This window comes from Corynebacterium alimapuense, assembly GCF_003716585.1.
Lineage (GTDB): Bacteria > Actinomycetota > Actinomycetes > Mycobacteriales > Mycobacteriaceae > Corynebacterium > Corynebacterium alimapuense.
In genome coordinates, this window is the sequence record NZ_PTJO01000001.1 from 1 (window position 1) to 57,671 (window position 57,671).

Here is a 57,671-nt window from a genome sequence, read left to right on the forward strand (position 1 = left end):
AAACACAAATCCGCAGGCAGTAAGCACTTTCTACGAAGAAAACGCGCATCACTAAACGCGCTGAATCTCCGCACCCAAACTCCGCAGATGCTCCACAAAATTCGGATACCCACGATCGATGTGATGGACATCGTGAACGGTGGTTACCCCATCTGCCACTAGCCCGGCCAAGACTAGGCCTGCGCCGGCACGGATATCCGAGCTCCAGACCTCCGTCGAAGACAACTGCTTCATGCCATGCAAGACGACATGATGTCCATCGACGCTCGCATTGGCCCCCAACCGCAGCATTTCATCGACAAACCGGAATCGAGACTCGAATACGTTTTCAGTAATCACGCTCATCCCGTTGGCAACGGAAGCAATGCCGATAGCCATCGGCTGCAGATCAGTAGGAAAGCCAGGGAACGGGAGGGTCTGATAATCCACCGCATCCGGACGTCGATCGATCCGCACACGGAAGCCGTTGGCATAGGTTTCCACATCAGCGCCGGCAACCTTGAGCTTCTCCAGCGCCAAATGAAGGTGGCGCGGAGCGATTCCACCGACGGTGACGTCTCCTCCGGTCATGGCAGCTGCATAAGCCCACGTGCCGGCAACGATTCGGTCGCCGATAACCTGATGTTCCGTCGGATGAAGCTTCTCTACTCCCTCGATGGTGATAGTGGAGGTTCCCGCCCCTTCCACTTTCGCACCCATCGAATTAAGCATCTCGCAGAGATCAGCGATCTCCGGCTCACGAGCAGCGTTGTCCAATACTGTCGTGCCTTTGGCCATGACGGCTGCGGTAAGAATGTTCTCGGTGGCTCCGACGGAGGGGAAATCGAGTGAAATATGCGCCCCTCGAAGCTCATCAGCTTCAGCTACGACGGCACCATGAGAAATACTGGTGGTGGCACCAAGCTTCTCAAGACCTGATTGGTGCATATCCAACGGCCGGGAACCAATGGCATCCCCGCCAGGCAATGCCACGACCGCCCGGCCGCAGCGTGCGGTTAACGGCCCCAATACGCACACTGAGGCACGGAACTGCCGGACGGCGTCAAAGTCAGCGTTAGGTTTCAGCTCGGCTGGAGTCGTGATGCGCACGATCTCCCCATCAAGCTCCACTGAACAGCCGAGTCCTTCGAGGACATGCTGCATCAGCGGGACATCGAGAATTTCGGGGCAATTGCTAAGCGTCGTGGTGCCCTCGGCAAGCAGTGCCGCAGCCATCAGTTTGAGGACACTGTTTTTAGCGCCGCTAACTTTGACTGCGCCCTGCAAACGGGCACCTCCGGTTACGAGAAATCTGTCATTCACACCTCCCGAGAGTAGTCGACCATTCCCGGGGAGGTGATCTGCATGACTAACTCAGGGAAGAGCACCAATCCGACGGGCAGCGTTAACCGCCTCGTAGCGAGTATGCGCTCCCAATTTGCGCATGACAGAACGCAGGTAGGACTTGACCGTCTCGGCCCCGATTCCCATCTCTTCGGCGGCCTCGACATTGGTGTGCCCGAGAGCAACACAAGACAAGACGTCTAATTCACGGGCAGAGAGCTTCGTCGACTGCTTGACCCTGACCGGGCTGACCATCTGGTCACACAACTGCTCGAGCTCTTTGCGCAAAATGTCATCATCGACGCGATTAGCCAGCATCCTCAGCTTCGAATGCGTCGAACGGACTTGCTCCCATTCGGCACCATTCATCACCCGACCGGACTTTGCGGTACCGACCTTGCCGCCTTCAACTCTTCGCAGCGCCGAATTAACCGCTAGGTCCTGTTCCAGGGTTCGAGCCGTCATCGTGACTTCCTCGATCACCTTATCTCCAAGCCGAACTGGCGAGTGGACTCCTGCATAGAGGACTCCGCGAATTTCGCGGGAAACAATAACCGGCACCGCAACAATGGAATGCAATCCCTCGTCTTGGACCGGCCGATCATTCTCATGGGAGATGATATTGGCCCTGGCATAATCCGAAACTCCCACCGGACGTCGGGTACTGACTACCCGACCGCCAACTCCAGAGCCAGCTTCAATGATGAGGTTTTGTAATGCGGGAGTTCTCAGTCCGACCCACTGCGTAACTTGCAGCCGATTATCGGGCAGTAGCAGGGCATACATGGTCACGGGTATGCCGGTCGCGGTTTTCAAAGATGTCAAGGCCGCCCGGACAGCTTCATCATCGTCTTTCATTCGCTGCGAATCCATGTTTCGTAACCCTCCTGCGGGGACACCCGTCCAGGTGCATCCAAGGTGCACAGTGACGGCGTCACTTTCTGGTCTACTTCGTCAGCCTATCGCGTCAACGGGGGTAACTGCTAACTGACATTCCCAAATGACAGACACCCAAACTGAGGGTCAGATACAGACCTTAGGGGCAATACCCCCTACATTGACCCACCCCCGACCGGATTATCTACCATTCGGTCTATCTGGAACATACCACCCTGTCTATTCTAATGGTGTAGGCTTCTTGGCAGACAAAAAGTGACCCCACAGCAAGGAGATTCAACATGGGCATCTACGACAACATCCTCGAAACCATCGGCAATACTCCCCTGGTGCGCCTCAACGGCATCTCCGAGGGACTCAAGGCTGATGTGCTGGTAAAGGTCGAATCCTTTAACCCGGCCAACTCCGTAAAGGACCGCATCGGCAAAGCCATCATCGACGCCGCAGAGGCTGACGGAACGCTTAAGCCCGGCGGAACCATCGTCGAAGCAACTTCCGGCAACACCGGCATCGCCCTCGCTCTAGTCGGCGCGGCTCGCGGCTACAAGGTCATCCTGACCATGCCGGAGACCATGTCCGTCGAGCGTCGCGTAGTGCTGCGCGCCTATGGTGCTGAAATCATCCTCACTCCTGGCGCTGCAGGCATGCAGGGCGCCGTCGATAAGGCCAACGAGATCGTCACCGAGCGAGACAATGCGATCTTGGCCTCACAGTTCGCCAACGCTGCCAACTTGCAGGTCCACCGCGAGACCACCGCCGAGGAAATCTGGCGTGACACCGAGGGCGCTGTCGACATCTTCGTTGCCGGCGTAGGCACCGGCGGCACCGTTTCCGGCGTCGGTCAGGTCCTCAAGGATCGCAAAGAGGGCGTCAAGATTTACGCAGTTGAGCCTGAGGCATCCCCGCTATTGTCCACCGGCAAGGCCGGCCCGCATAAGATCCAGGGCTTGGGCGCAAACTTCATTCCGGAGATCCTCGACCGCAAGGTCATCGATGACGTCCTGACGATTTCCAATGAAGAGGCCATCGCGACCTCCCGTGAACTCGCAGTCAAGGATGGCATCCTGGGCGGCATCTCCACCGGAGCCAACATTAGGGCCGCACTTGAGCTCGCAGCTCGACCGGAAAACGAAGGCAAGACCATCGTCACCATCGTCTGCGACTTCGGCGAGCGCTACATCTCGACCGTTCTTTACGAAGACATCCGCGACTAATATCCACATGGTCTAAAGCCCGCCCTCATAAGTTGAGGGCGGGCTTTAGTCATCTCCAGCCATCTCCAGTCGGTCGCCCCACCTGGCTAAGAGGCCTCCACTGTTAGAATCGGGAGCCATGTATAACCTCGTCAAGAGCATCCGAGAAGATCTCGCTAACGCCCGCGAACATGATCCAGCCGCTCGTGGCGATTTCGAGAATGCGATCGTCTATTCAGGCCTCCATGCGATCTGGTCGCACCGGGTCTCTCACTGGCTGTGGGTCCGAGGCCTGCGTGGCCCAGCTCGCATACTCGCCCAGGTCAACCGGTTTTTTACCGGCATCGAGATTCATCCGGGCGCAACGATCGGCCGTCGATTCTTTATTGATCACGGAATGGGCATCGTCATTGGCGAGACCACTGAAATTGGTGATGGCGTCATGCTCTATCACGGCGTCACCCTAGGTGGTCAGGTACTTACCCAGACTAAACGTCACCCCACCATCGAAGACAACGTCACGATCGGTGCCGGCGCCAAGGTACTAGGCCCTATCACCATCGGCGCAGGTTCTGCCATCGGTGCCAACGCAGTGGTTACCCGAGAAGTCCCGCCAGAGCACATTGCCACGGGCATCCCCGCAGTCAATCGCCCTCGCACTAAAGAGCAGCACATCAAACTGGTCGACCCAGACTATTTCCTCTAGCCCTAGCCAGACCCTGATGGCCCGCTAGCGCCCTTCTGTGCCCACTCAGGCGATCAGGGTGCGGTAGTCCTGGTTCTTGTCTATGAACTGCTCTACGGCAGAGCAGCTGGGACGAATGCGGGCGCCACTGGCACGGGCATCATCCAAGGCCGCTTTAATCAATGGGATCGATAGTCCGTGCCCTCGGAAAGCCTGGTCGACCACAGTGTGATTGAAGTCGAGGACGCCCTCAGAGCTCACGACATATGCGCAGTAACCAGCTTCCCTGCCGTCCACGCTGATTTCATAGCGCTGCTTGTCTTCATGGTGCTCAATAGAGTACTTCTCTCCAGACATCAGCGACTCCTTATGTGAGGGGATCGTGCTTGAGTCCTTGAGTATTCCCGAACTCAACACTCTGCGCAGGCAACCCCCCACAAGTCCCCCCCCCAGAAAGACGCATCTCCGCTTTCTGAAAATGCACAAAACCCCCTGCCCGAGAATTCTCGGACAAGGGGTTTTCGTGTGGCCAGAGCCAGGATCGAACTGGCGACCTTCCACTTTTCAGGCGGACGCTCTACCGACTGAGCTATCTGGCCAGAAACTACCAATTAAGGCAATTTCAGCGACCCTGACGGGACTTGAACCCGCGACCTCCGCCGTGACAGGGCGGCGCGCTAACCAACTGCGCCACAGGGCCTTATTTATTTCTCGTACTTCCGGACCACCTTGCGGCCTGTCCGTTGCACGAGAAATGACTTTACACAGGCCTTGATTGTTCCCGCAAATCAGCAGTACAAAGGGCATTTCCATGGAGAAAAATCAGAGGTTACAACAACCAGATTTAACTTGGCACCATTCCCAGCATCTTAAAAACAAAAAGAGCGTTAGCCCGGCAAAACCGGAACTAACGCTCTTTCCTAGAAAGCGACCCTGACGGGACTTGAACCCGCGACCTCCGCCGTGACAGGGCGGCGCGCTAACCAACTGCGCCACAGGGCCTTTCCTGAGGAATTAACCTCGTACCCCCAACGGGATTCGAACCCGTGTCGCCGCCGTGAAAGGGCGGTGTCCTAGGCCTCTAGACGATGGGGGCCAATCAATTGCACCGGAATGCTCCGGACCAATTTCGACTGCTCTAGAAATATACTTCATACTCCAGTCAGAACAAAAACCGCCCTGTCAGAGAGGCTTTATTGCCGACGGCGCTAGGCTGATAGAAGCGCACGATACGAGGAACAAGGTAGCTAATATGTCTAACTTTCCAGACCCCAGCCAGACTGATTTACCAAGCTGTTCTGACCATGCGCCCACCAGCCATGGTTACGAAGAAAACAAGGCGAAATACCTCGCACGCCTCAAGCGAATCGAAGGGCAGACCCGAGGCATTCACCGAATGGTCGACGAAGACCAGTACTGCATCGACATTCTCACTCAAGTATCGGCAGTGACTTCCGCTCTCGAGAACGTCGCATTAGCACTGCTGCAAGACCATATTTCCCACTGCGTCACCGGGGCAGCAGCCGAAAGTGGCGAGGCTGCGGATGCGAAAATTGCTGAGGCGATGAAGGCGATTCAGAAACTAGTAAAATCTTAAGTTCGCCTATTCCGTAGAACCAGATTCTCGTGCTAGCAGATCTCGACATCTGTCAAGAGTGGGCACGTAGGCGTCAATACTGACTTCCCTGAGGTCCTCAACCATACTGTGCAGCACTTCCGGGACCTGCGCAGAACCTTCCGCGTAGTTATGGATTTCTCGAATCGGTTCCGCAATCAGTTGAGCGATTTTCTGCGGCCGATGCACTACGCGGACAGCCCCCTCGCCATCAGCGATATATGGGCTTGGCTCAGAGCAGGTCACCAGGTAGCGCAACACTCGATGAATCTCATGGACGGCCTGTACCGCAGTGGTCGGGTCATTGGTCCCCGGAGAGAGCGCTCGATCGGCGATGTCGACTAGCTGACGCAGCCCAAAGGCGACGTCCTGGGTCATGGTGCGCTCCATGCGAATGCCGACGGCGTCGGCAAGCATATCGAGATCGCCTAACTCAGCTTCATCGTCACACCAGACCCGCAGGACAGACTGCCCTGCCACCAAAAAATCTCCCACCGAGCGGTCGATCGTTATGACAACGCCATGCTCTTGCGCCCAATCGAGAAGTCGCCGGTAGTTAAACCATACGATCGCTCCAGTGACAGAAGTGAGGACATGTTCACGGCGATCACCTGGCGACGGCGACCATGTCGGCCCGGTAGCAAGCGCCGGAACATCCGATTTAGTGTCGTACATCCGCTGACCTAGCCGTAGAGTCTCCTGTCCAATCTCGGTGACAGCGTTGGCAACTTTCATCGATGACATGATGTGCCGGATGAATACCAGGAAAAAGGCCAGACACCCCAACGCCATCATAAAGGCCACCGTGACGGATAGTCGGGGCACGAAACCCTGACCATCATCACCGTCATCCCATACATAACGGGTAACCGTCAATGAAAATGTGAACGTAGCCAAGAAAATCGCCAACGTGCCCTGAACAATACGACTCTGCAGGAAGCCGTTGAGCATTCGTGGACTAAATGAACTATTGACCAGCTGCAAAACCACCAGCGTGTTTGAAAACACTAGGCCAGTTACGGAAATAGTGGCCGAGGCGATCACCCCGAGAACCTCACGAGATGCAGAAGTGCCCCCACGGAAGGCAAAGAGCAGCGGGTCACCCCCAAGTCTGGACTCCAGCTCCGGCAGGGCCGTTCCGAACAGCAGTGCGGCCACCACGCTCACCGCAGGAATCATCCAAAAGGGAGTCCAGATCCGATCCCAGAAGCTCTCCTGTGGAACATCCGGAATTCCACCCTTCAACCGATAACTACTCTCGTGCTCGCTCATCGCGCCACCATGTCACCCTTCCGGCACAGCGCAGACAGGAGCACCAATGAGCTTAGAGAGGCCTCGACGCCGCTTAGCTACTTGGCGGTAGAGAAAGGCTGCTGCAGGATCGAAAATCCTCAGCCCCAGGATCCGCCCCGCCCCTCGCAGCGGCAGATTCCGACCGTCAACGAACAATGCCTGCGCGATGGCATGGTGGCCGAGATAATCCACACCTCCAGAGCGAAAGACCGCATGATGCCGAAGGTTGGCTGGGCGGAGAATTAGTCCCGGCGCCAAGCGCTGCAGCAGGATCCCGCTGCGATGACAAAAGCCACAGTCGCCATCATAAAGGAAGGTCACAAGCACCACCCTAATACGGATCCACCCCCTACCGCTGCACCCTCTGTTGACATCGATATCCGTTAGAGGAAGATGGAGTTATACCCCGACGGGTATCCATCCAACCTTCCGAGGAGACCCCATGAGCGAGCTCAACGCCGAAGAGTCCACTGCCCCTGCCTACCCAATGCCCCGCATCGGAGACACTGCCCCCGCCTTCACCGCTGAGAGCACTCAGGGCACCGTCAACTTTCCCGCCGACTACGTCGGAAGCTGGGTCATTCTATTCAGCCACCCCGCCGATTTCACCCCAGTATGCACCAGCGAGTTCATGACTTTCGCCACCATGCAGGAGGATTTTGCCCGCTACAACACCAAGCTGATCGGATTGTCTGTCGATGGTCTCTACAGCCACATTGCCTGGCTGCGCACCATCCAAGAGAAGATGACCTACCGCGACATGAAAAACGTCGAGGTCACCTTCCCGCTTATCGACGACGTGTCAATGAACGTCGCCAGCAAGTACGGCATGATCATGCCCGGAGAGGCCACAACCTCTGCTGTACGCGCGGTATTCGTCATCGATCCGGCCGGACTCGTCCGGACGATCCTCTACTACCCGCTGGCACTGGGCCGGAACTTCGATGAGCTGCTGCGGATCATCAAGGGACTGCAGACCGCCGACGAGTTCGACGTTGCCCTGCCTGCGGACTGGCGACCAGGCGAGCGAGCAATCGTTCCGCCAGCTGGTTCCTGTGGCGTAGCCAAAGACCGCATGTCCGGCGAAGACACCGACGTCGAATGCGTCGATTGGTTCTTCTGTACTCGCGATCTACCCGAAGAGACCATCGAGAAGGCACTCACCGAACGATGATCTACCTAGCCGGCCGATAAAAAATGCCACGTCCACCGAAATAACGGTGAACGTGGCATTGGTGGGCCCCGTGGGGCTCGAACCCACGACCTGCGGATTAAAAGTCCGTAGCTCTACCAACTGAGCTAGGGGCCCGCGACACTGATACTAAACCCTCGGGTGTCTCCAAGAAAAATCGGCCCAAATATGGGAGATGCCTCACAGAGTCGGAACTATCAACTACGAGATCCGACAAATCATACATAGCTTGCATAATTAGCCCCCCGACGCCGCGGTCACCTGCTTGTCCTTGAACACCGCGACGTTTTCAGGAAAGGCACAGCAGTGAATCTTGACCTCATTGATGTCTCACGGTGGCAATTCGGTATCACCACCGTCTACCACTTCATTTTTGTTCCTTTAACCATCGGCTTAGCCCCAATGGTGGCGGTCATGCAGACCGCCTGGCTAGTCACTGGCAAAGAACGCTGGTACCGGGCAACTCGGTTTTTCGGCACTCTTTTCCTTGTCAACTTCGCCATGGGCGTGGTCACCGGCATTGTCCAGGAATTCCAATTCGGAATGAACTGGTCTGAATATTCCAGATTTGTTGGAGATGTCTTCGGAGCTCCACTTGCTTTGGAAGGACTAGCCGCATTCTTCATCGAATCAATCTTCCTCGGCGTATGGATTTTTGGCTGGGATCGAGTTCCCCGTTGGATCCACCTAGCCTCCATCTGGATGGTGGCTATCGCGGTGAATCTCTCCGCCTACTTCATCATCGTGGCTAACTCCTTTATGCAGCACCCTGTTGGCGCCGTCTATAACGAGGCCACCGGCCGCGCAGAGTTGAGTGACATCGTAGAACTGTTAACCAACTCAACCGCGCTAGCGGCTTTCCCCCATGCAGTGTTCGGCTCGCTACTGACCGCTGGCACGTTCGTAGCAGGCATTGCTGGCTGGCAGATGATCCGTACCACCCGCCGGGCGGAGAACGACCCGACTCATGCCGACGCGGCCGAACTCTGGCGTCCAGCTTTCCGATTGGCCCTATGGTTCATCGTCATTGGTGTCATCGGCGCTTCCATCAGTGGTCACACCCAAGCACAACTGATGTTCGAACAGCAGCCGATGAAGATGGCTTCTGCAGAGGCGCTCTGCCATACCGAGACGGACCCGTTGTTCTCCATCCTCTCGATCAGCACCATGAATAACTGCGATACCGCAGTCCAGGTTCTCGGTGTCCCCTTCGTCTTGTCTTTCCTGGCGGGAAATCAGTTCACCGGAGTCGAGCTCCAGGGAGTCACCGAACTTCAGGCCCAATACGAGCAGATGTTCGGACCAGGCAACTACACCCCGAACCTGTTTGTCACATACTGGTCCTTCCGCATGATGATTGGCCTGATGGCCGCCTCCATGCTGCTGGCAGTATTGGGCTTCTGGTACACCCGAAAAGGTCGCGTGCCCACAATGAAGTGGCTGGGCTGGGCCTCCCTTATTTCCATCCCCTTCCCCTTCCTGGCAAACGCAGCTGGCTGGGTGTTCACCGAAATGGGACGCCAGCCTTGGGTGGTTCACCCCAACCCCGATTACTGGCCAGAAAATAGCCCCGGCGGGGAAAACGAAATCCACATGATCGTTGATTTCGGTGTCTCCAACCACTCCGTGGCTACCGTATGGGTCTCGTTGATTTCCTTCACACTCCTCTATGGAGTGCTGGCCGTGATTTGGTTCTGGCTCATGCGCCGAAAAGTCCTCGAGGGCCCACTGCCTCCCGGAAGCTCTGAGAATATCGCGGCTGATTCTTATGGCCCTGATGATGACGATGGAGTCCAGCCCCTGACCTTCGGCCATTCAGAGGCCGAGCCCACGTCCCCCGCTACCAGCAGAGGTGATGAGTGATGGATCTACAAGTTCTATGGTTTGTGATCATTGCAGTACTTTTTCTCGGCTACTTCATCCTGGAAGGATTCGACTTCGGAGTCGGCATGTTGCTGCCGTTCCTCGGCGGCAAGACTCCTGAAGAAAAATCAGCTCGACGCTCGGCCGCTATCAAGACCATCGGCCCGGTGTGGGACGGCAACGAAGTCTGGCTGATTACCGCTGGCGGCGCTCTCTTTGCTGCGTTCCCGGAGTGGTACGCCACCATGTTCTCCGGTTTCTACCTACCCCTGCTGCTCATTCTCCTATCCCTCATCCTCCGCGGAGTGGGCCTGGAGTGGCGATCCAAGGTTGATACCGAACGTTGGCGCAAGTGGTGCGACACCGGCACCGCCATCGGATCGTGGGCGCCCTCGCTGCTGTGGGGCGTAGCTTTCGCCAATCTCCTTCGAGGAGTACCCGTCGATGCCAACAGACAGATCAACTCAGGTATCGAAGGGCTCATCGGTCTGCTCAATCCTTATGGACTGCTCGGCGGACTGACCTTCGTCCTGTTGTTTATGCTCCATGGTGCGATGTTCCTCGGCTTCAAGACTGAAGATCCGCTGCGGGCACGTGTGCAGGAATTTGGACTACGGTGGCTGATGATTCCGACCATCATCGTTGTCATCGCCTTCTCCTTGTGGACGCAGCTAGCCTATGGTCGCCCGGAAACCTGGTGGGCGCTCGCCGCGATGGTTATCACCCTGTCGTTGGGCATTATCGCCCTCCTCCGCGAACGTGACGGTTGGGCCTTTGCTGCCACCGCATTATCTGTGGCTGCGCTGGTCATCCAGATCTTCGGCTCTATGTTCCCCTACCTCGTTCCGACTACCCTCAGCGACGGCGTCTCCCTCGATATCTGGAACTCTTCCAGCTCGGATTACACGTTGACGGTGATGAGTTGGGCGGCATTGCTACTACTGCCCGGCGTCTTGGTCTTTCAAGGCTGGACCTACTGGGTCTTCCGCAACCGAGTTGCGGTCCACACCTCACCTGTCGCCGGGGACCCCACCCCGGCTGCTGTGTAGAAGCCCGTGGCTTCCCCGCTAGATCGACGTCTACTGGAGCTGGTGCCTCCAGTAGGACGATTCATTGCCAGCGCCGGTATCACCCAAGCATTGGTGACGGCCTCACTGTTAGTCCGTGGTGTCCTCATCGGCTGGGTGGCTGCTCGCGTAGTCGCCGACGGTGCCGATCTAGCGAGCGTGATGTGGCCATTGTTGTGGCTAGCGCTAGCGGTGCTCGCCCACGGTGTTATTTCTCATCTCGCCCAACGCCGGGCAGCAGCCAGCGTTGGAGAGGTCATTGACTCCCTTCGCAGCTCTGCATTGGCTGCGTTGGGCCGACAAGATCCACGAACAGTGCAGGAGAAATCCGCGCATTGGCGCACAGTCCTGACCGATGGACTCGAGCAGTTTCGACCCTATCTTTCGGAGTTCTTGCCCTCCCTGATCGCAGTGGTCTTAGCCACTCCGGCTTCTCTGGCGGTTATCTTCTGGTTCGACCCGCTCTCGGGATTCATTGCGCTAGTCACGCTTCCGCTCATCCCACTTTTCATGATTCTCATCGGCAAACTCACCGCTGCTCGAACCCAACGTCGCCTCAGCGTTACTGCGTCCCTCGGCGGCCAACTAGCAGATCTGCTCTCCGGTTCACTGACCCTCCGAGCATTAGGAGTTACCAAGCAGCCAGCACGACAAATTCGCAGCACCGGCGCGGCCCAAGAAGCGGCGACTATGAGTGTGCTGCGTCTTGCGTTCCTCTCGTCCTTTGCTCTCGAATTCCTAGCTACCCTTTCCGTGGCTTTGGTCGCTGTCAGCATTGGCCTACGGCTGGTAGCTGGAGATCTCTCTTTGGCGGCTGGATTAATTGTTCTCATTGTTATCCCGGAGGTCTATAATCCGGTTCGCCAAGTTGGTACCAAGTTCCATGCTGCTGCCGATGGTCTGGCTGCCACTACGGAGATTCTCGATCTGATCGAAAACGACAATCGCGAGCAAGCTCCCGCAAGGTATGTGGAGCTCATTAAGAGTATCGACGTCGAGGTAGAACACCTGCAGGTCCGTGGACGCGATGGCCACCATCCCGAAGACTTAAGCTTCACTGCTAGCCCTGGTCAGGTGACTATTCTCCACGGCCCCAATGGCTCAGGAAAGTCCACAGTCTTTCTCGCATTGCTGGGCCTGTTGCCAAACGCTTCAGTCTCCGGGGTAGTTAGGGCCCCAAGCCTAGAACACACTTCATATCTCCCTGCAGAACCGATCATCACTACTGGCACAGTGTCAGACAACCTTGTTCTGCTCGGAGCCACAACCAACCGGATAGCTGATTGTGCCACCGAGGTCGAACTGGACCTACCCATGGATCGGGCACTGACCTACGGCGGCGGTGGGCTATCCGCCGGCCAGGCACAGCGGTTAGCACTAGCTCGCACGCTAGCCCTTGGCAACGAGCTACCTAGGCTGCTAGTACTCGACGAGCCGAGCGCCCATTTAAGCCCCGAACTAGTCGAACGGTTATGCCAAGTACTTCGTCAGCGTTGCCAACGCGGCGATACGGTCCTAGTAGCCACACATGATCAACGTCTCCTGACTATTGCCGACAAGGTGGTTGAATTATGAATTCCTGGACCCTTTTGACCAGGATGCTCCACCTGGCAGGAGTCCAGCGACGACAGCTGGCTGCCGCGATCGCAGCAGGTTCGGTGACGCTATTTTCCGCATTGGCGCTCACGGTGCTCTCCGGCTGGCTGATCACTCGCGCTTGGGAGATGCCGCCAGTGTTAGCTTTGGGAGTAGCGGTAACCGCGGTGCGAGCTCTAGGTATTTCTCGTGCGGTCTTCCGCTATCTTGACCGTCTGCTGAGTCACCGAATTGCTCTCCACGCGCTTACGACTCTGCGCGTCCGACTTTTTGATGCCATCGCAGCCGACCCGGTTGGGGATGGTCGCGCTCACTTATATTCCCGTGGAGACGGCCTTATCCGGCTGGTGGCTGACGCCGAAAGAGTCACGGACTTGATCGTCCGCTCTTTGGTACCTGCTGGCGTGGCGCTAGTACTATCCAGTATCTCGTTGCTTATCGCTGGGTTGCTTCATCCGCTGGCCGCAGTAATTCTAGCCATCGGCTTCGCGTTTACTGGCCTATTGATCCCCTGGCTGGCTGCCCGCTCCCACCGACATACCCGCAGGGTCGAGGCGACAGATGACTTTCTGCTGCGTCTCGACGAGGTTCTAGGCCACCGCACCGAGTTTGAAGCTGCAGGTCTCGGTAGCACCCAACAGGCAGTGGCTACTCGGGCTTCTGCTCAGGTCAGTGCCGAGACCGAGGCCGGACAACGACCTCTGGCGTTAGCTCAGGCAATCCAGTCTTGGGCCACAGGCTTGACGGCCTTTGCCACCCTTCTATTGGTAGTAGTCGTCTATCCAGGAGAACCAACTTGGCTGGGTATGTTGGTGATGCTCCCGTTGGCAGCTTTTGAGGCACATGGGCAACTCGCCCAGGCTGCCATTCATGCCCAAGAGGCGACCTATTCTGCCAAGCGGCTCACCGAATTGGTCGGAAATTCACCGACCCGCACTATGGACAGCGCAGCGGAGTCTCCCGAGCCGCTAGCGCTGACAGATTGTAGGTTAACGGCTACCGACCTGCGCTGCCGTTTCGGCACTCCTACCTGGGGTATCGAGGTAGCACCCGGTCAACGAGTAGTGATCCGGGGGACTTCCGGCAGCGGAAAGACTACGCTGCTCCAGACTCTCGGCGGACTGGTCCCGCCTACTGCTGGAAAAGTAGAACTCGGCAGCTCCGAGCTTGACTTGGTGGACCCTGCCCGACTCCGAGCCACCGTCCGTGTCCATGCTGAAGACGAGTGGCTCTTTTCCACCAGCATTCGTCAGAATCTACTCGTTGCTAACCCAGATGCAGATGATCAGTTGATGTGGGAGACCATTGAGGCCGTTGGACTGGGTGATTGGCTCCGAACCGGAGCTGACTCAGACCCGCTAGATAGGATGCTGGCGGATGGAGCGGATTCGGTCTCCAGTGGGCAGCGTCGGCGGTTACTCCTCGCCCGTGCATTGTGCTCCACTGCTCCGGTTTTGCTCTTGGACGAACCAACGGAACACATCGCCGATGACGATGCCTCCAGGTTGTTTAACATGCTCGTCTCTGAACAACTACCAGGCGCTAGAGCGGAGCGATCGATCATCATGGTCACCCACGCCTCCCGTAGCTCCGAGCTAGCTACCGGGGTGAGCGTGGACTACCATCCGGCACCAGTAATGCCTAGACAGTAACTGACAGCTAAAAAGCCCCTCGACTCACGTCGAGGGGCTTTTTAGCTGCTAGTTAGTGCTTCTTGCCGCCGAAAACCATCAGCGCTAGCCGAAGGTTCGACACGATAAACTTACCCAGTTGGATAAGAACACACCGTCGCCCGCGCAGCGTCGACGCCGTGGGCAAAGGTGCACCACTGACGTCAACGATGGGCAGATTGACGTTAATTCCACTCAACTGAGCATTCTCATGAGAGGTTGCATCTGACATTGATCGTCCTCCTATCATTCCGGGATGAACTGCCAGCCGGGCAGGCCCTTGGCTTTGTAGATGAACATGTAATGCAGCAGGAGCTTCGTCCAGTGCCCAGACAGTCCGATCTCACCGCGGGTAAAACTCAAGTCACGCCCAGTGGGATACTTTTCTCGGTCTGGCACGATCGGCATCATCACCATGGAGGCTGCCGATCCGGTGGTCAAACCGGTACCAGCAGAAGCCACACACGCTGCACCCAAAGTCGTCATGGATGCCTCGTGGTTCTTCGCACTCGACCCGTGCTTGATGCGATCAGCGATCGAGATTGCTGCCGCCTTACCCATCTCACCGGAAGGCTGACCTGTCCGTGGCGGAGCCGGAGCGATGACTGTTCCGTTGGGAGACTTTTGGGGCCGGGAGATCTGGTGCGGCGGGGCGAAAGCAATGCCAACGGCCCAAATGTTGTCATAATCCGGGCTTTGATAGGTTGCTGGCCAGTCTTTAGAAGTCCATTGTTCGAAGGGCTTGGGAGAGTAATCAGCGTCAACCTTCATAAACCCACTGGGGGCGAAGAGCTGATCAGTGATCTCTTTGCCTGCGCGGTCATAGGCCTTCAAAGCCACTCCGCCGAAGGGCGGAAGCAACATGGCGAAGTCCATGTGCAATTCGTGGTGATTGCCATCGAGCGTCTCGAAGTGGATGACACCTGGTTCAACTCGATGGACGTGAGCACCGACGATCGCTTCTACTTCGCGCTCGCGAAAGAGGGACTCTGTCCACAGCTGCGAGTTGGTTTCGAAGCCATTCTGGTTAAACACCAGGCCACCCACGCCAAAGTCGCCGAGTTCCGCTTCGTTGGTCAAGTAGATTACTCGTGCTCGATCGCGGACTCCGGCGGCTCGCAACTCATGATCGACGTTGAACACATACTCGAAAGCTGCTCCCTCACAGGTGCAGGTGCCGTGTCCGGCGCCGACCACTAGGGTCTTTCGATCGCCCTTCTTCAGCTGAGCGATGACATCTTTCAGAGAGTCAGCCGCGTCAACCGCATGCTCAGCGGTACACACTGAGACGGTATGCCCACCGTCTGGGCCGAGACCTTCGGTCATACCGAATTTGAGCTGCGGTCCGGTGGCATTGATCAAATAGTCATAGCGCAGGCGCTCCACTTGACCAGCTCGGGAGGAGTCAGTGTATTCGATATCAACGGCCGGACGAGGGTCGTCGCTGTCTCCTTCAGGTCTGATCGTGGTGGCTTTTGCCTGTCGAAATTCCACTCCGTGACGCTTATAAACCGGAGCAAGAGGGAAAACGACCTTCTTCTTGGGCATCTTCCCCACGCCGACCCAGATATTGCTGGGAATCCAATTCCACTGTTCGTTCGGCGATACGACAGTGACGGTGCTGCCTTCGGGCAACATTCTGGTCAGGTGCAGTGCGGCCGTGTGGCCAGAGACGCCTGCGCCCAGTACAACGATGTCTGCCATGGTTGACTCCTCGGGTTGTGGCTACCTTCAGCATATACCCCCTAGGGTTTATGCTGAAAGGCCATTCACCCCCGAAATGCCCCTCATCTCAGCACCAGAAACGACGCCGCCCTGTCGCACACAGGGTGCAACAGGGCGGCGTCGAATAGCTGGGTAAAAACCCTGCCGAAAACTAGGCCTGCTTCATCGAGCCGTTAGCCAAGAAGCGCTCATGGAAGGAGAAGGCAGTAGACAGATCGTGCGGGGTCTGAAGGAAGCGGCCCTTGTTCGCACGCTCCACGTATTCCTCGAGCAGCGGACGGTAGTCCGGGTGCGCAACAGCGATCGTCTTAGCAACGCGGTCACGAGGAGCCAATCCACGCAAGTCAGCGACACCGTACTCGGTGATGATGACCATGGCGTCATGCTCAGTGTGGTCAATATGGGAGGCGAAAGGCACGATCGCGGAGATATCGCCGCCCTTGGCGTCCGAAGGAGAGATGAAGGTGGACACGCGGGCGTTACGGGTGAAATCACCGGAGCCGCCGATGCCGTTCATGATCCGGGAGCCTGCAACATGAGTCGAGTTAATGTTGCCGTAAATATCGGCCTCAATCATGCCGTTGGAAGAAATCAGACCAACGCGGCGAATGACCTCGGGGTGGTTGGAGACCTGCTGCGGACGCAGGATGATGCTCTCGCGGTAACGCTTGGCTTCCTGGTTCATCTTCTCGGCATACTCCGGAGAGAGCGAGAAAGAGGTGGCAGAGGCAACAGTCATCTTGCCGGCGTCGATCAGATCGACCATGCCGTCCTGGATAACCTCGGTGTAGGCCTCGATCTTTTCAAACTTGGAGTCGAGCAGACCTGCCATCACGGCGTTGGGGACGTTACCCACACCGGACTGCATGATGTAGTTGTCATAGGTCAAACGGCCGCCAGCGACCTCACCCTCGAGGAAGCTGATGAAGTGGCCAGCGATCTTCTGGGAAGTCTCATCGACCGGCTTAAAGGGAGCGTTGCGGTCCGGGGTGTTGGTCTCTACGATCGCAACAACCTTGCTCAGGTCGATGTCAATGAAGGTCTTACCAATCCGGTCACCACTGTTGATGATCGGGACCGGGGTGCGGTTGGGCAGGTGCTGGATGCGGTAGATATCCGCCATTCCCTCCAGCTCAAGAGACTGCCACTCATTGACCTCAATGATGATCTTCTTGGCGGAATCCAAGAAGTCAACGTTGTTGCCGACGCCGGAGGATGGGATTAGGTGTCCGTCTTCGGTGATCCGGGTGACCTCAACGATGGCGACATCCAAGTTCGGCCCGAAGAACCCGTACTCGACCTGCTGGCCGGAGTGGGACAGGTGAATATCCTGGTACTTGATCTCACCTGCGTTGATGGCGTTACGCATCGTCGGATCAGACTGGTAAGGCATGCGGTAGTTAATCGCACCGGCTTCCGCCATGACGCCATCGCAGTCAGGCGCGGTGGAGGCGCCGGTGAATACATCGATCTTGTAGCTGTCGCCCTTGGCCTGCGCTTCTTTGGCCCGGTTGGCGATTGCGGTCGGCAGTGCTTTGGGATAAGCGGCGCCGGTGAAGCCGGACATGCCGACCTTGTCACCGTTGTCGATGAATTGAGCAGCTTCCTCAGCGCTCATGACCTTGCCGCGCAGCATGGCGTTAGCGATCCGATCGGACATGTATTACCTCCTGATAAAACGGACCATCTCAGGGTCCGCATGCAATGTCGGTGTAGCTGTGCGGGCACCGGCTATGAGTGTGAGAAACCGGAGACCGACGTCTTTTAGTTACGACCACCACATTAGCGGATTCACCCCCACACTGCCGCAAGGTCCACGGTACTGTGATTTACCCCGGAAATTTCGCTCCCCACCCGGGGTTAGTTTGGGCACTACTGCCCTTTAAGAGGACAATTGCAGATGTGACTCTATCTATCGGTTCCCTGACTCTGAATTCACCCGTGGTTCTGGCCCCCATGGCCGGCGTAACCAACGTGGCTTTTCGCACCCTGTGCCGTGAGCAGGAGATTGAAAGGACTGGGACCGTGTCTGGTCTCTATGTCTGCGAAATGATCACCGCACGCGCGCTGGTCGAACGCAACGAGAAAACTCTCCATATGACGACTTTCGCTCCGGATGAGAATCCTCGGAGCATGCAGCTCTACACAACAGATCCGGAATATACCTACAAGGCTGCCAAAATGATCGTCGATGATAACCTCGCCGATCACATCGATATGAACTTTGGCTGCCCGGTCCCCAAAGTCACCCGTCGTGGTGGCGGCTCAGCGATCCCCTACAAGCGCCGACTATTTGCCAACATCGTCGCCGCGGCGGTTAAAGCTACCGAAGGCACCGATATTCCGGTGACGGTGAAGTTCCGAGTCGGAATCGACGACGAACACCACACTCATCTCGACGCAGGGCGAATCGCAGCTGAGGAAGGCGCTGTCGCTGTCGCATTGCATGCACGCACAGCCGCCCAACGCTATTCCGGCGCTGCCGATTGGTCAGAGATTGCCCGGCTCGTTGAACATATGGATGGCTCCGGAGTACCAGTACTTGGCAATGGAGACATTTTCGCGGCTAGTGACGCCCGTCGAATGATGACAGAAACAGGCTGCGACGGAGTCGTCGTCGGGCGAGGTTGCTTGGGACGACCATGGCTATTTGCAGAATTGTCTGCCGAACTACGCGGTGACCCAGTCCCGCCTGAGCCCACACTCGGCGAGGTCACTCGGATCATCATCCGCCACGCAGAGCTGCTGGCAGCTCATGACGGTGAGCAGCAGGCATCTCGAGATCTACGCAAACACATGGGTTGGTATCTGCGCGGTTTCCCAGTCGGTGGAGACTTACGCGCCAATCTCTCTAGAATGTCCTCCTTGGCGCAACTACGAGAGCTGCTCGCCCCTTGGTCAGACTCCGATGCGATAGCCGAAAATGCTGACGAAGCCCGCGGCCGACAAGGCTCCTCCGCTAAGGTCGCGCTTCCTGAAGGATGGCTGGATGATCCGGAAGATGATGCCGTCCCAGAAGGCGCTGAGATCATGAATTCCGGCGGTTAGTCGGAAAGTTCAACAACTATCACCGCAGGCAGCATAATATGTTCGCTACCCATATAATGGCAGCATGCGTATTGCCTATAGTGAAGACCTTGAGAGTTTTGCCCACGACCTGATCATCATGTGCGATACCGTGCATTCCATCATGTCTCAGGCCTCTGAGGCTCTACTAACGGCTTCCCTCGAGCATGCAGAGCAAGCTCTCTCCTCCGCTGACGAACTCGAAGAGGTCAGGATCCGCTGTGAGGAACGCGCAGTACAGCTCTTGGCACTCGAAGGCCCCGTGGCTCGAGATCTACGGCAGGTCATCTCTTCTATCTACATCGTCGAAGACTTTGACCGGATGGCAGCCCTGTCTATGCATATCGCCAAGGCTGCGCGCCGGCGACACCCCTCATCTGCTATTCCGGAGCCGACCATCGGCTATTTCCAAGAGATGTCGCGTCTTGTCGATGACATGATGACCAAAACACATGACATTCTGGTCGATCTTGATGTTGAGGTAGCCATGGTGCTCAGCGAAGAAGACGATGCAGTAGATGATCTCCATGAGTTCATACTGAATATGCTGACCCAACGGGAATGGAAGCATTCCACTCGTGAGGCCGTCGATGTGACCTTATTGGCACGTTTCTACGAACGATACGCAGACCACTGCGTCAACGTCGCCGCCCGAGTGGTCTACCTTGCATCAGGATTCAAACCAGATGATTACCTGGCGCAAAAAGAGCGCAACCAAGCCAACGCTGAGATGGAACGCCGCTTCGCTGAACTAGAACGCCAGTTCTCTCGCCGTCGCCCGCATGAGCTCTAACAGCCAAAATCCCAAATAGGCCCGCCGCACGTGATGTGCGGCGGGCCTATTTGTAGGTAGTTACTACCTGGAAGATTTATCCGAAGCGACCAGCGATGTAGTCTTCGGTCTCTTTCTGATCCGGGTTTTCGAAGATCTTCTTGGTCTCGCCAAACTCGACCAAGCGACCCGGCTTACCGGTGGCTTCCAAAGAGTAGAAGGCCGTCTTGTCGGACACGCGCGCAGCCTGCTGCATGTTGTGCGTGACGATAACGATGGTGAAGTCTTCCTTCAGCTCGTGGATCAGATCTTCCACTGCGAGGGTGGAAATCGGGTCCAGAGCGGAGCAAGGCTCATCCATGAGCAGGACCTCAGGCTCGACTGCAATAGCACGAGCGATGCACAGACGCTGCTGCTGACCGCCGGAGAGTCCGCCGCCCGGCTTATCCAAGCGATCCTTAACTTCTTCCCATAGGTTGGCGCCGCGCAAGGAGCGCTCGGCAACCTCTTTGAGCTTCTTTTTGTTCTTCTCACCGGAGAGCTTCAGGCCGGCTACGACATTGTCCTCAATGGACATAGTCGGGAAGGGGTTTGCCTTCTGGAAAACCATGCCAATGGTGTTTCGGACGGCTACGGGATCGATCTTGGAACCGTAGATGTCCTCACCGTCAAGGAGGATCTCACCCTTGACATAAGCACCTGGGATAACTTCGTGCATCCGGTTGATAGAACGCAGCACGGTGGACTTGCCACAACCTGAGGGGCCGATAAAGGCAGTAACTGCCTGTGCCGGGATCTGCATATTGACGGACTGTACGGCGTGGAAATCACCGTAGTAGATGTTGACGTCGTTGAGTTCGAGCTTGGACATCAGTAACTCCTGGGAACTGGGTGTGGGAAATACTTCAGGACGTGGAAAAGCTACTGCTTGACCGAGAACTTGGCGGAGATAACACGGGCGCCAATGTTGAGCAGAGCGATGATCAGGACCAGAGTGAGAGCGGCGCCCCACATCTTGTCCAGCACGGCCGGGGTGCTGCCTGCTTTGAACATATCGAGCATCATGAGCGGCAACGAGGACTGAGGACCATTCATCGGATCCAGGTTCATCGCCTGAGTCGAACCAACGAGGATCAGCACCGGAGCGGATTCGCCCATGACGCGAGCGATGGAAAGCATGATGCCGGTAACGATGCCCGAAAGTGCAGTCGGCAGCACGATCTTGGCAATGGTCTTCCACTTGGGGACACCAAGTGCGTAGGAAGCCTCACGGAGGTCCATCGGGACGATCCGCAGCATTTCTTCGGTATTGCGCACGACCACGGGGACCATGAGCAGAACCAACGAGAGCGAGACGGCCATGCCTGAACGGTCAAAACCGAACAAGGTAATCCAGGTGGTGAAAATAAACAGCGCGGCGACGATCGAAGGGACACCAGTGAGAATGTCCACCATGAAGGTAGTAATGCGGCCCAGTCGGCTGCCGTTGGCGTACTCGACCAGATAGATGGCGGTGAAAATACCAATCGGGATCGAGAGGAGCGAAGCGATGGACGTCTGAATGATGGTGCCAGCGATTGCGTGTAGGGCACCGCCACCGGGCACCTGGTAGAGAACTCCCTCCTGAGAGGTGGTCCACCAATCAGCAGTCAAGATCGCGGAGAGGCCACTGGAGAGAACTGTCCACAAGACCCACACGAGGGGGATCAGTGCCAAACCCATGGTCGTGTAGACCAGAATGCTGGCTACCGAGTTGGTGGATTTACGCTTCTGCGAGATGTCACTGAAAGCGGAATTTTTACCCAACGCCTGAGAATCTGCGTTAATAGTATTGAGATTATTGCTCATGATTTTCCCTCCGCCTACTTCTTGGCGACGATAGCGCGGGCGATGGAGTTGACCACGAAGGTCAACAGGAACAGCACCAGACCCGCGGCGATATAAGCGCCGGCCCGGAGATCATCGTTGAACTCGGGGGCAGCGTTGGCGATTGCAGTCGCGAAGGTGGTGCCACCATCGAACAGCGAGAAACGGAATGCCGAGGAGGGCGAGACCACCATGTAGAGGGCCATCGTCTCACCGAGTGCACGGCCTAGCCCCAGCATCGAACCAGAGACATAACCCGAGAAGCCGAATGGCAGAACGGTCATCCGCACAACTTCCCAACGGGTGGCGCCAAGTGCCAGTGCAGCTTCGACCTGCCCCTTCGGCGTCTGGATGAGAACCTCGCGGGTGGTGGCTGCGATAACCGGAAGGATCATCACGGCTAGAACGATGCCACCAGTGAGGATGTTTCGACCGGTAGCAAAGGAAGGCGAGTTTGCGTAAGTGGCGAAGAGGAAGAAACCGCCACCCCAGCTATAAATCCACTCATAGAAGCTAGACAATGCCGGGCCGAGAACCTGCCAGCCCCACAGGCCATAGACGATCGAGGGAACTGCAGCGAGCATGTCGACGAGGTAGCCGAGCGGCTTAACCGCACGCCTCGGGGCATAGTTAGAGAGGAATACCGCGATGCCTAGTGCAACTGGCATCGCAATGATCAAGGCAACAACCGAGATCAAGACCGTTACCGCGAAGAGGTTCGGAATACCGAAAGCCATAGCTTCGGTGTTGGAGGTATCCCAAGGGCCAGCGTAGGTGAAAAAGCCTAACCAGCCATTGACATTGTTGTTCAGGGATGGAACTGCGCGCCAAATAAGGAAGAGACCGATCGAGGCGATGATCACGGTCATCAGGGCAGCTGAAGCAGTGGAGAAGAACTCGAATATGCGGTCGCCTGGGCGCTTAACGCTGCCAGTCGACGCGAGTTCCGGGGCATCCGGTTGCTGGGAAATTCCGGTTGGTGCCACGGTGTTCATGATCTCGGGTTCCCCGATGCGGGTTACCTGACCATCCGCGGTCGGACGATTACTTGCCATTAGGGCACAGATTCCTTTGAAAATTGGCGAGAAAGATGGGCATCAAGCTGAACGAGTTCTTGATAAACACGACAGCGCCTCCGAAAGCGTATAAGGCGAACGGAGGCTAAGAAATTGCGTGGATAGAGCGCCAGACTCTAACCTTGCCCGGCTGGCTAGAGGGAGGTTGCTTTCATACCATCCTCCAACCCAGGCCTAATAACCTTAATTACTGGATAGCTTCGACTGCAGCAACCAGGCGATCGTGGTGAGCACCGGTGACCGGGACGTAACCGAGTTCAGCCAAGCCCTCATCCTGGGAGTTCAACGCAACGGTCAGGAAGTCCTTGACCATGTTGGAGGTTTCCTCGTCGTAGCCAGCTGAGCAGACGATCTCGTAGGTAGCCAGAGCCAACGGGTAGGCGCCCTCTTCGTTCATAGCGAACATCGAGTCGGTGTCCATGACCATGTTGTGGCCCTCGGTCAGGAACTCAAGGTTCTCCAGAGCGATATCAACGCTCTCATCGTTGAGCTCGACGGGGCCGGAACCGAAGTCGATGTTGGCAACGCCCAAGCCCTGCTGATCGGCAAAGCCAGCCTCAACGTAGGTGATGCCACCGGTAATGGCGGTAGTCTGGGTAGCAACACCGTTGGAGCCGTTAGCGCCTTCGCCGACGGCGGCAGGGAACTGCTGGCCAACGGTTTCCCAGATATCCGGGGAGGATGCCTTGAGGAAGCGCTGGAAGTTGTCCGTGGTGCCGGACTCATCAGAGCGGTAGACGACTGAGATGTCGAGATCCGGAAGCTCTACGCCCTCATTCTCAGCGGCAATAGCATCGTCGTTCCACTTGGTGATCTCGCCGTTGAAGATACGTGCAACGGTGCCGGTAGAAAGATTCAGCTCGTCAACGCCCTCAAGGTTGTAGGCCACAGCGACCGGGCCAATAACGAGGGGAAGATGCCAAGCCTCGTTGCCACCACAGCGCTCTGCAGCCGGCTCGACCTGCTCATCGGCCAGTGCGGAATCGGAACCACCGAAGTCGACCTGGCTGCCAATGAAGTTAGTGCGGCCGGAACCGGAACCGGAAGCAGTGTAGGCCAAAGAAGCACCGGAAACAGCCTGCTGGTACATCACGTTGAAGTAGTCCATGGCGTTCTGCTGCGCGGAGGAGCCTTCGGCGACCAGCTGACCGGTGGTACCGGTCAGGCCCTCGATAGAGGTAGCAGCTGCCTCGGTGTCATCGGAGTCGGAATCTGAGCAGGCAACGAGGGCGGTAGAGCCGATGGCTGCGACGCCAAAAATTGCGGCAGTACGCTTGAAGTTACGGATCACGGAGGAACCTTTCCGGTTAAAATCAGTCGATTGTCAGATCGAGCAAATACAGTCCTAAATCAGGACTATCCACACCGCATATCCCCGGCTAATTCTTGCCGGTAACACGCAGATCATTTGCTCACAGGCATCAAACCTAGGCTCCACCGGTTAACCGAATGGGTCAGTTCTAGTTAACGGATCATTAACAGTTAGGTAGTTTAAAACGAACTTATGAGGCAACTACTGGGGAACAGTTTTTCAGCCCTCAGTTACCTGTCGAAGAATAGATAACATGCTCTTGAGAGATACTAAAACCCAGTTTTTCGTATACCCGCACTGCAGGCCCATTATCGGCTTCAACATAGAGGATGATTCGACTGCTGCCTCTACTCAGCAGATGACTCAAACCCAACCGAAGCAGCGGTCCGCCCCATCCCCGGCCGCGATAATCCGCCGCAAGGCCCACGACGTACACCTCACCGAAATGTGGTTCCTCTTCAGTGTGCCATTTCGTCCAATGGAAGCCTGCCAACGCCGGGCCGGATTCATCCCAGAAAAAGAGCACGTCGCTCTCTTCAAACCAATCGGCGCCCATAGCTAAGCGCAGCCGGTCACGGTCCCATCCGCCTTGCTCAGGGTGCCACGCGAAGGCATCGTTGTTGGCTTCCAACCAGGCTTGCTCCACTAGTTCCGTGCCCCAACGGTCAATCGACTCACGAAGATTCATAGATCGCACGCCAACAGGTTCCTGGAATTCAGCGGCTTCAACCAAGGCTTGATCTTTGATTTCCATCACCAGTAGCCGGCGGGTGGGCACCATGCCCAAATCCTTCGCCAAGGCTTGTGCCGCTGGCAGGTCACCATGCGCCCAAACATCCGTGCCTGCAAACTGAGCCAACAACTTGGTGGCTATCCCCTGTCGACGACTCCCCGGCGCAACCAACAGCTCACTGGATGTGCCGTCATAAGCAAGCACGCCGAGGACCATGGCGTCCTCTAATGCAAGCAGATGGCGATGATTTAGACGGGAATCATCAAGGCCGCGAAGGAACTGCTCCGACAGAGGATCAACCAGATCGACCTCAGCGGCTTGGGCAGCTAGCTGACGAACTTGGGCTGCTAACTGCGGACAGTCAGGTAAATACCTTTGTGCAATATGCATCACTCCCAGGGTATCGCTGGTAAACATGGAATGGTGTTCATCCCACGTCTGCCCCTGGTTCTAGCCACCGTCGTCGCCGTCTTATTCGGAGCCGTCTGGCTGGGCGACAGCATCGTTGCTTCGAGAGTAGAAAGATCAATTTCCACACAAGTTGAAGAGGCAGCTGGCTTAGAAGTCAGCCCACGGGTGGCCGTCGGTGGAGCGCCCTATCTAGCTGCCCTGATAACCGGGGAAATCCCGACCATCGGGGTCACTGCTTTAGATGTCGAAGTTTCAGGACTGGGCGCAGTCAATGCCAAGACGACGGTCTCTGAAGTTGTCGTCTCTGCCGAGCAGGTCTTTTCCGGGGAAATCGCTGGTTCCACTGCCGCCTTCATCTCTCGGACTATTAGTCTCGATGGCGTCTCACTGGGCACGTTGCTCGATATGACAGATCTTGATATTTCTAATCCTTATGACATCTCCCCCTCTGGGGGATCTTCCTCTGAAGCGCGCTTAACAGGCACTCCTCCTGGGTTTGATGAGCCGGTCACCGTCATTGTGGATCTTCGATTGGTGGGTTCAGAATTTCAGATGACTCCACGTGAACTTGTCGATGTCCCTCAAGACCGCGAAACCGATGCTCGTACGGCTTTCACTTATTCCTTGGACACCCACGAGCTTCCACTCGCGGGCCAGGCCAGCTCAGTAAGCCTGGTAGGCGGTTCAATCTATTTTGAAGCGCAACGCCTCAACGTCACCGTACAGATGGCAGATCTGTCTCCCATCGCAACCAGTGAAAGCTAAAAAGCAGGGCTAACGATGGGCGTTCAACCATGCTGCGTTCTGGCACTAGGGTGGGGCCTATGACTCAGGAAAACCACAACAACCCCAATCACGTTCCTTCAGATACCCCCGCCGATGCAGCGGCTGCGACGGGTACTTCTTCACTCAGCGGAAATGACGCGGTCAATCTGGCAGCAGAACAGTCGAAATCAACCGCGCAGCTCAATATCCCCGCCCTAGATCTTGGCGAATTGCCAGTGGCCGATGACACTGCCAACCTCCGCCACGGGCCGAATCTTCACGACGGGCTACTCGCACTGCTTCCGTTGGTAGGTGTCTGGCGCGGTGAAGGTCGCGCCAACACCAGCGATGGGGAGTTTGCCTTCGGCCAGCAAATCATCTTCGCCCATGACGGAGAGAACTACCTCACCTATGAATCCCGGATCTGGCGTCTTGATGAAGATGGAACCCCCGTCGGGGCAGACCACCGCGAGTCTGGCTTCTGGCGTATCTCGCTCTCAGATGAGATCGAGGTCGTCTGTACGCATTCCACTGGTGTCTCGGAGATCTTCTACGGCGAGCCGCTCAATGAACGCGCATGGCAAATCGAGTCGGCTTCAACGATGGTGACCTCCACCGGGCCGCAGTCTCTGGGCCCCGGCAAACGCCTCTACGGTTTAATGCCAAACAATGATCTCGGTTGGGTCGACGAGCGCATCGTCGATGGCGAGTTGCAGCCAAGGATGTCTGCACAGCTCCAACGAGTAGCGGGCTAGCTCTCCGCAGCTAACGCACGGTTGATCAACTTCCGAATCTCGTCTTCGTTATCGGGTGCCGGAAGTTCAACCCCGTCAACGGCAGTTACCCGGGTAGCGACTCGAACTGAGCTGACTAACCACACTGATTCAGCATCGAGTAGCCGCTCCACTGGCATGTCTTTCGCTTTGCACCGCCAACCTTTTGTTTCTGCGTATCGAAATACCGCGGCCTGCGTGGTCCCGGGCAGGATGTCCCCAGCCGCATAAGGCGTACGGAGCTTCTTTCCCTTCCGGACTGTGATGACGGTGGAGGTTGCTCCTTCGAGGATCCTCTCTGAGTCCGGGTCAAGGTAGATGACGTCATCGAGACCTTTGGATCTGGCGTAACGCAAGGCGGCCATGTTTGCCGCATAGTTCAGGGTCTTGGCTCCCACCGTCAACCAGGGTGCAGGTTTTGCTTCTGCCTTACCCACCCCAGGAAGCGTGGTGGTGATCGAGTATCCCCGTGGAGCCGTCATCACCTTCACCCCATCTCGACGTTGTTCCAAAACCTTCTGGTTGACTCCTCGAAGAGTCAACCAGGCTGAGGGAATTCCGGTGGATTCTCGCCCACGGGTATAGGTCCAGACACAGGTAGCGTCAGATTCGCTGTGCTCAGACCATTCAGCCACCGCTTCTTTAGTGGCCTGTGCCCATTGGGCGTTGCCCGGATCGGGGAGTTCGAGCAAGTGCGCCGAGCTTCGGAATCGATCTAGGTGCCGCTGCAGATTAATGACTTTTCCATCGCGTACCAGCAAAGTCTCAAAAATTCCGTCGCCACGAGTGACTGCAGCATCGTCCCAATAGACCAGCGGCAGCGTTGGATTGTGTCGGCGGACGGACCCGCCATAGGGCTCGACAACATAGATGATCGGGGCTCTCAACTCCATAGCCTTGCATTATGCCTTGAAACCCGCGCTACCATCGGAAATGTGACCACTACTGCCTTCTCCGACTCCGTCCCCTATCAATCCCCGCTCTTAGAGCGTGCTGGCGCCGCCGAAGCCCAAACAACCGGATCCGCAATCGATGCGGCCGGAGTGGCCTGGCATTACGGCAATCCGCTCGGCGAGCAACGCAAGGCGCATCAGTCGACGGTGGTGGTAGACCGCTCCCACCGCCGAGTCATCAAAGTCGATGGTCCAGATGCCGGACCATTTCTCCATAATCTGCTCTCCCAAAAGCTCGATGAAGTACCGTCCGGGTTTTCCGCAGCCGCATTAGATTTGGACATTCAGGGCCATATACTCCACCACATCGACCTCTCCCGCCTTGGCACAGCCTTCTACCTAGATTTGCCCGCCGATCAGGCTCCGTCATTTTTAGATTTCCTCCAACGCATGATTTTCTGGTCGCAGGTAGAAATTGCGGAAGTAGATCTCGCCGTACTTACCATTTTGGGCAATAGCATCGAGATTCCAGATGATCTCGCTCCGGTAGTGGTGCGCACTGTGGATTGGACAACGCTTCCCCGCCTAGACGTCCTGATTGAGCGGACGGAGCTAATCTCGGCCGTCGATAAGCTATTGAAGGCGGGAGTCGAGTTAGCTGGCCTCATGGCCTTTACCGCCGAGCGTGTTCGGGCCATGGAACCAGAGAAATCTGCTGATTTAGACAGCAAGTCCATTCCCCATGAAGTCCCGGCTTGGATCGGACGAGGCGATCATCCGGGTGCGGTGCATTTGGAGAAAGGTTGCTACCGAGGCCAAGAGACAGTCGCCCGAGTAGAAAATCTCGGACGCTCCCCCCGAGTACTCGTCATGTTCCAAGTGGACGGATCCGCACCAGAGGACCCTACTCCAGGGTCAGTGATCACTGCTGGCATCGGTGGACGTTCAGTAGGACGACTAGGCACGGTCGTACATGACTGCGACTTCGGTCCCATCGCCCTCGGACTGCTCAAAAGAAGTGCCCTAACTGCCGATAACTTGAGCGTGGATGAGATCGCAATCATGGTCGATCCCACGGCTATCCCCCACGAAGATGAGAGCAAAGCCGGGCGCGAAGCAATCAACCGATTCCGCGGAAAGTGACCCGTTTGAAACCGTGCTCGATATCGTCACAGTGATCTTCCAATCTACCTATATATGACGATAAACCGCTGCTCAGGGGTGCGGTGAGGAATTTTTCGGCGGCACAGGCTATTGTGTTCTACAGGAATACACACAGACGTAAAGCCGATGGGGCATCCGAATTCCCTGGATAGCCTTCATATACCTCAAGGGGGTCAGGCCATGGGACGCGGTCGCGCAAAGGCAAAGCAGACCAAGGTTGCACGCCAGCTGAAATACAACACTCATGAGATGGATCTGGATTCGCTCCAGCGCGAGCTTGCTACGCAAGGCCCTCGCACTTCATATCGTGGACCTACAGCAGACGACGATGTCACCGAAGAAGAAGACCCTTACGCTGAATATGCGGAATGGTCCGATGATGACGACGAGGGCACTCAGGATGTGAGCCGAGCGCCTCGTTGACGTTCCTCTATCACTCGCTTTTCTAGCGATGAGCTCTAGCGCCACCTTTTCCTATATGGGCAGAGGTGGCGCTAGTTTTCGTTTTTTCTACGACCTAGCGCCAACCGCCGGGTAGCAAAGCTACCCAGCAGACAACAGCGAGTTCTAGTACCTGGGGTGATCGCCGGTCAAAGCGACTCCCGAGGTGTCTTCTTCAGTGGCCTGGCGTACCTCGCCCAAGACCCAGGCATCGATGTGGCGCGCGGTGAGCATGGCCATCGCCCGATCCCGATCCTCTGGAGAGACGACAGCGACCATGCCGACGCCCATGTTGAAGGTCTTTTCCATCTCTTCCTGGGATACCTTGCCCAAGTCAGCGATGCTGCGGAAGATCTGCCCCGGGGTCCACGTGGAGCGGGAGATCTCGGCAACCAAACCCTCGGGTATAACGCGAACGAGGTTGCCTGCGAGGCCGCCACCAGTGACGTGGCAGAAAGTACGAACCTCACACTCGGCAGCCAAAGAAAGGCAGTCCAGAGCGTAGATTCGGGTGGGCTCTAGCATCTCTTCACCAAGAGTGCGTCCGAGCTCTTCGACGTAGCCATCTAGCGGCAGGCCAGCGACCTCGAGCAGGACGTGGCGAGCCAGCGAATAGCCATTGGAGTGCAGACCAGAAGAAGCCATACCGATAACGACATCGCCGGAGCGCACACGATCCGGGCCGAGTAGCTCATCTGCTTCGACAACACCGACGGCGGTGGCGGATACGTCATACTCGCCCTCTGCCATCAGACCTGGGTGCTCGGCGGTCTCGCCGCCCAGCAGCGCACAACCGGCCTGGATACAGCCCTCAGCAATGCCGGAAACGATCTGCGCGACATGCTCTGGGACGACCTTGCCAATGGCGATGTAGTCCTGCAAGAACAACGGTTCAGCGCCGCAGACGACCAAGTCATCGACACACATGGCGACTAGGTCAATGCCGATGGTGTCATGCTTGCCCATAGCCTGAGCTACAGCGAGCTTGGTACCGACGCCATCAGAACCTGCGGCTAGGAGTGGCTCTTTGTACTTGCCAAGAGCAAACAGCCCAGCGAAGCCGCCGAGGCTACCCCGAACCTCGGGACGGGTGGCCTTTTTAGCCAAAGGTGCAAATAGCTCGACAGCTCGGTCGCCGGCCTCAATGTCGACGCCTGCGGCGGCGTAAGAAGCGCCCTGGTTCTGGGTCTCACTCATGGTTGTTCGTGTCACTTTCTTGGTGTGGGCGGTGGAAGGGTCGGACTGAGTCAGAAGGACCGGTCGTCATTCTGGAGTTTCGCCACCAGATCGGCGTTGGGGTTGCCCTGCGGCAGGCCAAGTGGGTACTTGCCATCGAAGCAAGCGGTACACAGCTGATCTGCGACCTGCTCAGTGGATTCCACCATCTGCTCGATCGAAACAAATCCCAGCGAGTCAGCTCCGATAGCGCTTCGAATGGATTCGATGACAGAATCAGGGCTTTCCATCTCTCCGGTAACCGCATTCGCGATCAGTTCACCGGGGCTGGCGAAGTCAATGCCGTAGAAACACGGCCACTTCACCGGCGGAGAGGCGATCCGCACATGCACCGCTGCAGCTCCGGCTTCCCGGAGCATGCGGATCAGCGCACGCTGGGTGTTTCCGCGAACGATGGAATCATCGACGACTACGAGCTTTTTGCCTGCAATAACTTCGCGCAATGGGTTGAGCTTGAGTCGGATACCTAGTTCTCGCAGAGTCTGCGAAGGCTGAATGAAGGTACGCCCGACGTAGGCGTTTTTAACTAGTCCCTGGCCAAAGGGAATACCGGATTCGCGCGCATAGCCAACTGCAGCCGGATTACCCGATTCCGGTACGGGGATAACGAGGTCCCCATCAGCGGGAAACTCTCTAGCTAAACGACGGCCAATGTCAATTCGCGTCTGGTTGACGGAACGCGCCCGAATGACGGAATCAGGACGGGCGAGATAAACATATTCGAATACGCATCCCTTATGAGTGGTCTCAGCGAATCGTTCAGTCCGTACACCGGACTCATCGATGGCCACCAACTCACCGGGTTCAATCTCACGGACGAAGGTAGCGCCGACAATGTCGAGCGCACAGGTCTCGGAAGCTATCACCCAGCCACGATCAAGACGACCAAGCACCAAAGGACGCACCCCATGCGGGTCACGTGCTGCATAAAGGGTGTGTCCGTCCGTGAACGTCAGGCAAAACGCGCCTTTGACCTTTGGCAGCAACTGGCTTGCTGCCTGAAACACCGTCGTGCCATCAGATACTGCGCTAGCGAGCAACGCGGTAATGACGGAAGTATCCGAGGTGGTAGTGCTCTTGTCTGCGACTCCCTGGTCGCGAGCTTCTTTCTCAAGATCTAGCAGGTTGATCAGGTTACCGTTATGCCCGAGGGCAACATCGGTGCCATCAGGAGAGGTGCGAAACATCGGTTGGACGTTTTCCCACTTCTTGCCACCAGCGGTGGAGTAACGAGTATGCCCGATGGCAACATTGCCTTGAAGAGCGTCTAGAGAGGACTCGTCGAAGATCTGGGAAACCAGACCGGTGTCCTTGAACACCACAATTCGATCGCCGTCACCGACAGCAATGCCAGCGGCCTCTTGGCCGCGATGCTGCAATGCAAAGAGTCCGAAATAAGTCAGTTTTGCAACTTCTTCACCGGGCGCCCAGACGCCAAATACACCGCACTCCTCACGGGGCTCGGTCTCACCATGATCGTCGAAAGCCGACGAGGGTGCGAGGGCGGAATCGGTCCAGGAAGGGTCCTTAAATGCCACGGCCACTACAGTAGTCTGTCAGGCCGTCACAAACTAATAATTGGCAACCAATTTCCCACTTCTGAGGCTCTCGAGCCGGAGACCTCAGCGTTTCCAGCAGCAATCGCCTCCGCCAAACCCACCTGTCCGGTCACCAACCGCAGCCAGGTGAGAGCATCACATTCGACGACATTCGGCGGAGTTCCCCTCGTGTGAGTTAGCCCCTCAATGCACTGCACAGCTACAAACGGGGGCACTCGAAGTTCTACGGTGCGGCCCGGCGCGTCATGAGCGAGGCTACGGGCGCTCAGCCGCACGGCGTCGGCAAGCAATGCGCGCGGAGGCTTATCGACGCCCGATGGGTCAACAATCCAATCACTCACTGCTACCACGGCGGCTCTAGTGGCATGGGGGTCAACGCTAGCACTCATGAAACCCAACCCTAGTGCGGGTAACCTTGCCTCGAATAGTCATCCACCTGCGCAGAAAGAGAACTTCCGTATGACCACTGTCTCAACTAAATCCCCCAAGGTGACTCTTCGTTTTCTTGCCGTACCTACGGATGTCCTCATGGCCGGTAGTCATGGGGTTAGTGGCGGCCGGGTCTTGGAATGGATAGATAAGGCGGCTTATGCCTGCGCCGTGCAATGGTCAGCGACCTACTGTGTGACTGCCTACGTCGGACATATCCATTTCAATCGCCCGATCCCCTCCGGCCATATGGTGGAGGTCCGCTCGCGAGTGGCGATGACAGGACGCTCTTCCATGCACATTGTCAACGAGGTCTTTTCCGCTGACCCGCGCGAGGGAGTGTTCACGAGGGCCTGTGACTGCCTAGTCATTTTCGTAGCCAAGGACACTGCCACTGGTAAGACCCAGGAGGTGCCCAAGTTCGTCCCCGCCAACGCTGAGGAACGGCGAGTCCTCGACACCGCTATTTCTCGCATCGATCTGCGCAAAGCGATCGAAGTGGAGATGGAGCAGCAGACCTATGAGGGTCCTTCTGAGGCACCTCGGTTAGTCAACCGGTTCTTGGCCAAACCCATGGACATCAACTGGGGTGGCAAGGTTCATGGTGGCACCGCCATGGAATGGATCGATGAGGCAGGCGCGGCTTGCACCATGGAATGGTCTGGAGAACACACCGTTGCGGTCTATGCAGGCGGGATCCGCTTCTATCGCCCGATCTCCATCGGTGACCTGATCGAAGTTGATGCTCGAATGATGCGCACTGATACTCGGTCGATGCAGATGTCAGTCCACGTACGCTCAGGCAACCCTCGAGGCGGTCGAGAAGAACTCAAAACCGCTATCCACGCCACCGTGACTTATTTGTCTATGGATATCGATGGCAACATCCTGCCCGCCCGACAGTTCATTCCGCGCACCACCGAGGATGTCAAGCTGTCCGAACATGCCTCGAAGCTCCGAGAATTACGGGCAGCATATTCTCCTACTCCGCTAGTCCCCCAGTCTCAGCCGAACCACATCGACTAGTTAGAGGCTAGTTAGATAATGAAGTGCTGAACCAGCATGGCGCCGGCCACTGCCATCATGGCGGCGCCTGCCACTCCGGTAAGCAGACGCGAGGCGCGTTCAGAACCAGCTAGGACGCGGCCGGCAAACATCCCCAACAGTGCGTAAAACGTGGTGGCGGATGCGATAAACACCAGGCCCATCGCAATCATTTGGGCACTGATGGGCAGCTGTGCGGTTGGCACGACAAATTGCGGCAATAGCGCGATGAACAGCATCATCCCTTTGGGATTCAGACCGCTGACGGCCGCTCCTTTGAGCACAATCGCTGAGCGCTTCTCCACCACCGGCCTAGTTTTCAGCGCCACTGCCCCGCCATTTGCTTCTGGCTCGCGGGTCTCCGGCACCTCGACGGTGACTGGACCGCGTCTAGCGGCACTAAGCATGCTCCAACCGATCCGAAGCAGGACCAGCACGCCGAGCACTGTGACTCCGGTTAACAAAGCTGGATGTTTGGAGACCAACGCTCCCAGTCCTGCCGCTACGACGACCGTCAGCCCGAGGTAACCCAGAGCTATTCCAGCTAGTGGATAAGTGAGCGGACGGCGCCTGAAAGCAAAGCCCGTTACGAAGGCCCAATCCGGACCAGGCGTGATGATCAGCAGCAGGCTCACGGCCCAGAAGCTCAGCAGTGTAGTGGTATCCATGCCATGTCCCTTCATCGATGTAGGGGATATGGTGCCCGCCTTAGGAGACTCCGTAAACTGTTGACTTTTTGCTTCATCTGACATCATCAATTCGCCAAATATGACAGAATCCACCACATGGATGCGATCGATCGAAAGATTCTGTCATTGGCGCAGAATAATGCACGGATCACCGCCGCGGAATTGGCTCATCACACCGGCACCTCATCCTCAACCTGCCTGCGCAGACTCCGGGCACTGGAAAACCAAGGGGTTATTGAGGGCTTTCACACCAGGGTCAACCCGGCCAAGGTCGGCTTTGACACTCAAGTCATCGCCTTCATCACTCTCGATCGCGAGGACCGCGCCACCGTCGCAGCCCTCGAAGACGGCCTAGCCAAGCTCCCCCAAGTGGTTATGGCAGAACGGCTATTTGGCGATCCTGACTTCCTCGTACGAATTCTGGCCCGAGATTTGGCCGACTATCAACGGCTACGCGATGAACAGCTCTCAGAGCTACCAGGCGTGGCTCGCATTACCTCCACGATGGTGATGCGCACCATCGTTGCTGATGGCCCGATCCCCCTAGAGGACTAACTGCGGTTCACCCCTGGACGACTACCATCCACACCGCAACCTGATGGATCGTCGCGGCCACGATCGTTGCAGCATGGAAATGCTCGTGATAGCCCAGCAGCCGAGCTTGGCGTCCTGGCCAGCGGAAACCATAAACCAGCGCACCGAGCGAATAGATCACTCCGCCGGCCAAAAGCAGCCAGACCACGGCAGGCCCCGCCCCTGACCACAACTGCGGAATCAGTGGCACGATGAGCCAACCGAGGACGAGATAGACCAGCACCGCCAACCACCGGGGATGGCCAATCCACACCAGGTTCAGCACCACTCCCAGCAGCGCCCCACCCCAAGCGATAGACAGCATCCAGGCAGCCTGGGTGGGCTCCAGAATGATCAGACACAACGGCGTGTAGGTAGCTGCGATAAACAACGCAATCGTCGCATGATCGGCACGACGCCACCATTGGACGGTGCGAAAGCTACGCCAGGGACCTAGGTGATAGGCGGCGGAGACACCAAACAACAGCACCACGCCAACGGCATAAACGGTCACACCCAATGCTTGCCACCACGGCAGGCTCATCCACGCCACGGTGGACAGTACTGAACCAGTCACCACTGACAAAAGGGCGGCAAAAAGGTGGAACCAGCCTCTAGTGGCGGGACGCTGGCCGCGATCTAGAACCCAGCGAGTTAATTCGCGCAGGGGTTCATCGGTATGGATTTCAGAGCGAACAGCTGACATAAACTTTAACCTTCAATGACGTAAGTTACGGTGCCGTAAGTCTAGGAGCTTTTCGGCCACCTCGCCACCTTCCTGCCATTGAGCAGGAAAAGAGCCCTACACATCCTCGTTGGATGCGCAGGGCTCTTCGCCGGAAACTACTAACTATTCGACGACCGAGTTCGCTCCCACGGCATGACCGAACAGGTCTGGGAGGGTGGACTCCCAAGCCTTCTTCAGCTCTGCCAGCGGAGCGTTCAAGGAACCTGCCACCAGGTCATCGGTATCGGTGGTTTCACCGATACGCACGGCAGGGACACCCTTGGCCTGCGCGCGCTCGAGGAGCACATCGACGCGATCTGCGGTGGTGGCCACCACGACGCGCGAGGCAGACTCGGAAAACAGTGCCACGAACTCATCTTCGTGGACGGCTGCTAGATCCAGGTTCACACCGCGGCCGGAGCGGATTGCCATCTCGACTACCGCCTGTGCCAACCCACCCTCGGAGAGATCATGGGCGGCAGTGAGCAACTGATTTCCGACGAAGAAGTCAGCCAGTCGCTCCTCATCCGCCAGATCAACGCGCGGGGGCATACCGTTGAGGCCGCCGCCTGAGACTTGCTGCCAGATCGATCCACCAAACTCATCGTCGGTATCGCCCAGCAAGACGAGAACCTCGGAGTCCTCGACGGTGCCGAGGTCATGGCCGATCGCATCGTGGACGTCCTCGATGACGCCGAGGATGCCCACCACGGGCGTCGGCAGAATCGGCTCAGTGCCGGTCTGGTTGTAGAAGGAGACGTTGCCGCCGGAGACCGGGATCGCCAGTTCCGTAGAACCATCTGCCAGTCCGTGTACGGCCTCGCGGAACTGCCACATAACATCCGGGTTTTCGGGAGAACCGAAGTTCAGACAGTTGGTCACGGCCACTGGGCGAGCACCGGTAATGACGACGTTGCGGTAGGCCTCAGCCAGCGCCAGTCGGACACCGGTCTTGGGATCGAGCTTGGTGTAGCGGCCAGAGCAATCTGCCGATACCGCCACGCCACGGTTGGATTCCTCGTCGATGCGCAGCACACCGGCATCAGAGTATTTGGCCTTGACAGTATTGCCACGAACGTAGCGGTCATACTGCTCAGTGATGAAGTCTCGCGAACACAGTGCCGAAGAGGACACCATATCCAGCAGCGCCTGCTTAAGATCAGCCGGACGCTCGACCGGGGTGTAGACCTGCAGCTCATCCTGCCACTGCGGGCGTGCCCACGGACGGTCATAGACCGGACCATCATCGATGGTTGACGGCGGGGCGTCAACCACGGCCTCACCATGGTGGGTGATCAGCAGACGATCTTTCTCGTCGGTGACCTCGCCGATCTCTGCACAGATGACGTCCCAGCGGGCGCAGATCTCTTGGAAGCGCTCCAGGTTTTCCGGAGTGACCACAGCGCACATGCGCTCTTGGGACTCGGAAGCGAGGATCTCTGCAGCAGACATGTTCTCGGCGCGCAACGGAACAGCGTCAAGATTGACTCGCATGCCGCCATCACCGGCAGCAGCCAGCTCGGAAGTCGCGCAGGCTAGACCCGCGCCACCGAGGTCTTGAATACCGACAACCACGCCAGCGGAGTAGAGCTCCAAGCAGCACTCGATGAGGACCTTCTCTGCGAAGGGGTCGCCGACCTGGACAGCCGGGAGCTTGCGCTCTGCGCCATCTTCAAAGGTCTCAGACGCCAGCACGGAGACACCGCCAATGCCGTCGAGGCCAGTGCGGGAGCCAAAGAGAATCACTTTGTTACCTGCGCCAGAGGCGAAGGCAAGCTTGAGGTCTTCTACCTTGAGCGTACCCACGCACAAAGCATTGACCAGTGGGTTTCCGGCATAAGACTCATCAAAGACAGTCTCGCCGCCAATGTTGGGCAGGCCCAGAGAGTTGCCGTAGCCGCCGACGCCGGAGACCACACCGGGCAGAACTCGCTGGGTATCCGGAGCATCAGCCGCGCCGAAGCGCAGCTGGTCCATCACAGCAATCGGACGTGCGCCCATAGCCATAATGTCGCGGACGATGCCGCCGACACCGGTGGCAGCGCCCTGATGCGGCTCCACGTAGGAAGGGTGGTTATGTGATTCGACGCGGAAAGTGACAGCATTGCCGTCTCCGATGTCGACTACGCCAGCGTTCTCGCCGATGCCGGCGAGGATCTTCTCCGCCATCTCTGGAGTAGTGGCATCACCGAAGTAGCGCAGGTGCACCTTGGAGGACTTGTAGGAGCAATGCTCCGACCACATCACGGAGTACATGGTCAGCTCGGCGGCCGAGGGACGGCGGCCGAGAATGCTCTTGATACGGGCATACTCGTCGTCTTTCAGACCGAGTTCCGCATAAGGCTGGGGAGCATCCGGATCTGCCTTGGCGGCATCGACGGTGTCGTTATGAACTGTCATGAAAAAAGCCTCCTAGGCGGCAATCGAACCGATGGCGGACAGGAACATCCCGAGGCCGTCAATGGACGGTCCGGTGAGATCTTCCACAGCGTGCTCTGGGTGAGGCATCAGCCCGACAACACGCCCGGTCTCATTGGTGATACCGGCAATCGCGTTGATGGAACCGTTGTAGTTGTCGGTGTAGCGGAAGACCACGCGGCCTTCGCCTTCCAACATCTCCACGGTCTCCGGTGCGGCTTGGAACCGGCCTTCGCCGTGCTTGGCCGGGATGAGGATCTTCTGTCCCGCCGTGTAGTGAGTGGTCCACGCAGTATCGGCGTTTTCTACCTCGAGGTAGGTGTCGGTGCACCGAAAGTGCAGACCCTGGTTGCGGGTCAAGGCTCCTGGTAGCAAGCGAGCCTCGGTGAGTACCTGGAAGCCGTTGCAGATGCCCAAGACGGGCATGCCTTTGCCCGCGGCATCAATAACTGAGCGCATGACTGGGGCGAGCGAGGAGATTGCTCCAGAACGCAGGTAGTCACCGTAGGAGAATCCACCAGGCACGACGACAGCGTCGATGCCTTTCAGATCAGCATCCGCGTGCCAGAGGTCAACTACCTCGGCGCCAGCAATGCGCACGGCCCGAGCAGCGTCGACATCGTCGAGCGTTCCGGGGAAGGTGATGACACCAATCTTGGCGGTCACGAGGCAACCTCCACGCCCACTACCTCGAAGTCTTCGATGACGGTGTTGGCGAGCAGAGTCTCGGCAATCTTTTCTAGGTCGGCTGCGGTGACAGAATCGTCGACCTCCAGCTCGAAACGCTTGCCCTGACGGACATCGCTGACACCGGTGACGCCGATGCGTCCCAGGGCACGATTGACTGCCTGACCTTGGGGGTCCAGGATCTCCGTTTTCGGCATGACATTCACAACAACACGGGCCACAATTTTCCCTTACCTTCGCCGGAATTGGTTCGGCTTAGTGTACCGCGTCTCCGGCCCGGTTATTTACTTCCCTGCTTCAGATCGTGGCGACGTCCCGATAGTCCCCAGGGTCAGCGCCCTTAGCGACTGCTGCCAGAGCAGCCTTCTGAAAATCCCTAGCAACCTTTTTATCGAGGAGATTACGGCCGGAGGCTGAGAGCCGGATGGTGTTGCCTCTCGCTGCGCCTCGCTCCGCCGCTCGGATGATGTTGCGCCGCCACCAGCGAGCGGCACCGAAGCCCTCACCGACGGAGAGATTTCGACATTGTTGAAAATCTCCAGTATGCAGATCATGCAGCCCCTTGGTTGAGGCCACCAACCGAAATCCAAACTCGGGCAGAACCTCCAGGGTGCCTGGAGATAGACGCCAACGTGGCGGGGCAAACATATCGGTATCGAAGCCAATTTTGTGCATTTGCCTAGTCGAACCAGCCAACCGCAATCGAGCCTCATGGGCACCGAGGGTGGCAAATTCTGATCGCCGGCCTTGGGCTGGTTGATCAAATCCATTGAGGATCAACGCCCGGCCCTGCTCTTGCTGGCTCAGCAGCCAACCTTTAGTATCTGCATCTTTAGCCAGATGCCAGTTGCCATCAATATGAGGAGCTACTAGCAAAGAGACGGGAATCCCCTCAGCATCAAGATCACTTACTAAGGTTTTCACCGCCCCAAGGGTGTCGGAAAAGACACTAGAGACTGATACCAAGAGGCGGCCACGCATACGCCCCAGTATCCCACGCCGCTATCTATCTGTCGCGATGGAGTGAAAAAGCATCAGCTTTTTCTCCCCGCGGTCGCGGTATCCAAGGTCCATGCATATTCAAAGGCAGTTTGGTGCCAGCGCGCATAACGTCCGGATACTCCACCATGACCTGCGGACATTTCTGTCTTGAGCAAGAAGGTGCCACCGATAGCGGTCTCCCGTAGTTTGGCGATCCACTTAGCCGGTTCCACATAGAGAACTCGAGTGTCGTTGAGGGAAGTGATGGCCAGAATATCCGGGTATTGCTTGGCCTCAATGTTCTCGTAGGGGGCATAGGAGGCCATGTAGTCATAAACCTCGTGGTCGTGGAAAGGGTCTCCCCATTCGTCCCATTCAGTCACTGTCAGCGGAAGCTCCGGCTTGAGCATACTGGTCAGAGGATCAACGAAAGGAACAATCGCCTGAATACCTGCGAAGCGATCACCTGCCAAGTTGGCCACCACACCCATCAGCATGCCACCGGCAGATCCACCTTCGGCAACCATCATCTCGGGGCTACTCAGCCCGCGATTGATGAGATCATCGGCCACCGCCACGAAGTCAGTGAAGGTATTCATCTTGGACAATTGTTTGCCCTCGTCATACCAACCACGACCCATCTCGCCGCCGCCGCGCACATGTGCGACCGCAAAGATCATCCCGCGGTCCATCACCGAAAGCCTAGATACCGAGAATCCTGGATCCGTGCTCGATTCATAGGATCCATAGCCATAAAGGACGGTCGGATTGGGTTGTGAAAGATCCAGGTCCGCACGATGGACCACTGAGACGGGGATCTGTGCACCGTCTTCAGCAGTGGCCCACAGGCGATGCGCCACATAGTCATGGGGATCGTAGCCACCGAGGACTTCTTGCTCCTTGAGCAGCGTGAATTCACCAGTGGCTACGTGGTAGTCATACAGCCTGGCCGGAGTGGTGAAGGAGCCATAGGAGATCCGAATTACGGGTGCGTCCCATTCCGGGTTTCCGAGAGAACCCGCGGTGTAGAGCTCTTCATCAAACTCAAGTTCTTGGAAGGTTCCATACCCATCCTCCGGCAGCACCATGACAGCTAAGCGGCCGATCGCGCCGCGTCGATAAGCAGCGACAATCTGGTTCTGGAACGTATCGACGCCCTCGATGCGCGTGTGCTCATCGTGCGCGATGAGCACGTTGAGCTCATCCAAAGCGGGCAGCTGCCCCTCAACCGCGCATTCCCCGACCTCAAAATTTGGTCCGGTGAGATTGTGGGTGACCAACCACCTGTCCTGGCCGGCTACTACGGCATGGTCGATGGCATATTCCACGCCTGCCTGACGCGGCCACAACAGGCGGAACTCGCCTTCCGGATCAGAGGTATCCAGCACCCTAGTTTCCGAAGTGATTTTGGATGCAGCTTCGATAATCAGGTACTTCTCACCACGAGTGGAACCGATACCGGTGAAAAAGTGCTCATCTTCCTCATGGAAGACACACACATCCTCGGCAGGATCAGTGCCGATCCGGTGGCGCCAGATGGTGTCCGGACGCCAAGCCTCGTCGACGCGCTGGTAGAACAGATGCTCCTCCCCTGCCCAGGTAGCGCCGTAGAAAATTCCGCTGAGCTTATCATCGAGCAGCTGGCCGGTCTGAAGATCTTTGATCCGAAGATCAAAACGCTCATCGCCGGTGGTGTCTACCGAATAAGCCAAAAATCGACCCGAGGTGGTCACACTCGAGGCACCCAGAGAGAAGAACTCTTGGCCTTCAGCCAGTTCATTGAGGTCAAGCAAGACCTCTTCACCGGGAATCTCACCGTTTTCCGGGATGACGGGAGCTACCCAAGGGTCTTGGTCTTGGGCAACTGGAATACGGCAGGAGAGTCCATAGTCCTTACCTTCGATAGTCCGACCGTAGTACCAGTAGTCACCGGCACGCTGTGGGACGGACATATCTGTCTCTTTGATCCGGGACTTAATCTCGGAGTAGATCGCCTCGGTCAGCTCGCTGATGCCTGCGGTTTGTGCCTCGGTATAGGAGTTCTCGGCCTCCAAATAGGCAATGGTCTCCGGAGACTCTTTGTCCCGCAGCCACTCATAATCATCAACGAAGCTGCGACCATGAAACTCACGGGTGATGGGATGGCGTGGGGCAATGGGGGGCTGAGAAGTCATGCCCACCGATCCTAGTCGCCGTGGTTTAGACGCAGCAGCCGACCCAAGTGGAGAACTTCCGGCCAGAAAGCCGCTCAAAAGCTTCGATATAGCGCTCGCGAGTTGCTTCTACAACTGAGCCCGGCAGCGCCGGCGGCGGAGTGGTCTCATCGGCCTTCCAACCAGATTTAGAGCTAGTTAGCCAGTTGCGGACGTACTGCTTATCAAAGCTGGGTTGAACCTTGCCCTCAGCATAAGAACTGGCGGGCCAGTAGCGAGAGGAATCCGGAGTCAAAACCTCATCGGCCAAGACCAAGTTGCCGTCTGCATCAAGGCCAAACTCAAACTTGGTGTCAGCGAGGATAATTCCCTTAGCCTCCGCCAGGGACGCTGCCTTCGAGTAGATGCGCAAGGTTGCATCACGCAATTCCTCAGCGCGGGAATCGCCCAGCTTTTCCACGACTGCCTCGAAGCTGACGTTCTCATCGTGATCGCCGAGTTCAGCCTTGGTAGCTGGGGTGAAAATCGGCTCCGGCAGGCGAGAAGATTCCTTCAGCCCCTCCGGTAGCTCGATGCCACAGACGGTGCCGTTAGCTTTGTATTCCTTCAGTCCGGAACCGGTGAGATAGCCACGGGCAACGCACTCGAAGGGCAACATTTTCAATTTCTTCACCACCAGTGCTCGACCGAGCACTTCCTCCGGGATCCGCGGATCATCAGCGGGACCAGCCAAATGGTTCGGGAAATCGATGGCGTCGAAAAAGAAGACGCTCATCGCGGTTAGTACCCGACCTTTGTCCGGAATCTCCGGATCCAGGCTGTAGTCGTAGGCGGAGATCCGATCGGAGACCACCATCAGGAGGGTCTCGTCATCGATCTCGTAGATCTCCCGGACCTTGCCGGCGGAGAGATGATTGTACTCAGAGAGCTCAGGACGCATGACCATGGAGTCTAGACCCGCTGATGGTGGTTGGGTAATCGAGCTAGAGGATCTCTCCGGGGCGGTAACCAGCTGCCTCCGGATGCATCTGCACCAGAGCGTCAATGCGGCTGATCACCCGGGAGACCTGAGACTCGGCAGCGCCGATGAAGGCGTGCTTATCTGCCAGCGCGGAGTCAAGATCTTCCCTGGACATCGGCAACCGATCATCAGCAGCGAGACGCTCGATGAGATCTTGTCCCCCACCGTTTTCACGCATGTTCAAAGCCACTGCAACGGCGTTTTCCTTGATGACTTCGTGGGCAGTCTCACGTCCAACCCCTGCCCGGACGGCGGCCATCAGGATCCGCGTGGTCGCCAGGAAAGGCAGGTAGCGCTCGAGTTCGCGGTCAATCATCGCCGGGAAAGCACCAAACTCATCGAGGACTGTGAGGAAAGTCTCGAACATGCCATCCAAAGCAAAGAAGGCATCCGGCAGTGCCACGCGGCGGATGACCGAACAGAACACATCCCCTTCATTCCACTGCTGACCTGCGAGGTCAGCAACCATGGTGAGGTAGCCGCGCAGGATAACCTGCAGCCCACCCACGCGCTCACAAGAGCGGGCGTTCATTTTATGCGGCATGGCCGAAGAACCGACTTGCCCTTCCTTGAACCCCTCAGTGACGGTCTCGTTGCCAGCCATGAGCCGGAGAGTATGCGCCAAGGAAGACGGGCCCGCGCCCAATTGGACGAGAGCAGAGATGGCGTCAAAGTCCAGCGATCGCGGATAAACCTGGCCAACAGAATCAAAAATTCGGGAGAATCCCAGGTGATCGGCGATGGAGGTCTCCAGGGAAGCCAGTTGAGACTCATTGCCGCCCATGAGATCCAGCATGTCCTGGGAGGTGCCCATCGGGCCCTTGATCCCGCGCAGCGGATAGCGACCCAGCAGGTCTTCGGTGCGTTCGATAGCAACCATCATCTCATCTGCAGCCGAGGCAAAACGCTTGCCCAGGGTGGTCGCTTGAGCTGCCACGTTGTGGGAGCGGCCAGCCATAACCAACGATTGGTTCTGTGCGGCGCGCTCACCAATCCGGGCCAGCACAGCCACGGATTTGTTGCGTACCAATTCCAGCGAAAGGAAAATCTGCAGCTGCTCGACGTTCTCGGTCAGGTCACGAGAGGTCATACCCTTATGGATATGCTCATGGCCGGCCAGTGCATTGAATTCCTCAATGCGCGCCTTGACGTCGTGGCGGGTAATCCGCTCACGATCAGCAATCGAGGCCAGATCGACCTGGTCAATGACGGATTCGTAGGCAGCAATTGCCGAGGTGGGGATGTCCACGCCTAGGTCCTTTTGCGCTTTCATCACCGCAATCCACAACTGTCGTTCGAGCACGATCTTGTACTCAGGACTCCAGAGCTCGACCAGCTCAGCGGAGGCGTAACGATTCGCTAGGACGTTTGAGATTTTCTTTTTGTCAGCCACGCCCTCAATTATCGCACGAGATAGCGCCCCAGCCGTCTGCAGGCTTCGCGGGTCTCTTCCTCCGGGGCACACAGCGTCAATCTGACCCACTTATGACCGTTGATCGGATCAAAATCAACGCCTGGCGCCAATGCCACTCCGATGGCATCGACCAGTTCTTTGCACCAAGCCTCAGAATCATCAGTGACCGAGGAAACATCCACCCAGAGATAGAGTCCACCATCTGGGTCGGCAAAGCGATCGAATCCGATCTTGGGCAATTCCTCAAGAAATACTGCTCGGGCAGCACGATAACGCTCGATATGACCATCCAATTCAGCGCGGGCAGGTGCGCCAAAAGCTGCTCTGCCAGCCACCTGAGAAATGGCTGGTGCGCACAATGAGAGGGAAGCTTGGAGGTTCTCAATCGGGGTAAGCAGCTCATCGGGAACAATAAGCCAGCCGACGCGCCAACCGGTCATCGAAAAGTATTTCGAGAGCGTGCCCACCACGATCGCGCGATCCGAGAACTGCCGGGCAGAGGCGAGCTCACGGCCAAAACTCATACCGTGATAATCCTCATCTGAGATGAGAACTGCGCCATTGTCCTCACACCAGCGAGCAATGCGTTCCAGCTCAGCCGGGTCAATGATGGTGCCTGTGGGATTTCCCGGGGAGGTCACGATGACGGCTTTCGGCCGGTCCGCTTCCGGCAAGGCTTCCAGCATGGCCGCGGTGGGTTGGAAACGAGTATCCGCATCGCAGACCAGATCGATCACGCGAGCGCCAAGAGATTCCAAAATATTGCGATAAGCCGGGTAGCCAGGGCAGCTCAGTGCCACTGCGTCACCGTGATCAAGCACTGCCAGGAAGCTGGCAACAAAGCCCCCAGAAGAACCAGTAGTGATGACGATATTATCCGCCGAGGTGTCTACTCCATAGGTCTGCGAATGCCAGGTGGCAATGATTTCCCGCAGCTCACGGTCGCCGACAACTTCTGTGTACCCGAGCGTCGATTCATGCAGAGAGGCCGCAGCCGCATCGAGAGCGGCCTGCGGCGCGCCAGTAGGCGGTTGCCCAGCGCAGAGCATGATTGTCTCTAACCCCTCGCGCCGACGGCGATGGACCAGATCAAGCATTTGCATGACCCGAAATGGTTGAACATTGCTGCGTGCGCTGGCGATCTTCATGATCTCCAGCTTATCGACGCCCGCTCTAGCTAGATCATCTACCCCGCTAGAGAGTGATCTTCCCCTCAACCGCGGGCAGTGCAATATCGGTGCGATAGAACGACCCAGCCAAAGTGATCTCTTCGATGGTGGAATAAGCGTCATCGCGGGCGGCTTCCAACGTCTCGCCGACGCCAAGAATATTGAGCACTCGACCACCCGCAGAGACTAGTTCGCCAGCTTCATTGTGTGCAGTGCCAGCATGAAGCACCCGCGCGGTGTCCTCGAGTACTTGGCCGGTGATGACATCTCCCTTGCGAGGAGAAGCCGGATAATCGGCAGCTGCGAGAACAACAGTCAGTGCATAAGCATCTGACCACTCCAGCGGCGGCTGCTCTGCGAGGGTTCCCGAGGCAACTGAGTCAAGCACGGTAGCCAGCGGGGTTTTCAATAGTGCCAGCACCGCTTGGGTCTCCGGATCGCCGAAGCGAGCATTGAACTCCACTACTGAGGGACCATTCGCACCCCAAGCTAGACCGGCATAAAGCAGACCGGAGTAGGGAGTTCCACGACGGACCATCTCTGCGGCGACGGGTACACATACTTCATCGACAATCTGCTGCACGCCCTCGGACGGAAGCCAGGGCAACGGAGTGTAAGCGCCCATGCCACCGGTGTTGGGCCCTTCATCGTTGTTGAAGGCACGCTTGTGATCTTGGGCCGGCAGCAAAGGAACGACGGTCTCGCCATCGACCAAGCAGAACAAGGACACCTCAGGGCCATCGAGGAAAGACTCGAGCAGCACCGGGTTGCCTAGAGCGTGAACAGCTTCGACGTGCTCGCGAGCGGCTGCACGATCCTCGGTGACCACCACTCCCTTGCCGCCAGCCAGGCCATCATCTTTGACTACCCAGATCGGGCCAAAACGCTCCAACGCGGCGTCGATCTCCGAGTCGGAGCTCTCCGGCAGCAGCTGTTCCGCGCGTGCGGTTTCAACACCTGCGGCTGCCATGACTTCTTTGGCAAATTTCTTTGACCCTTCGATCTGCGCGGCATCCCGGTTGGGGCCGAACACTCGCATACCAGCCTCCCGCAGAGCATCGGCGACGCCCGCGACGAGGGGGATCTCAGGTCCGATGACCACCAGATCGGCAGAAACTTGCTTCGCCAAAGCAACCATGGCGGTGGGGTCATCCACCGCCCCGGCGTCTTTGTGCACGATGGCTAGGCCGGACATACCAGCATTGCCAGGGACAACGTGGAGTTCAGTGGTGGCGGGGTCGGCGGCGAGGCCCTTGAGTAGGGCGTGTTCGCGGCCGCCCGATCCGATCACGAGAATGCGCATGGTTTCTGAGCTTATCGGTCCGGAATGACTCACACACCTGTCCGGGTGGTTTTCTCGAGAGTCTCGAGGATATGGACATAGGGAGTACCGGTAGTTCGAGTCATTCCGATCTCACAGGTGCGGTTGCAAGAAGCGTGGTTTTCGGCACCAATCTCAGCTACCTCCGCGGCTTCTGGAGCAGTCGCCGAGGCGGTCAGCTCGGGATGCAACATTCCGCGGTCACCAGCGAAAGCACAGCATCCCCAAGCCTGCGGAACATGAACCTCGGCTGCGGCGGCTTGGCCGAGAGCCTGCAGATCGCCGTCGATCCCTAGGTGTGTGGTCGAACACGTCGGATGCAGAGTCAACGTAGCTAGCTGCTCAGTGACCTCTAGGAAGGGCAGAACATTCCGAGCTACGAAGCTCACCGAATCTATCAGCTCTACGTCTTCTCCCTCCAGCAGTTTGGCAAAGCCCTCAGTACAGCTGGAGGCATCGCTGATGACTGGAAGCCGACCGCCATCAGTGGCTTCGAGGACGCTCTTGACCACTCGGTCTTGCATCGTTTGATGCCCCTTGGCATAGCCCTTGGACGACCACGGTGTGCCGCAGCACAGCGATTCGATATTGTCCGGAACGGTGAGGGCTACGTCGGCGCGAACAAGGAGGCGTCGAAAAGCTTCGGTAACCCCGAGTTCCCCATCTTCGGGACCGAACATGGAATTGACACAAGCTGGCAGAAACACACCCTGTGGTTGTCCCGTTTGGGCACCGAACAACCCCGCGTGGCCACGACGTGCGGACCCGCCACCGGGCAGCTGTCCGTGATATTCCGGCACGACGTCATCATCAAGGATTGTTCGACCAACGGTAGTTACCCCCTTAACCAATGGGGTGGGAAGTTTCGCAGCAGCGCTGAGAGCTACCGACCCCACCCTGGTGACCGTGCCCCAAGACTTGGCTGCCGCATTCCAGCCACCGGCCAGCGCGGGTTGGGCAGTTTCCTGACGCAGCCGTCGAACCAGGTCGGCGGTATTGATCTGTACTGGGCAGGCAGTCTGACACATGCCATCAACCGCGCAGGTCTGCACTCCGTCATAGTCATACTCTTTTTCCAGTTCAGCGAAGGTCTCTTTATCCCCTCGAGCTTGCGCTGCCGCCTGTGCACGACGGACCACAATGCGCTGCCGGGGTGTCAGGGTCAGATCCTTACTCGGGCACACCGGTTCGCAGTATCCACACTCAACGCAGCGGTCAACTTCCTTCTCTACCGATTCCGCCAGCTTGATATTGCGAACATGGGCTTTGGGGTCCTCGTCAAGAATTACTCCCGGGTTGAGCATCCCAGTCGGATCACAGGCGTGCTTGAGCTCAACCATGACCTCATAGAGCTCATCGCCGTATTGCCTGCGCACATAGGGCGCCATGGCACGCCCGGTACCGTGCTCAGCTTTAAGGTTGCCGCCCACTCCCAGCACCAAATCGACCATTGATTCGTTGAACTCATGGTAGCGGCCAAGCGCCTGATCGCCTTCGAAGCGATCAGTCAGCATGAAGTGAATATTGCCGTCTTTGGCATGTCCAAAGATGACGCTATCGGCGTAGCCATGTCGGGCAAATAGCTCCTGGAGGCTTTCACAAGTCGATGCCAATTCGGGAACCGGCACTGCGATGTCTTCCAGAAGAGCAGTTGTGCCAGAAGTCCTCGCTCCAGCCACGCTGGCATAAAGCCCCTTACGGAAACCCCACGCCGCAGCACGAGCGACTGGATCTGCGGAGAGCGCGGCGGGAGAATAGAGCTCCAGATCTGCCAGTAGATTGGTGCCTAGACGGCGCTTATGTTCTAGTTCCTCCGCCTCTAATGCGTGGTATTCAATGAGCAGCGCAGCCTGATTATCCACTTCAAATCCGGTAATGGCCTGCGGCACTCCCGGTAGTTGTTGGCCAACCCTCAATGAGGTGGCATCCATGACCTCTAGGGTGGCTGCGCCGGAGTCCACCAGATCAGGCAATGCCCGAGTGGCGGCATCGAGATTGGGGAAAACTGCCAACGCAGTAGAGATCAGCGGGCTGACCGCGACGGTAGAAAACACGGCCTCCGCAACGAATGCCAATGTCCCCTCGGAGCCAATAATCAGACGAGTCAACAGTGCGACCGGGGAATCATGGTCCAAGAAGGAGTTCAATCCGTAGCCCATGGTGTTTTTGAGCGCGAAGTGCTTTTCGATTACCGCGACTGACTCTGGGTTGGAGCGAACCCGACGCTGCAGCTGAACCAATGTGTCGAACAGCTCTGGCTCTAATTCCTTCAAGCGATTCTCAGCATCCGCGGCAGCAGAATCAATCACCGTGCCAGATGGCAGAACAAAGACCATCGACTCGAGAGTTTGGTAAGTGTTGAACTCCGTACCGCACGCCATTCCGGAAGAATTGTTGGCGATGACTCCACCGATGGTGCAAGCTGCCTCACTGGCTGGATCGGGTCCGAGTTTGCGGCCAAAAGGCGCCAAGCGGGCATTGATTTGGCGGACGGTCGCGCCAGGTTCGACTCGAACTCGCCTACCGCCGTCGAGGACCTCAATATCGCGGAAGTGCCGACGGACGTCGAGAAGAATGCCGTCGCCAGAGGATTGTCCGGCGAGGCTGGTACCGCCAGCGCGCAGAGTGACCGGGCTAGAATTAGCCTTGGCTACTCGGAATACCTCACCGATTTCCCGAGCGTTGTTGGCAATAACCACTGCCTGCGGGGTGTAAAGATAATGCGAGGCGTCGCTGGCATAGGCGACTCGGTCTATCAAACGATCCTTTACCTGCTGAGGATCGGACAGGGCGGCACCAAGCTCCGCAACTATCTGTGAAGAATCGGCCATGGGAGAACGTGAGGTGGGCATAAGACCTTCCTGGCGCCAGATGGATTGTCTGACAGGAGTTGGTAATTGTCTAACAACTTTCAATAGGCCATCTTAGGTGAATCACATCACAACGGAAAGCGGTGAGCGTATGAGCACGCAGCGAAGATCGGGCGCACCAGCGGTAAAGACAGTTGCTGCCGACCTCCGCAGTCGACTGTTATTAGGACATCTCGAACCTGGCACCCCCTTGGGAGAGGTTGATGTCGCCGAGCGCTACGCAGTCTCACGGCCAACAGCCAAAGCTGCGATTGAAAGTCTCGTAGCCTCTCGATTGCTGACCCGTCAGGCCCATCGCACCGCGCGTGTGACCACGCTTACCCCCGATAGTGTTCACGACATCTACCGGACCCGCAGCCTCATAGAAACCGATGCAGTACGCCGGCTTGCCGAACTGCAATTTGCCCCAGAAGCTGCCTTCACCGCTAACGCCGAAATTAACAAGCTGCTGAGTACTTCATCTCATAGCTCGATCATCGACCCCGATATGCGGCTACACACCAGCCTGGTAGATGCTATAAACAGCGAGCGGATAAGCCTGATGTATCGCCTACTCGCAGACGAAATTCGTCTGTGTATGACACAAGTACAGGGTGCAACTCTGCTCACTACTGAGCACATCACTCACGAGCATGAACTGATCCTTGGCCATATCGTGGCTGGGCGAGCAGACGAAGCAGCCGAAACCGTTCGCATCCACCTTTCCCGAGCTGGGCAACGTTTGGCCGGAAAACTTCAGACCTAAGCGCCGCTACTCCTTGTAACCTAAAGACATGAGTAGCGTGTTCACCAAAATTATCAACGGCGAGATTCCCGGACGCTTCGTCTACCGCGACGAACGGATCGTAGCTTTTCTCACCATCGAACCCCTGCGCTACGGCCATGTGCTCGTAGTCCCAGTTGAAGAAACCAATCGATGGACCGATCTCGCACCAGGTACATGGATGCAGCTCAACGAGGTGGCACAGAATGTCGGCCGGGCCGTTATCGAGGCTTTTGGCTCCTCTCGGGCGGGCTATATCATCGCGGGTTTCGACGTCGCCCACACTCACATCCATGTATTCCCCACCGACGCCATGAGTGACTACGATTTCTCCCATGCCATGGCTGCCGATGCTACCGATCCGGCATTGATGGATAACGCTGCCCAGCGTATCCGTACGGCCTTAGAGACCGATGACAACGGCTATCCTCAACTAATGTGAGCCTGTTGCGCTGGCTCCCCCACCGGGGACAATTGCCAGATTTGCCTGCAGATATCCCCGGCACGCCCGTGATATTGCTGCATGGCCTCATGGGATCGCCTGGCAACTTCGAGGTAACCGCCCGTGAGCTAATAGCCCGCAACATCCCCGTCGTCGCCCCAGAATACGGCCAACGCGGGACCGTTGCGGTATCTCAATCCCTCGCCGAGGTAGCCCGGATCATAGAGCCGATTATCGACGCCTCTCCCCGCAGCCAAGTAGACATCGTGGGCCATTCACTCGGAGGGATGCTCGCTCTCCGGCTCGCTCAGCAGTACCCAGGAAAGATCCGCACCGTCGTCGGCTTGGGGGCAACTTTTAGAGGCCTGCCACAACCCCCAAACCCACTGCTCCGCCATGGAATCCGCGCTGTCATGGGTCGGGGCGCTGTGGAAATTATGACCTCCACACCTTTTCCTGTCACCGTTCCGAAGGAAACTCGAGTGGTATCCGTGGTTTCTGCGACCGACCAAGTAGTCCCTGCGGCTTCGAGTGAACTTGGGGACATAATCAGCGTCTCCGACACAAGACACGAGTACTTACCAAGCTTGGCCACTGAAATCATCAGCGCCCTAGACTGGACCCCATGAATAATCGAGCTGACATCGACGGTACCGAATACCAGTTCCCCTGGCCAGAGGGGGAAACCCTCCTCTCAGCGATGCTTGCTGAGTCCATCCCAGCCCACTTTTCTTGCACAGCCGGCAATTGCGGAACCTGCCAGTGCACCCTGACCGGCGGTTCATCCCATATGGAAAACAATGGGTCACTTTCCCCCTACGAGATCAACCACGAAAACCAGACTCTGGCTTGCCAAACAATCCGCGACGAAGAAGGCCCCTATTTCGTCAGCTACGACTGATCCCGTTCCTCTCGTTTCTGCGCCTGGGCACGTGTTCTGGCCTTCCGATCACGGGCCGATTTTCTGCCGTTCACCGTCTGTAGCCACCGCTTAGAGGCAGCAGAAAGCGGACCCGTCGGCTCATCCGTGACATAGGTTCCGTCTGCCAATAGCCATACAACATCTCCATTGTGCGGATCTTGAAGGTAGAACACCCGCCCCGCGGTTTTAAGATTGTGGTGATGCCGGCACAGCTTAAAGAGGTTGGTTGGCCCGGTTTCTCCGCCCTCAGCATGGTTAATTCGGTGGTCATTGTCGCAGAATTCGGCGGAGACTCCACACCCTGGGAAGCGACAGGTCCCATCTCGACCCTCGATAAACGCTTCCATCGCCTCCGGGGTTGAATACGCGGTAGTAACTGAAGTAGACATCTGGTCGATCTCTCGCACTGTGGTGGCTTGGTTTGCCAGCTCATTACCAGCAGCGCGGCTCAGCCATCCTGCTCGCGGAAGAAACACTGGCGCATTGGGGATGTCCTTGGCCTGATAGAGGTTTAGCGTTATCCGCGTTTGAGCATCACCACTCACTAGCCGCGCATGCGCCTGCGGTTGACTAATCCCTTCGGCGGCAGCCAAAGCCCGGACCATAGAATCAATAGCGACGGCTTCCTGCGCATCGAATCGAGCGTAAAGATCTGCAGTTCCATCGTCGTTGATTCTCATGGAATACGCCCACTCCGGTGGCGGAGGTGGGACATCGGCTTCAGGGAGAGTGTCATCGATAATGACCAACTGCCCTCGGATATGCCGAGCAATAGCACGAGCTCCAGGCAATGATTGGTGCGCCTTGGTAGGGGTCAGCCATCTCAACAATTCTTCATCTAATGCTGGAAGCTGGCTAGCTTCAGCCACTGAAAGTGCAGAATCGATAGCGCGCAGTCGATGCATATCCAGATGGCAGAGTTGTTCCTGCAGTGCGTGCAGAAGTGGCAATGCGTTTAAGGTCTCCATGGCCACAAGATTGGATTGAATATAGCCACTGGCCATGCCTGTGGCCTTGGCGATCACCGCAATTTGGACATCAGCATCCAGCTCGGGATCCATCGCCTGAGCTAATACCTGCCAACGGTGAAAATCAGCCCGCTGAGCTACTTGCGAAGCGCGAGCTAAAGCGCAATCTGGATTCTGTGGAGTATGAAATACGGCGGGGGAACAAATCGTAGTTGCAGTCATTCACTTACCTCCCGAAAGTGACTTTCATGCCTAGATCATGTGTTCGAGACCCAGACTAGAACATCACCCCGACACAACCCAGAAATACCCCCTGAACTGGGTAATACTAATTGTGGCGGCACTCAATGGCCGCCACAATCTTAGTCATTCTCAGTCATTCAAACGTGGCAACCGCACGATAAATGCGGTCCCCTCCCCCACTACCGAATCAACGGAAATGGTTCCGCCATGTTTGTCCACCAACGACTTAGTGATCGCCAGGCCCAAGCCGGACCCTCCAGAGGAGCGCGATCTAGAAGCGTCTTCACGATAGAAACGCTCGAAGATATGGTCCGAGACCTCCGGCGGCATGCCACGACCGTCGTCACGCACAGTAATCACGACGTCATCGCACTTATCATCCAAGTCCAACACGAGAGTCAACGCGGCATCATCTCCGCCATGGATCAGACCATTGGAGACGAGGTTGAGCAGTACCTGATGCAGTCGCGTTGGGTCACCGTTCACCATCGGAATCGAGGAAGTTTCGTTGCTTACGCTAACCTTCCGGCCCGGGAATGCCGCCCGAGCAGAGGAAGCTACAGATAGTGAAAGCTCCAGCAGATCAACTGGGGCGGACTCCAATCGGGAGCCTTCGGCACGGGTCAGCGCCAGCAGATCCTCCACCAGCAGACTCATTCGTCGAGATTCATCATCAATCCGCGAAAGCACGAGATCTATATCCCTAGTGGCACCTGAACGATAGAGCTCGGTGTATCCACGCACCGAGGTTAGTGGCGTGCGCAGCTCATGGGAGGCATCGCCAACAAAGCGCCGCATTTGTTCTTCTTTGCCCCGGGAGGTCTCCACCGACTCTTGAAGTTGCCCGAGCATCGTATTGAGCGCATGCGCCAACTGGCCCACCTCCGTTTCTCTGGGCCAAGGGGGAACACGTCGACCCAAGTCGCCTTCGGCGATTTTCCCAGCAGTGCGTTCTACTTCACGCAATGGGGCAAGAGCCTGCCTAGTGAAGAAATATCCCAATAATGCCATTGCCACCAGAACCAGCAGGCTAATAATCAGCTGGATCATCGCCAGCCGGTAGAGCAAAGCTTGTTCTTCATCCAAGTTCTTAGCCACAACAGTGGTCACTTCACCATCGTCATAGGAAATGACGCGCCACTTCGTGCCAGCGGCACCCGAAGTCGAAGCGACTTCAGAATTCACCGTCTGAGGAGGCCCACCAGACTCCAGATGAGAGAGGCTAGGAAGGTTTCCAGGATCGTTGAATACCACGCTGGATCCATCGGCAAAGAGCTTGATAACCACAAAGTCCGTCGGCGGACGTGAAGTACGGTCAGAGTTGAAGATATCGGAATTGCGCGCCCACCCAGACAGCGAATTGACCAATTCATCGTCCACGCGGCTATACATCACCCCACGCATGACAGACGAGACCGCAACAGAGCTAGCAGTCAGACCGATCCCGGAGACCATCACGATGATGATCACGAGCCAGGTCCTCAGCGGCAGGGATCGCCGACCAAGACTCGGACCAGCGCCTGGCGCAGTCGACTCTTCAGCAGGACGTGCATAAGGGTTATCTACTGGAGCCTGATCTGCGCTCCCAGAACTTGGGTAGGCGGGGAAATTCATTGGCGAGGCATCCGCAGGACGTAGCCCACCCCGCGAACGGTTTGAATCAGAGAGACTTCACCGGTGTCGACTTTGCGCCGCAAATAGGAGATATAGGATTCCACCACATTTCCATCGCCACCGAAATCGTAGTGCCAGACGTTGTCTAGAATCTTCGCCTTCGACAGGACCACTTCAGCGTTGAGCATGAGATAGCGCAACAAATTGAACTCCGTCGGAGAGAGATCAACGATTTCTCCGGCCTTGGTGACCTCATGGGTGTCATCGTTGAGGATCAAGTCGGCGTAGGCAATCGTGGCATCTCCGTCAGTGCCATCCAGCGTCTGGCCGCGGCGCAAAATCACCTGCAGCCGGGTGATCACCTCTTCCAAAGAAAAGGGTTTGGTCACGTAGTCATCGCCACCAAGAGTAAGTCCATGAATACGATGCTCAACCGCATCCTTCGCCGTGAGGTAGAGCACTGGACCATCAAGACCCTCACTACGCAGCTTGGTCAGCAGTTCAAATCCATCCATCCCCGGCATCATGACGTCAAGAATGTATGCGTCCGGATTCAGCTCCCTGGCGACGCGGAGTCCCTCCGTGCCAGATCTAGCAGTATGCACGTCGTAGCCTTGGAATTTTAGGCTTACGGTCAAGAGCTCGACGATATTGGGCTCATCGTCGACGACGAGCACCTTCACCGGATTGTGGCCCGTTGAGTTGTCTTTCATGTCTTCCATTGTCCACCACTTTCTGAATCTGTGAACCTCAGTCAACACTTTCGCTCTTCGCCCACACTGGGCGAAGTCTGGGAGTTTGCTGTACGAGTTATTTCTGTCGAAATTGGTCCGACTCCCAGGCTGAGAGGAATCAGCTCACGATTTTCCCCGCAGCACCGATATTTCGGGCATTGGTGCGAGCGAGTTTGACCATCCTGCCAACTCCACCACCAAAGACCGTGCGGGTGGCAGCGCGAGAGAATCCAATGAGCATCTCCCACGTGATATTCGGCGGGATCGACAGGGCATCAGGATCGGTGACCACATCGATCAGTACCGGGCCTGGGTAAGCCAACGCAGCTGCAAGGTCCTCTCGCAGCCGGGCAGGATCTTCAATCCGGATGGAATGGATTCCCATGCCTTCGGCAATGGCAGCGAAGTTCACCTGATCGTGGTCTGTGCCGAATTCAGGCATACCTTCGACCAGCATCTCCAGCTTGACCATTCCCAGCGATGAATTATTAAAGACCACCATCTTCAGCGGCAGTTGATGAAGCTTGACGGTCAGCAGCTCACCAAGGAGCATGCCTAGGCCGCCATCTCCGTTGAAGGAGATGACCTGTCGGGAGCGATCGACAAACTGAGCTCCGATGGCGTGCGGGAGCGCATTTGCCATGGTGCCGTGGCGGAAGGATCCAATTTCTCGACGCTGACCATTGGGAGTCAGATACCTTGCTGCCCACACGTTGCACATGCCGGTATCCACAGTGAAAATCGCATCATCTGCGGCGAGCTCATCTACTAACGAGGCCACATACTCAGGGTGGATAGGACGGTGGTTTCCTACATCCTTGGTATAGGCATCGACTGCGCCTTCCAACACACGGGCATGCTTGCGCAGCTGCTTATCCAGGAAGGATCGGTCAGTCTTGTCCTCGAGATGAGGCAAGATATTGTCGATGACCGCGCCCACGTCACCGACGACTGGGTAACTGATCGTGGTTCGGCGACCGATATGCGAGCCATCGATATCAACCTGGGCAACATTGCCGGCAGGCAAGTACTCGGTGTACGGAAAGTCGGTACCCAGCAGGATAAGTAGGTCTGCTTCGTTGATCGCATCATGGCAGGCGCCGTAGCCGAGCAAACCAGACATTCCTACATCAAAGGGGTTGTCATATTGAATGTCCATCTTGCCGCCAAAAGCATGGCCGACTGGCGCGTTGATCTTTGCTGCCAGCGCCAAAACTTGGCTGCGTGACTGTGCGGCACCGGCGCCGCAGAAAAGCGTGACGGTCTCAGCTTCATTGATGGCTGCGACCAAGGAGGCGGCCTCAACAGGGTCGGGATAGACCACTGGACGACCGGTAGCAATGACCGAGTCAACAAACATGCTCTCACCGGCTTCTTCCTTGGCGATATCCCCTGGGATCACCAGGACGGAGACGCCCTTGCCCGCCACGGTGGACTGGATGGCGTGGTGCAGCACTCGGCCACCTTGGTCTACCGAGTTGACCATCTCGCAGTAGCCGGAACACTCGCGGAAGATCGTCTCCGGATGAGTCTCCTGAAAAAAGGTAGAACCGATCTGCAAGCTAGGAATATGTGAAGCGAGGGCCAATACCTTGGCACCGTTTCGGTGGGAGTCGTAGAGCCCTTGGATCAGGTGGGTATTGCCTGGTCCACAAGAAGCCGCGCACACGGCTAGCTTTCCGGTGATCTCAGATTCAGCACCAGCCGCGAAGGCAGCAGCCTCTTCATTGCGGACATGAACCCACTCGATCTTCGAGTCACGGATCGCATCAACGATGGGATTAAGACTGTCACCTACTACTCCATAGATACGCTCTACTCCCTGCCGCTCTAGAGTTTCGATCAATTGCTGCGCATAAGTGTGTGCCATGGGGCCACAGTACTCACGAATGCTCGTCAATAATTGAAACTGTAACGTACGGTCGGTACAGTTTGCCAACGTGAGCAATTACAGTTCCACCCCCCTGCAGCGCTGGTCATTCTTAGGTGTCATCTCTCTCGGACTCCTCATGGTCGGAGTAGATAACTCAATCCTCTACACCACATTGCCGGCACTGCAATCGCAGCTAGGCGCGACATCCACCCAGAGCTTGTGGATCATCAACGCCTACCCGCTGGTCCTAGCCGGACTGCTCCTTGGTACCGGCACCCTCGGCGACCGGATCGGCCATCGCCTGATGTTCATCATCGGCCTGAGCATCTTCGGCATCGCCTCCCTGACCGCGGCATTCTCCCCTAACGCCTGGATCCTCATCGGTGCCCGGGCTTTCCTTGGTTTCGGCGCAGCCGTATTGATGCCCGCC

General features: G+C 57.1%; 54 protein-coding genes and 5 tRNA genes (1 of these 59 running past the window's edge). 21 read left to right on the top strand and 38 right to left on the bottom strand.

Annotation, left to right across the window (positions count from 1 at the left end; genetic code table 11):
• Positions 1-51 precede the first annotated feature (51 nt).
• Both murA and ramA read right to left on the bottom strand, forming a co-directional pair.
• Entirely contained in the window at positions 52-1,302 is a 1,251-nt protein-coding gene (gene murA, locus C5L39_RS00005; protein WP_123046853.1) for a UDP-N-acetylglucosamine 1-carboxyvinyltransferase, read from the bottom strand.
• Between the two features lie 51 nt (positions 1,303-1,353).
• On the bottom strand, positions 1,354-2,196 hold the full coding sequence (gene ramA, locus C5L39_RS00010; RefSeq protein ID WP_123046854.1) for an acetate metabolism transcriptional regulator RamA: 843 nt from the start codon (positions 2,194-2,196) through the stop codon (positions 1,354-1,356).
• A 305-nt stretch (positions 2,197-2,501) separates the two neighbouring features.
• On the opposite strand from ramA, the gene cysK reads away from it, so the two are divergent.
• Positions 2,502-3,434 (top strand): cysteine synthase A, encoded by a 933-nt coding sequence (gene cysK, locus C5L39_RS00015; protein ID WP_123046855.1) that lies wholly within the window; start codon positions 2,502-2,504, stop codon positions 3,432-3,434.
• Positions 3,435-3,552: 118 nt separating this feature from the next.
• Positions 3,553-4,119: a serine O-acetyltransferase EpsC gene (epsC, locus tag C5L39_RS00020; RefSeq protein ID WP_123046856.1), complete on the top strand. Its 567-nt coding sequence runs from the start codon at positions 3,553-3,555 to the stop codon at positions 4,117-4,119.
• A gap of 45 nt (positions 4,120-4,164) precedes the next feature.
• On the opposite strand, the gene C5L39_RS00025 is transcribed toward epsC, so the two are convergent.
• The 5 genes from C5L39_RS00025 to C5L39_RS00045 form a co-directional block, all read right to left on the bottom strand.
• Positions 4,165-4,455 carry a GNAT family N-acetyltransferase gene (locus tag C5L39_RS00025; protein WP_123046857.1) on the bottom strand — a complete coding sequence of 97 codons (291 nt, stop codon included), beginning with the start codon at positions 4,453-4,455 and terminating at the stop codon, positions 4,165-4,167.
• Positions 4,456-4,624: 169 nt separating this feature from the next.
• Positions 4,625-4,697, bottom strand: a tRNA-Phe gene (locus C5L39_RS00030).
• Positions 4,698-4,724: 27 nt separating this feature from the next.
• Positions 4,725-4,798, bottom strand: a tRNA-Asp gene (locus C5L39_RS00035).
• 228 nt (positions 4,799-5,026) lie between these two features.
• A tRNA-Asp gene (locus C5L39_RS00040) sits at positions 5,027-5,100 on the bottom strand.
• Positions 5,101-5,121: 21 nt separating this feature from the next.
• Positions 5,122-5,194: transfer RNA gene (locus C5L39_RS00045), tRNA-Glu, on the bottom strand.
• A gap of 156 nt (positions 5,195-5,350) precedes the next feature.
• On the opposite strand from C5L39_RS00045, the gene C5L39_RS00050 reads away from it, so the two are divergent.
• A complete protein-coding gene (locus C5L39_RS00050; protein ID WP_123046858.1) occupies positions 5,351-5,695 on the top strand; it encodes a metal-sensitive transcriptional regulator in 345 nt (114 codons plus the stop codon).
• Between the two features lie 6 nt (positions 5,696-5,701).
• On the opposite strand, the gene C5L39_RS00055 is transcribed toward C5L39_RS00050, so the two are convergent.
• On the bottom strand, positions 5,702-6,985 hold the full coding sequence (locus C5L39_RS00055) for a DUF2254 domain-containing protein (RefSeq protein ID WP_123046859.1): 1,284 nt from the start codon (positions 6,983-6,985) through the stop codon (positions 5,702-5,704).
• Between the two features lie 12 nt (positions 6,986-6,997).
• Complete coding sequence (locus C5L39_RS00060; protein WP_126268708.1) at positions 6,998-7,327, bottom strand: thiol-disulfide oxidoreductase DCC family protein; 330 nt, start codon at positions 7,325-7,327, stop codon at positions 6,998-7,000.
• Positions 7,328-7,493: 166 nt separating this feature from the next.
• Between C5L39_RS00060 and C5L39_RS00065 the strand changes: the two genes are divergently transcribed.
• Entirely contained in the window at positions 7,494-8,180 is a 687-nt protein-coding gene (locus C5L39_RS00065; RefSeq protein WP_123047092.1) for a peroxiredoxin, read from the top strand.
• Positions 8,181-8,239: 59 nt separating this feature from the next.
• Here C5L39_RS00065 and C5L39_RS00070 read toward each other — a convergent pair.
• Positions 8,240-8,315, bottom strand: a tRNA-Lys gene (locus tag C5L39_RS00070).
• A gap of 189 nt (positions 8,316-8,504) precedes the next feature.
• Between C5L39_RS00070 and C5L39_RS00075 the strand changes: the two genes are divergently transcribed.
• Genes C5L39_RS00075 through cydC form a run of 4 tightly spaced genes read left to right on the top strand, consistent with a single transcriptional unit; the run spans position 8,505 to position 14,376 of the window.
• Positions 8,505-10,061: a cytochrome ubiquinol oxidase subunit I gene (locus C5L39_RS00075; RefSeq protein WP_123046861.1), complete on the top strand. Its 1,557-nt coding sequence runs from the start codon at positions 8,505-8,507 to the stop codon at positions 10,059-10,061.
• Positions 10,061-11,110 carry a cytochrome d ubiquinol oxidase subunit II gene (gene cydB / locus C5L39_RS00080; protein ID WP_123046862.1) on the top strand — a complete coding sequence of 350 codons (1,050 nt, stop codon included), beginning with the start codon at positions 10,061-10,063 and terminating at the stop codon, positions 11,108-11,110. The genes C5L39_RS00075 and cydB overlap by 1 nt, the downstream gene beginning before the upstream one ends.
• Before the next feature lie 6 nt (positions 11,111-11,116).
• The gene (locus C5L39_RS00085; protein WP_123046863.1) at positions 11,117-12,703 is read left to right on the top strand and encodes an ABC transporter ATP-binding protein/permease; all 1,587 of its coding nucleotides are present in this window, start codon (positions 11,117-11,119) and stop codon (positions 12,701-12,703) included.
• Complete coding sequence (gene cydC, locus C5L39_RS00090) at positions 12,700-14,376, top strand: thiol reductant ABC exporter subunit CydC (RefSeq protein ID WP_245974822.1); 1,677 nt, start codon at positions 12,700-12,702, stop codon at positions 14,374-14,376. The genes C5L39_RS00085 and cydC overlap by 4 nt, the downstream gene beginning before the upstream one ends.
• Before the next feature lie 52 nt (positions 14,377-14,428).
• Here the strand turns inward: cydC and C5L39_RS00095 are convergent, their stop codons facing one another.
• The 3 genes from C5L39_RS00095 to scpC all read right to left on the bottom strand — a co-directional run bounded on the left by C5L39_RS00095 (position 14,429) and on the right by scpC (position 17,779).
• Complete coding sequence (locus C5L39_RS00095) at positions 14,429-14,626, bottom strand: hypothetical protein (protein WP_123046864.1); 198 nt, start codon at positions 14,624-14,626, stop codon at positions 14,429-14,431.
• A 14-nt stretch (positions 14,627-14,640) separates the two neighbouring features.
• Positions 14,641-16,098 (bottom strand): NAD(P)/FAD-dependent oxidoreductase, encoded by a 1,458-nt coding sequence (locus tag C5L39_RS00100; protein ID WP_123046865.1) that lies wholly within the window; start codon positions 16,096-16,098, stop codon positions 14,641-14,643.
• Positions 16,099-16,270: 172 nt separating this feature from the next.
• A complete protein-coding gene (gene scpC / locus C5L39_RS00105; RefSeq protein WP_123046866.1) occupies positions 16,271-17,779 on the bottom strand; it encodes a succinyl-CoA:acetate CoA-transferase ScpC in 1,509 nt (502 codons plus the stop codon).
• A gap of 242 nt (positions 17,780-18,021) precedes the next feature.
• On the opposite strand from scpC, the gene dusB reads away from it, so the two are divergent.
• Both dusB and phoU read left to right on the top strand, forming a co-directional pair.
• Entirely contained in the window at positions 18,022-19,167 is a 1,146-nt protein-coding gene (dusB, locus tag C5L39_RS00110) for a tRNA dihydrouridine synthase DusB (protein ID WP_123046867.1), read from the top strand.
• A 64-nt stretch (positions 19,168-19,231) separates the two neighbouring features.
• The gene (gene phoU / locus C5L39_RS00115; RefSeq protein ID WP_123046868.1) at positions 19,232-19,978 is read left to right on the top strand and encodes a phosphate signaling complex protein PhoU; all 747 of its coding nucleotides are present in this window, start codon (positions 19,232-19,234) and stop codon (positions 19,976-19,978) included.
• A 76-nt stretch (positions 19,979-20,054) separates the two neighbouring features.
• On the opposite strand, the gene pstB is transcribed toward phoU, so the two are convergent.
• From pstB to mshD, 5 genes are all read right to left on the bottom strand, one after another.
• Entirely contained in the window at positions 20,055-20,828 is a 774-nt protein-coding gene (gene pstB, locus C5L39_RS00120; RefSeq protein ID WP_123046869.1) for a phosphate ABC transporter ATP-binding protein PstB, read from the bottom strand.
• Between the two features lie 50 nt (positions 20,829-20,878).
• Positions 20,879-21,805 carry a phosphate ABC transporter permease PstA gene (pstA, locus tag C5L39_RS00125; RefSeq protein ID WP_123046870.1) on the bottom strand — a complete coding sequence of 309 codons (927 nt, stop codon included), beginning with the start codon at positions 21,803-21,805 and terminating at the stop codon, positions 20,879-20,881.
• 14 nt (positions 21,806-21,819) lie between these two features.
• Positions 21,820-22,878, bottom strand: coding sequence for a phosphate ABC transporter permease subunit PstC (gene pstC / locus C5L39_RS00130; RefSeq protein WP_425453828.1), 1,059 nt, complete (start codon positions 22,876-22,878; stop codon positions 21,820-21,822).
• Positions 22,879-23,086: 208 nt separating this feature from the next.
• Positions 23,087-24,190: a phosphate ABC transporter substrate-binding protein PstS gene (gene pstS / locus C5L39_RS00135; RefSeq protein WP_123046871.1), complete on the bottom strand. Its 1,104-nt coding sequence runs from the start codon at positions 24,188-24,190 to the stop codon at positions 23,087-23,089.
• Between the two features lie 247 nt (positions 24,191-24,437).
• The gene (mshD, locus tag C5L39_RS00140; RefSeq protein ID WP_123047095.1) at positions 24,438-25,334 is read right to left on the bottom strand and encodes a mycothiol synthase; all 897 of its coding nucleotides are present in this window, start codon (positions 25,332-25,334) and stop codon (positions 24,438-24,440) included.
• On the opposite strand from mshD, the gene C5L39_RS00145 reads away from it, so the two are divergent.
• Both C5L39_RS00145 and C5L39_RS00150 read left to right on the top strand, forming a co-directional pair.
• Positions 25,329-26,120: an LmeA family phospholipid-binding protein gene (locus C5L39_RS00145; protein WP_245974823.1), complete on the top strand. Its 792-nt coding sequence runs from the start codon at positions 25,329-25,331 to the stop codon at positions 26,118-26,120. The two genes, mshD and C5L39_RS00145, sit on opposite strands and share 6 nt — an antisense overlap.
• A gap of 59 nt (positions 26,121-26,179) precedes the next feature.
• Entirely contained in the window at positions 26,180-26,875 is a 696-nt protein-coding gene (locus C5L39_RS00150; RefSeq protein WP_123046872.1) for a heme-binding beta-barrel domain-containing protein, read from the top strand.
• Here C5L39_RS00150 and C5L39_RS00155 read toward each other — a convergent pair.
• Complete coding sequence (locus C5L39_RS00155) at positions 26,872-27,786, bottom strand: aminodeoxychorismate lyase (RefSeq protein ID WP_123046873.1); 915 nt, start codon at positions 27,784-27,786, stop codon at positions 26,872-26,874. The two genes, C5L39_RS00150 and C5L39_RS00155, sit on opposite strands and share 4 nt — an antisense overlap.
• Before the next feature lie 42 nt (positions 27,787-27,828).
• Here C5L39_RS00155 and ygfZ point away from each other — a divergent pair, with 42 nt between their 5' ends.
• A complete protein-coding gene (gene ygfZ / locus C5L39_RS00160; protein WP_123046874.1) occupies positions 27,829-28,929 on the top strand; it encodes a CAF17-like 4Fe-4S cluster assembly/insertion protein YgfZ in 1,101 nt (366 codons plus the stop codon).
• Between the two features lie 201 nt (positions 28,930-29,130).
• Positions 29,131-29,373, top strand: a complete 243-nt coding sequence (locus C5L39_RS00165; RefSeq protein ID WP_165857932.1) for a DUF3073 domain-containing protein — start codon at positions 29,131-29,133, stop codon at positions 29,371-29,373.
• A 144-nt stretch (positions 29,374-29,517) separates the two neighbouring features.
• On the opposite strand, the gene purM is transcribed toward C5L39_RS00165, so the two are convergent.
• From purM to C5L39_RS00180, 3 genes are read right to left on the bottom strand one after another with little or no spacing between them, the layout of a single operon-like run.
• Positions 29,518-30,588 (bottom strand): phosphoribosylformylglycinamidine cyclo-ligase, encoded by a 1,071-nt coding sequence (gene purM / locus C5L39_RS00170; RefSeq protein ID WP_123046876.1) that lies wholly within the window; start codon positions 30,586-30,588, stop codon positions 29,518-29,520.
• A gap of 50 nt (positions 30,589-30,638) precedes the next feature.
• Positions 30,639-32,165, bottom strand: coding sequence for an amidophosphoribosyltransferase (gene purF, locus C5L39_RS00175; protein ID WP_165857933.1), 1,527 nt, complete (start codon positions 32,163-32,165; stop codon positions 30,639-30,641).
• A 26-nt stretch (positions 32,166-32,191) separates the two neighbouring features.
• Positions 32,192-32,575, bottom strand: coding sequence for a sterol carrier family protein (locus C5L39_RS00180; RefSeq protein WP_123046878.1), 384 nt, complete (start codon positions 32,573-32,575; stop codon positions 32,192-32,194).
• A 70-nt stretch (positions 32,576-32,645) separates the two neighbouring features.
• On the opposite strand from C5L39_RS00180, the gene C5L39_RS00185 reads away from it, so the two are divergent.
• Positions 32,646-33,641, top strand: coding sequence for an acyl-CoA thioesterase (locus C5L39_RS00185; protein ID WP_123046879.1), 996 nt, complete (start codon positions 32,646-32,648; stop codon positions 33,639-33,641).
• Positions 33,642-33,652: 11 nt separating this feature from the next.
• On the opposite strand, the gene C5L39_RS00190 is transcribed toward C5L39_RS00185, so the two are convergent.
• Positions 33,653-34,327 carry a LysE family translocator gene (locus C5L39_RS00190; protein WP_165857934.1) on the bottom strand — a complete coding sequence of 225 codons (675 nt, stop codon included), beginning with the start codon at positions 34,325-34,327 and terminating at the stop codon, positions 33,653-33,655.
• A gap of 117 nt (positions 34,328-34,444) precedes the next feature.
• On the opposite strand from C5L39_RS00190, the gene C5L39_RS00195 reads away from it, so the two are divergent.
• The gene (locus C5L39_RS00195; protein WP_123046881.1) at positions 34,445-34,903 is read left to right on the top strand and encodes an Lrp/AsnC family transcriptional regulator; all 459 of its coding nucleotides are present in this window, start codon (positions 34,445-34,447) and stop codon (positions 34,901-34,903) included.
• Positions 34,904-34,910: 7 nt separating this feature from the next.
• On the opposite strand, the gene trhA is transcribed toward C5L39_RS00195, so the two are convergent.
• From trhA to C5L39_RS00250, 11 genes are all read right to left on the bottom strand, one after another.
• Positions 34,911-35,627, bottom strand: coding sequence for a PAQR family membrane homeostasis protein TrhA (trhA, locus tag C5L39_RS00200; RefSeq protein WP_123046882.1), 717 nt, complete (start codon positions 35,625-35,627; stop codon positions 34,911-34,913).
• A gap of 144 nt (positions 35,628-35,771) precedes the next feature.
• A complete protein-coding gene (gene purL, locus C5L39_RS00205) occupies positions 35,772-38,048 on the bottom strand; it encodes a phosphoribosylformylglycinamidine synthase subunit PurL (protein ID WP_123046883.1) in 2,277 nt (758 codons plus the stop codon).
• Positions 38,049-38,060: 12 nt separating this feature from the next.
• Positions 38,061-38,732, bottom strand: coding sequence for a phosphoribosylformylglycinamidine synthase subunit PurQ (purQ, locus tag C5L39_RS00210; protein WP_123046884.1), 672 nt, complete (start codon positions 38,730-38,732; stop codon positions 38,061-38,063).
• Positions 38,729-38,974, bottom strand: coding sequence for a phosphoribosylformylglycinamidine synthase subunit PurS (purS, locus tag C5L39_RS00215; RefSeq protein WP_123046885.1), 246 nt, complete (start codon positions 38,972-38,974; stop codon positions 38,729-38,731). The genes purQ and purS overlap by 4 nt, the downstream gene beginning before the upstream one ends.
• A gap of 76 nt (positions 38,975-39,050) precedes the next feature.
• Positions 39,051-39,734, bottom strand: coding sequence for a DUF2334 domain-containing protein (locus tag C5L39_RS00220; RefSeq protein WP_123046886.1), 684 nt, complete (start codon positions 39,732-39,734; stop codon positions 39,051-39,053).
• 53 nt (positions 39,735-39,787) lie between these two features.
• Positions 39,788-41,908, bottom strand: coding sequence for a S9 family peptidase (locus tag C5L39_RS00225; RefSeq protein WP_123046887.1), 2,121 nt, complete (start codon positions 41,906-41,908; stop codon positions 39,788-39,790).
• A 25-nt stretch (positions 41,909-41,933) separates the two neighbouring features.
• Complete coding sequence (locus tag C5L39_RS00230; RefSeq protein ID WP_123047097.1) at positions 41,934-42,827, bottom strand: phosphoribosylaminoimidazolesuccinocarboxamide synthase; 894 nt, start codon at positions 42,825-42,827, stop codon at positions 41,934-41,936.
• A 43-nt stretch (positions 42,828-42,870) separates the two neighbouring features.
• Positions 42,871-44,310, bottom strand: coding sequence for an adenylosuccinate lyase (purB, locus tag C5L39_RS00235; protein WP_197714694.1), 1,440 nt, complete (start codon positions 44,308-44,310; stop codon positions 42,871-42,873).
• Entirely contained in the window at positions 44,310-45,425 is a 1,116-nt protein-coding gene (locus tag C5L39_RS00240) for a pyridoxal phosphate-dependent aminotransferase (protein WP_123047098.1), read from the bottom strand. The genes purB and C5L39_RS00240 overlap by 1 nt, the downstream gene beginning before the upstream one ends.
• Before the next feature lie 91 nt (positions 45,426-45,516).
• Positions 45,517-46,794, bottom strand: a complete 1,278-nt coding sequence (purD, locus tag C5L39_RS00245; protein WP_123046889.1) for a phosphoribosylamine--glycine ligase — start codon at positions 46,792-46,794, stop codon at positions 45,517-45,519.
• 29 nt (positions 46,795-46,823) lie between these two features.
• Positions 46,824-49,664 carry an FAD-binding and (Fe-S)-binding domain-containing protein gene (locus tag C5L39_RS00250; RefSeq protein WP_123046890.1) on the bottom strand — a complete coding sequence of 947 codons (2,841 nt, stop codon included), beginning with the start codon at positions 49,662-49,664 and terminating at the stop codon, positions 46,824-46,826.
• Positions 49,665-49,773: 109 nt separating this feature from the next.
• On the opposite strand from C5L39_RS00250, the gene C5L39_RS00255 reads away from it, so the two are divergent.
• The 4 genes from C5L39_RS00255 to C5L39_RS00270 are packed head-to-tail and all read left to right on the top strand — an operon-like array spanning position 49,774 to position 51,788.
• On the top strand, positions 49,774-50,427 hold the full coding sequence (locus C5L39_RS00255) for a GntR family transcriptional regulator (RefSeq protein ID WP_123046891.1): 654 nt from the start codon (positions 49,774-49,776) through the stop codon (positions 50,425-50,427).
• A 28-nt stretch (positions 50,428-50,455) separates the two neighbouring features.
• Positions 50,456-50,887 (top strand): HIT family protein, encoded by a 432-nt coding sequence (locus C5L39_RS00260; RefSeq protein WP_123046892.1) that lies wholly within the window; start codon positions 50,456-50,458, stop codon positions 50,885-50,887.
• Entirely contained in the window at positions 50,884-51,516 is a 633-nt protein-coding gene (locus C5L39_RS00265) for an alpha/beta fold hydrolase (RefSeq protein WP_126268710.1), read from the top strand. The genes C5L39_RS00260 and C5L39_RS00265 overlap by 4 nt, the downstream gene beginning before the upstream one ends.
• Positions 51,513-51,788, top strand: a complete 276-nt coding sequence (locus C5L39_RS00270) for a 2Fe-2S iron-sulfur cluster-binding protein (protein WP_123046894.1) — start codon at positions 51,513-51,515, stop codon at positions 51,786-51,788. Before C5L39_RS00265 ends, C5L39_RS00270 begins: the two co-directional genes overlap by 4 nt.
• On the opposite strand, the gene C5L39_RS00275 is transcribed toward C5L39_RS00270, so the two are convergent.
• From C5L39_RS00275 to C5L39_RS00290, 4 genes are all read right to left on the bottom strand, one after another.
• Positions 51,779-52,999: an HNH endonuclease signature motif containing protein gene (locus C5L39_RS00275; RefSeq protein ID WP_123046895.1), complete on the bottom strand. Its 1,221-nt coding sequence runs from the start codon at positions 52,997-52,999 to the stop codon at positions 51,779-51,781. The two genes, C5L39_RS00270 and C5L39_RS00275, sit on opposite strands and share 10 nt — an antisense overlap.
• 150 nt (positions 53,000-53,149) lie before the next feature.
• Positions 53,150-54,634, bottom strand: a complete 1,485-nt coding sequence (locus C5L39_RS00280; protein WP_123046896.1) for a sensor histidine kinase — start codon at positions 54,632-54,634, stop codon at positions 53,150-53,152.
• Positions 54,631-55,356 carry a response regulator transcription factor gene (locus tag C5L39_RS00285; RefSeq protein WP_197714688.1) on the bottom strand — a complete coding sequence of 242 codons (726 nt, stop codon included), beginning with the start codon at positions 55,354-55,356 and terminating at the stop codon, positions 54,631-54,633. The genes C5L39_RS00280 and C5L39_RS00285 overlap by 4 nt, the downstream gene beginning before the upstream one ends.
• A gap of 130 nt (positions 55,357-55,486) precedes the next feature.
• Complete coding sequence (locus C5L39_RS00290; RefSeq protein ID WP_123046897.1) at positions 55,487-57,238, bottom strand: pyruvate dehydrogenase; 1,752 nt, start codon at positions 57,236-57,238, stop codon at positions 55,487-55,489.
• Positions 57,239-57,308: 70 nt separating this feature from the next.
• Here C5L39_RS00290 and C5L39_RS00295 point away from each other — a divergent pair, with 70 nt between their 5' ends.
• Positions 57,309-57,671, top strand: partial view of an MFS transporter gene (locus C5L39_RS00295; RefSeq protein ID WP_281270216.1) — the 5' end (the start) only. It continues 1,023 nt past the right edge of the window; only the first 363 of its 1,386 coding nucleotides appear in the window; the start codon lies at positions 57,309-57,311; its stop codon lies off the right edge, out of view.

Coding starts and splice junctions, on each gene's coding strand:
- scpC (WP_123046866.1), bottom strand. CDS start 17,779: ATGTCCGATCGGATCGCTAACGCCATGCTGCGCGGCAAGGTCATGAGC.
- pstC (WP_425453828.1), bottom strand. CDS start 22,878: ATGGCAAGTAATCGTCCGACCGCGGATGGTCAGGTAACCCGCATCGGG.
- C5L39_RS00290 (WP_123046897.1), bottom strand. CDS start 57,238: ATGGCACACACTTATGCGCAGCAATTGATCGAAACTCTAGAGCGGCAG.
- C5L39_RS00025 (WP_123046857.1), bottom strand. CDS start 4,455: ATGTCTGGAGAGAAGTACTCTATTGAGCACCATGAAGACAAGCAGCGC.
- C5L39_RS00275 (WP_123046895.1), bottom strand. CDS start 52,999: ATGACTGCAACTACGATTTGTTCCCCCGCCGTATTTCATACTCCACAG.
- C5L39_RS00225 (WP_123046887.1), bottom strand. CDS start 41,908: ATGACTTCTCAGCCCCCCATTGCCCCACGCCATCCCATCACCCGTGAG.
- C5L39_RS00050 (WP_123046858.1), top strand. CDS start 5,351: ATGTCTAACTTTCCAGACCCCAGCCAGACTGATTTACCAAGCTGTTCT.
- C5L39_RS00180 (WP_123046878.1), bottom strand. CDS start 32,575: ATGAGTGCTAGCGTTGACCCCCATGCCACTAGAGCCGCCGTGGTAGCA.
- C5L39_RS00270 (WP_123046894.1), top strand. CDS start 51,513: ATGAATAATCGAGCTGACATCGACGGTACCGAATACCAGTTCCCCTGG.
- C5L39_RS00055 (WP_123046859.1), bottom strand. CDS start 6,985: ATGAGCGAGCACGAGAGTAGTTATCGGTTGAAGGGTGGAATTCCGGAT.
- C5L39_RS00255 (WP_123046891.1), top strand. CDS start 49,774: ATGAGCACGCAGCGAAGATCGGGCGCACCAGCGGTAAAGACAGTTGCT.
- C5L39_RS00230 (WP_123047097.1), bottom strand. CDS start 42,827: ATGCGTCCTGAGCTCTCTGAGTACAATCATCTCTCCGCCGGCAAGGTC.
- ramA (WP_123046854.1), bottom strand. CDS start 2,196: ATGGATTCGCAGCGAATGAAAGACGATGATGAAGCTGTCCGGGCGGCC.
- C5L39_RS00195 (WP_123046881.1), top strand. CDS start 34,445: ATGGATGCGATCGATCGAAAGATTCTGTCATTGGCGCAGAATAATGCA.
- trhA (WP_123046882.1), bottom strand. CDS start 35,627: ATGTCAGCTGTTCGCTCTGAAATCCATACCGATGAACCCCTGCGCGAA.
- pstA (WP_123046870.1), bottom strand. CDS start 21,805: ATGAGCAATAATCTCAATACTATTAACGCAGATTCTCAGGCGTTGGGT.
- C5L39_RS00190 (WP_165857934.1), bottom strand. CDS start 34,327: ATGGATACCACTACACTGCTGAGCTTCTGGGCCGTGAGCCTGCTGCTG.
- C5L39_RS00150 (WP_123046872.1), top strand. CDS start 26,180: ATGACTCAGGAAAACCACAACAACCCCAATCACGTTCCTTCAGATACC.
- C5L39_RS00220 (WP_123046886.1), bottom strand. CDS start 39,734: ATGCGTGGCCGCCTCTTGGTATCAGTCTCTAGTGTCTTTTCCGACACC.
- cysK (WP_123046855.1), top strand. CDS start 2,502: ATGGGCATCTACGACAACATCCTCGAAACCATCGGCAATACTCCCCTG.
- C5L39_RS00260 (WP_123046892.1), top strand. CDS start 50,456: ATGAGTAGCGTGTTCACCAAAATTATCAACGGCGAGATTCCCGGACGC.
- C5L39_RS00095 (WP_123046864.1), bottom strand. CDS start 14,626: ATGTCAGATGCAACCTCTCATGAGAATGCTCAGTTGAGTGGAATTAAC.
- pstB (WP_123046869.1), bottom strand. CDS start 20,828: ATGTCCAAGCTCGAACTCAACGACGTCAACATCTACTACGGTGATTTC.
- epsC (WP_123046856.1), top strand. CDS start 3,553: ATGTATAACCTCGTCAAGAGCATCCGAGAAGATCTCGCTAACGCCCGC.
- C5L39_RS00165 (WP_165857932.1), top strand. CDS start 29,131: ATGGGACGCGGTCGCGCAAAGGCAAAGCAGACCAAGGTTGCACGCCAG.
- purD (WP_123046889.1), bottom strand. CDS start 46,794: ATGCGCATTCTCGTGATCGGATCGGGCGGCCGCGAACACGCCCTACTC.
- C5L39_RS00100 (WP_123046865.1), bottom strand. CDS start 16,098: ATGGCAGACATCGTTGTACTGGGCGCAGGCGTCTCTGGCCACACGGCC.
- C5L39_RS00065 (WP_123047092.1), top strand. CDS start 7,494: ATGCCCCGCATCGGAGACACTGCCCCCGCCTTCACCGCTGAGAGCACT.
- phoU (WP_123046868.1), top strand. CDS start 19,232: ATGCGTATTGCCTATAGTGAAGACCTTGAGAGTTTTGCCCACGACCTG.
- C5L39_RS00145 (WP_245974823.1), top strand. CDS start 25,329: ATGCATCACTCCCAGGGTATCGCTGGTAAACATGGAATGGTGTTCATC.
- C5L39_RS00250 (WP_123046890.1), bottom strand. CDS start 49,664: ATGCCCACCTCACGTTCTCCCATGGCCGATTCTTCACAGATAGTTGCG.
- mshD (WP_123047095.1), bottom strand. CDS start 25,334: ATGCATATTGCACAAAGGTATTTACCTGACTGTCCGCAGTTAGCAGCC.
- C5L39_RS00155 (WP_123046873.1), bottom strand. CDS start 27,786: ATGGAGTTGAGAGCCCCGATCATCTATGTTGTCGAGCCCTATGGCGGG.
- purM (WP_123046876.1), bottom strand. CDS start 30,588: ATGAGTGAGACCCAGAACCAGGGCGCTTCTTACGCCGCCGCAGGCGTC.
- C5L39_RS00280 (WP_123046896.1), bottom strand. CDS start 54,634: ATGAATTTCCCCGCCTACCCAAGTTCTGGGAGCGCAGATCAGGCTCCA.
- purL (WP_123046883.1), bottom strand. CDS start 38,048: ATGACAGTTCATAACGACACCGTCGATGCCGCCAAGGCAGATCCGGAT.
- C5L39_RS00285 (WP_197714688.1), bottom strand. CDS start 55,356: ATGGAAGACATGAAAGACAACTCAACGGGCCACAATCCGGTGAAGGTG.
- C5L39_RS00240 (WP_123047098.1), bottom strand. CDS start 45,425: ATGCAAATGCTTGATCTGGTCCATCGCCGTCGGCGCGAGGGGTTAGAG.
- C5L39_RS00185 (WP_123046879.1), top strand. CDS start 32,646: ATGACCACTGTCTCAACTAAATCCCCCAAGGTGACTCTTCGTTTTCTT.
- cydB (WP_123046862.1), top strand. CDS start 10,061: ATGGATCTACAAGTTCTATGGTTTGTGATCATTGCAGTACTTTTTCTC.
- cydC (WP_245974822.1), top strand. CDS start 12,700: ATGAATTCCTGGACCCTTTTGACCAGGATGCTCCACCTGGCAGGAGTC.